The following is a 45146-nucleotide window of genomic DNA, read 5'->3' as shown; positions in this document are numbered from 1 at the left end:
CTGGATCGCGGTCAGTAGCATCTGCCAGGTGCCATCGGCCGACCAGCGGCGGTGCCGTTTGTAGACCGTGATCCAGGAGCCGAACCGTTCGGGCAGGTCCCGCCACGGCAGCCCGGTCCGTGCCCTGCACAACACGCCGTCGATCGTTTTGCGGTGGTCATTCCATCGCCCGCCCCGCCGGCCGCCCTCGGGCAGCAGTGGCCGGAGCCGCTCCCACTCAGCGTTCGTTAAGTCACCACGCCCCATGAACTGATCGTGACAACATCACCACGATTAGTCAGCAGATCTAAGAAACAGCTCTTAGTCGAGGTTTGCCTCACGACGCGCATCGAGTGAGTTATGCCAGCGACATTGCCTGCGCCGTGGGCTGTGCTTCGACCGCCTCGATGGCCACCTGCTGGCCGCAGTCACGGCAGACAGTCTGCTGGTGGACCTCACCGCCGCAGTGCTCATGCCGAAACGTGACGGGGGGATCGCCCGGCGCGGCCCAGCGGTCACCCCAGTGTGTGAGGGCCACGATGACGGGTTGCAGTTCGCGGCCCATGTCGGTCAAGACGTAGTCGTGGTACGGCGAGTTCTCTGAGGAAGGTTGCCGCTCCATCAGCCCTTCGTCGACGAACCGTTCGAGCCGCGCGGCAAGGATGTTGCGGGCGACGCCGAGACTGCGCTGAAAGTCCCCGAAGCGGGTGATACCCCGGAAGAGCGCATGCCGGATGATCAGCAGACTCCAGCGCTCACCCACGATCTCGAGCGCCCGGGCCGCGGAGCAGTTTTGCGTTTCGTAGGTACGTCCAAGCACAACTCCACCGTACCTCAAGGTAGTTGCATGATGATACTGCCGGCTGCTACGTTCCTTCTAGTTTCATCACGCAACCTTGCTGGTGGGCCGCGCTTGGTGAGACACCCACGCCCGCTGCGGTGTGCCAGACAACCCCGATGACCAGGAGCAGATAGTGCTGCTTGAAAAGAAGAACGCGATCATCTATGGAGCGGGCGGAGCCGTCGGAAGCGCGGTCGCTCACGCCTTCGCCGCGGAGGGAGCACGGGTCTTCCTCGCCGGACGTACCAGCGCCCCGCTGAAGGCGGTCGCCGAAAAGATCCAGGCCTCGGGCGGCGCCGCCGACGTCGCCACGGTGGATGTCCTGGACGAGGACGCGGTCGAAGCACACGTCAGCGCGGTGGCCGAGAACGGCGGCTCAGTCGACGTCTCGTTCAACGCGGTCAGCCTTCCCCAGACAGGCATTCAGGGCAAGTGGATCGTCGACATGTCGACTGACAGCTTCGACCTGCCCATGACCACCTATCCCAAGGCCAACTTCCTGACCGCCAGAGCCGCTGGACGACGCATGGCCGCCCAGGGGTCAGGCGTGATTTTGACGATCACCGCGTCTCCGTCGCGGACGGCCGTCCCGCTCATGGGAGGCATGGCACCGGCGTGGGCGGCGGTCGAATCATTGTCTCGGGGGCTGGCCGCCGAACTCGGGCCGCGTGGTGTCCGAGTCGTGTGCCTGAACGCGGCGGGGATGCCTGAAACGCCGCAGCTGACCGAGGTATACGGCCTGCACGCCGACGCCTACGGCATCAGCGGCGAAGCGTTCCACGCCCGCATGGCGGAACGGACACTGCGCAAGCACTTGCCCACCGTTGCCGAGATCGCCAATGTGGCCGTGTTCGTCGCCTCTGACCGCTCAAGCGCCATGACGGGGACGATCGCCAATCTCACCGGCGGCATGATCGTCGACTGACCGCAGTCCGTCCCAGGTCGCGCCATGGAGGCTCCCCCCGACTCCATGGCGCTGGGCCTTCTGGCCCGACCGCCTACAGGTTCATGGGAGACGTGCGGGGGCCGCCACCCGTGATCGTCAGCGGACCTGTCCTGGGTGCGCCGCTTCCGAAGTCGGAGGCGTCGATGCAGCCATCCGTTCGAACGCTGCATGAGAGAAGGAGTCCCATGCGAGGAATTTCGTCATCGGGAAAGTCGATGCTTCGGCTCCCCCTCGGCGCTCGGGTGAGGATCTGCCAGCGCTTGCGCGCAGAGCAGAGGGCTAGGTGCGCGATCGACGGCCCGAAGGTCTCGTTGCCTGGGCGGCCATCACGCCATCGAGCGCAATGGAGCCGGCCGGACCGCTACCTCGACGTGCTGCCCCGCAGCCAGATGGTCGGCCGCGGCGCTTGGGCTGGAGGTGCGATGCGACGGCTGGAAGCCGACGGTGATGACGATACCCAACGCGCTGAGATCGGCACGGGTACGCCGGCGCGCCGCTGACCGGCTCCGGACTGCGCCCTGCAGGCGCGGGCAGTTGACCAACTGCCACTCCTGCCGGAATACGAGAGCCTAGAGCCCGAGGTCTCTGGTCACAGAGGCACTCCGCGATAGTCGCCCGGACGCGCTGATTCCGGTGCGGGAAATCGCCCGACCGCCAACCGGCTGCGTCCTGAATATCGCGTGGGAACCAACCCTTTCGTGCACACGAGATCTTCGCGCTGTCTCTGACCCGCGACCGGATCACCTCGTTGACAGAGTCCTCGATAACCCACCGCTTGGCGCGACGAACGCCCACCGTCGCGGCGTATTCGGCTATTCGCGCATGGACTCGAGTTCAGATGTTCAGGACGCGCATGAAAACACCCGCCGGTAGACGTGCAGAGATAGGCATCTGCCGGCACCCCTAGAAGAATCTGTCAGAAGGAGAAACAGTGACCGCTCGCAAAGAACGGATGACGTCCAAACAGGCATGGGTTTTGGGACTCGCCTCGCTGGCGTCCTTCATGATGGCGCTGGACAGCTTGGTCGTGACGACGACCCTCAACTCGATCCGGCAGGACCTCACGGCATCGATCGATTCCCTCGAATGGATTGTCAACGCCTATAGCCTGACCTTCGCGGTGCTGCTGCTGACCGGAGCGGCACTGGGCGACCGGTTCGGCCGCCGCCGGATATTCATCGCCGGGCTGGCGGTGTTCACCATCGCGTCGATAGCCTGCGCGCTGTCGCCGGACATCGGCACTCTCATCGCGGCGCGAGCGTTGCAGGGTCTGGGCGCCTCGATGGTCCTGCCGCTGTCGCTCACCCTGATCAGCGCGATCTTCCCGCCGCAGCAGCGCGGCAAGGCGATGGGGCTGTACCTGGGCTTCACTGGACTGGCGACGTTCAGCGGCCCGTTCATCGGCGGCGTCATCGCCGAAGGACTGTCCTGGCAGTGGATCTTCTGGCTGAACCTGCCGGTCGGCCTGATCGCGATCCTGCTCACGGCCCGCCGCGTCGACGAGAGCGTCGGCCCGAACAACCGCTTCGACGTGGCCGGAGTCGTGCTCGTGACCTTGGGCGCGTTCGGCATCGTGTGGGCTCTGGTCCGCGGCAACGTGGCGGGCTGGGGCAGCCCAGAAGTGCTGGCCGCACTGGTGCTGGGCGTCGCGCTGGTCATCGCCTTCGTGCTCTGGGAGCGACGCGCGACGGCCCCGATGCTGCCGATGCGGTTCTTCAGGTTGAGGGCGTTCGCCACGGCCAACCCGGCAAACGCCGCCGTGTTCGCGTCGCTGTACGGCACCCTGTTCTTCCTCGCACAGTACTTCCAGACGGTGCATGGTGAAGGGCCGCTCGGCGCCGGCCTGCGGTTGATGCCCTGGACGGCCACGCTGATGGTGTGCGCGCCGATCGCCGGCCGGTTGGCCGACAAGGTCGGCGAACGGAACTTCGTGGTGGGCGGACTGCTGCTCCAGACGATCGGTATGGGCTGGATCACTCTGGTCGCCGACACCGACACCGGATATCTCGAACTGCTGCCCGCGCTGATCGTCGGCGGCGCCGGACTGACCATGGCCATGCCCGCGGCGCAGAAGGCGGTAGTCGGAGCCGTGCAGCCTCAACAGATCGGTCAGGCATCCGGCGCGTTCATGACGATCCGCATGTTCGGCGGAGTGTTCGGCACCACCATCACCGTTGCCGTCTTCGCCAGTGCCGGGAGCTACGCCTCGATCGAGCAGTTCGGGCAAGGGTTCACGGCCGCCATGGGCGCCGTCACCGCGATCGCGTTCGTGGGCATGCTCATCGCACTCGGCATTCCGGGCCGACGGCCGCACGCCGTCGCCGCACCACCGCAGGCGGCAAGCGCCGTACCCCAGGGGGAAGGTGCCGCCTAAGTGCCATACGCCTCGATCGCCGGCGATACGTGGTGACAATGCGAGGGTCTCCCCGGCCGGCGTGGTCCGACGAACGGCTGGAGGCCCTCGTTCCACCGTCCATCCCCGACAGCACCGTTCATGGCCGAAAATCGGCGACTGCTGGCAGCATAGAACCTTAACACTCCAACAAGTCCATGAAACGATAGCCTTGTCATCCGTCTCCATTCGGCAGCCCAGTCTTACGCTTCCTTGGAGCAGGCGCATATCTATAGACATCGCCAGATGAATCGCGGAATCCGATTCACGGGGAACGACCGTCGGAGCTTCCGCGACATCTGAATGATGTGAGTCGAGATCCGATCCAGCCGACCACTTCAGATGGAGTTTCACATGCTCACCATCGGGCTACTCCATGGCATGAGTAGCGTTGCCACAGTAGACTATTACCGGCGTATCAATGAACGTGTCAACGAACGCCTCGGTGGCCACGAACGCGCGGAGCTGCTGCTGTCAAGCGTCAACTTCGGCGTCATCGAACGGTACGTCCGTGCGCAGGAATGGGACGAGGCCGGCGACTACCTGGCGAGCAAGGCCCGCGGCCTCGAGGTCGCCGGCGCCGACTTCATCGTCTGCGGCAGCAATACCATGCATCGTGTGGCGCCCGCCATCGAGGCGGCGATTTCCGTGCCTTTTCTCCATATCGCGGACGTGGTCGCCAAAGCCGCGCATCAGCAAGGAGTACGTACGCTCGGCCTTTTGGGGACGCTGCCCGTCATGGAGGCGGACTTCTATCGCGACCGGCTCGCCGCGTCGGGCCTGTCCGTCCTCGTTCCCGATCAGGTGGACCGCCACCTCGTCGATCAGGTGATCTTCGACGAGCTGACCCGTTACATCTTCACCGATCAGTCGCGGGCTCAGTACCTGCGGATCATGGAAGACCTCGCCGCCCGCGGAGCGGACGCGATCATCCTGGGGTGCACCGAGATCACGCAGTTGGTGAGTCCTCAGGACTTTCCCGTACTGCCGCTCCTGGACTCGACCGGCCTGCACGTCGAAGCCATCGTCGAGATAAGTCTGGCCTCCGCTCGATCCGAACTGCAACGATCCTGAACCCGTTCTCCCCCAGGAGTGCCGTCAACGGCGCCTTGGCCCACGTCGCCGACATCGACCGCACTTGGTGAGTCCACCCGAGATCAGCAGGCCTCGATGTGCCCAGCGGCAAGGGCCGCCATCTGCATGGTCCCGGCGGACTTGGGGGCGAGGCCGACGCCGTTGGAGACACCGATCACACTGCAACGACCAGGCTCGGCCGGGCAGGTCTTGTACCGGCCGGGGTGCCGCCGATTTTCCGACGCACCCCGGCCGAGCGGTTGCCGTTTCTCGACGAAGCTGCTTCCTGCGGCTGCGACCGTCCGGCCGGGTCGTCACCAGCTCCGTATGGTCACCGGTGATCGTCGCGTGTGATCGGATTCTCTCAAGGTCGCCATGCGTCACTGACATACATGACGATCCGTCCTTATCAGCCAGAGCCGCTGAATGGGCCTGTCCAGCCCGTCACTTTGATGCCGGTTCTTGCTGAGTCTTACACGGTGCGCCGGTGTGCAACGCGAGATGCTCGCGGACAAGGCCGAGGTACATGCATCCATCCTTGGCGTTGGGCTCGATGACGCCGCCTTCGTGGAACTCGTTCCACGCATAGATGCTGACGAAGTTGTCCACCGCGGAGATGCGTCGAGATTCGGTGATATCACTGCGTACCCGCGACAGAGCCGCCGCGAACAGTTCTGGTGTCTGATCCGCGTAGTACCTGATTTTGCTACGGTCTGGAATCAGATGGGGGAAACGAGGCCGCTCATCGAAGTCGGACGCGGCGCATCGCATGAACTGTGTAGGTCCGGCGTCCAGGTAGGCGGGCATTTGATTCACGTAGTTCTCGTAGCTCTTGACATGATCTATGCGTACGCCGCAGTAAGCGCCGTCAGCGCCCCATCGGGTCGGGGCGCTCCTGTCGAGCATGGCCTCCCAATTGCCGAGCACCAGCAGCTCTTCGCCCAGTACGTCACGCGCCTCGTGGCGGACGGCGTTCACGAATGCCTGAGTGTCGGCATCGCTGCCATCGCCGAGACCACGCCTGTCGCACAGGCTCACGACCAGCCGTCCGTCGTTGGCCCGCAGATAGTTGGATTGATCGAGGAACTGGCTGGTGAGGTGCCGGGCAACGGTGGCGAAATCCTCCTTGGGAATTTGCAGACCACCCCATGGATGAGCGCAGATCGTCAGCGTGAAGTCGATGTCCGATCTGTTGCGCGCCTGAGCGAAGGCCGACAATGAGGCTTTGAACACGGCTGGAGACTGTTTACTTACCGTATCCCAGTACCAGTAGAACTGAAAGAAATCCAGCCCGCCCTCGGTGGCTTGTGCGATGTGCGTTTCGAGCGTCTCCGGCCGGGAGTCGTCGTAGAATCCTATCTGCGGCTTCAGATGCCGGAAATCATCATCCCAGCCCTGCGTGTTCTGCGGCACAGACGGATCTCCGCCGGAGAAATCTCGAACGCCGCCCCACCAGTCGTTGTCTCGACCGAAAACGTTCTTCGTCGCTTTGATCATGTTCTTGGCGTCGGGGTTGAACGTACCGAAGTAGATCGCCCCGGCGCGAATCCATTGTGGGTAGATCCAGCCCAGGGATCCATCAATGGCGTAGCCGGCGGCGACCATCTCCTTCGTGCGACTCTCGAGCGCCAGCCGCCACACACCTGAGCGACTGAAGCGCCACATCCGCTGTCTGCCTGACCCAGGCTGACTCCAGAGGTGCCCTGCGATGCCTTCGTAGGCGAAGCGGCCGCCGGCCACGAGGCTGTCTCGCTCAGAAGCGGATGCGGTCAACAGGTAAGACGAGCCTGCCCGGAGCCGGTAGACCGGCTGCGAACCTGAGAATTCCGCTGTACGCCAGTAGCCGGCATGGCCTTCTAGGCGGGTGAATCCATGGCGCGTCACCGCCGATGTCGCCTCGCTCGGCGACAACGTATAGAAGCGACCGACTCCACCGGGCGCCAATAATTCAAACATCGGAACAGGATCGGTGACCTGGGAAACGGGCGAGCCGGCAGCACGCGCAGGCCTTTCCGTATCCGGCACTAGCAACAGACAGGCCACGACCAGGGCGGCGGCTCCTGCCATCCATGCCCTCAGCATCGCGAGAACCACCTCTCAAAATAGGTCGGGAGAATACACGGCTTTCTATGACTCTGCGCGGATTGTCACGCCGATGGATAGGCGTTCCGATACTGCACCGCCCTCCTGCGGGAACGGCGCGATCGGTCCTGACCGCAAATCTTGCCACGATCTCCGTCCCCGGTGACATGACAGGTACATGCGGTAGGGAAATGCAGCGCTGTTTCGTGGAGCACGCCGTGCCTTACCCCGGCAAAGGGACCGTCCACCTTGGCGGTCTCGTCGTCAAATGCCTGCGTTCAGCTCGGGGTTCCTGCGCGAGATGACGGTGCCATACCCTTCGTCCGCGAACCGAGGGGCGGCAGAATGATTGGCAGGATAAAGGTGATACTTGTCGTGATGACCACGCTGTGCTGGCCGGCTTGACGCCCTCCGCCTCACATGCGGGCCAAGCATGGATCAGACGGCAGCGACCACGCCTGCCCGTTCCCGATCGCTGAGGCGCCTTCGCCGTCGACATCAAGTACGTCCGTGGACGTGACTCCGGGATGGTGGCGGGTTGAGCCGACACGTCTCTCACCCGTTCGGCTGTTCGAGCGGCATTCGGCTGGACGGCTACGCGCATCTGACCCGCGACGCTGCGCGAGCTCTCCTTCCGCCTTCCGGAGCCCGACGAGCCAGCCCGGTCGTCGGGGGCCGATCTGCAAGCGCAGCTATGTCACCGACGGCTCACGCCAGCAGGCGTGCTCGTCGGGATTCACCGGCAGCCAGCACGCTGGGATCCGCAAACAGGTCGATCCCGCTGACCGGCGACGTCGGTGTGCGCGCTGTCGAGATGCGCAGGCCAGCACCTCATGCCAGGGCCTAAAGAGGTCCCTCTACGCCGAGCGACATCCCCATCGAGCCGCAACCGCCTCTGAGTCACAGCAACAGCTCGGTCGGCATCTGCCAGTCGTCCCTTCCAATGCCGCTGCGTTCGGACGCCGACCATTGCGGCGGCCTCTTGGGCGGGCCGCCCGGCAGGGTGACGATGACCGTCATCGTCCCGGTCGCCAAGCTGCCGCTGTACCGATGGGAAAGCAGCCGGCGTCCCATCGCCTACCTCGACTTCTACACCCGGGAGCTCGAGCAGGGGCCGGCGTGACGCTGCCGGTGCTCGTGTCGGCCTATTGCGACGCTGCGGGTGCTGCGGCCGGCGCGCCGCCGCTACGCGAGACGAGCATCCTACGGGCACGGCACGGCACGGCACGTCGCCGGCGTCGCCGTCCTGCTGATGGTGCTCGGCATCGCCTTGCGGGTCTGGCCGCCTCTCGACCCGGCGCCGCTGCTGCGGCTTCCGGTGCCGCAATACCTGTCACAGAACGTCTGCATGTTCGTGGCGGGAGCGGCCGCCTATCGGCGCGGATGGCTGCGGCCCTTCCGGCGTGGGCGGCGTCGCAGGAGTTCGGCGCTGCCGCGCCGGCCGCTGCGGCACTCCTGCCCGTCGCGGTGGGCGATCCGGATGCCGCAGGCACGTGGCTGCTGCTCACCCAAGCTGCGCATGGCGCCTTCGACGGCCTCTACCACGTCGGCATGTCACTCGGAATCCTAGGCGCGTTCAGTCGGCGCTTGGCCGGACCGCCGCGTGCCCTGGGCCGTTTTCTGACCGGCAACGCCCGCGCGGCCATTGGCGAAGTTCGCCCTGGCATCGGCCATCTCGCTCCCCGCTGCGCTGGGTCACCGCGGCCGCGGTACGTGCGCTGCCGCACGTCAAGCGGGTGCTTCAGCGGCGAACGGCACATCTGACAAGCGTTGGAGAATGAGAGACAGCAGCATCCTCTGGCCTGGCATTTCGGCAGAGCGAAGAGAGGATCATCAAGGCATCGTGTCGTCATCCCACGGCGAGGATCGGCAGGAGGTTCGACCACGCGCGTTTCCGGCCGTCAGGCCATCGCCGGGCCGTCCGCCGGGGGACTTCGGCGGTTCGCACCAAGGCATCCACAACGGCGTGGTGAATGTCAGGAAGTCCCCTCGTGACCGATGTCCCCTCGCAAGGGCCGGGCGGCGCCTGAGTGCCGTTCGCCCGAAAAGCGCGTGCCGTCGTGAGCCGATCGTGGCCACGCGGGACCATGGAGTCCGGCCCTTGACTTGAACGGATGGACTCCGAATGCGCAAACCCCTGGACCCGGTGGACAAGGAGATCGTCAGGCTCCTCGTCACACATGGACGGATCAGTCACCAGGAGCTCGCACAGCGGGTGCACGTTTCCCGGCCGGCCGTGCACGAGCGCGTCAAACGCCTGGAGCAGGACGGCGTGATCCGCGGCTATCGGGCGGTGATCGACTGGTCCGCCATCGACCTCGGGCTTTGCGCCTTTGTGTCGGTGCAGGCCGATCACGATCTGTTGGGGACGCTGGCCGACCGGTTGTTCGGCTTGACGACCAACGAGGCGAGGGTTGAGGAGTGCCATCGCGTGACCGGCCAGTGGTGCGCACTGTTGAAGGTCCGGACCGCCTCTCCGGTCGCCCTGCAGCAGTTGCTCGACGACATCCTGACGATCGAAGGCGTCGATGCCGTCGTCACCACCATCGTCCTTTCGTCCTCTGAGGCAGTCAGCCGGGCATCACCCGGCTGACGAATCGTCGGCTGCGCGCACCGCGGGCGACCGTGGTCACGGCGTACCGAACCGACGAACCGTCGCAGCTCAGCGCCGTGCCTTGATGCCGGCGACCGGACCGCCTACGGTTCCCAGCACCGAGTCGGCCGAACCAGGGAGGACCCCATGGCGCACACTCCCGCCATTGAGATTCCGGATGCGACGGGGGAGCCCGACGCCTATGTCGCGTCGCTCCTTACGGCGCTCGGCGAGCGCGACCCGCTCGATCAGCTCGCCGACACCCCGAAGGAGGTGCGCCGCTTGATCGCCGACCTGTCGCGGGAGCAGTGGCTCGCCCAGCCGGACGGTGAGTGGTCCATCGAGCAGAATGTCGGTCATCTCTTCGACGTGGACATCTGCTACGGCTTTCGCATCCGGCTCATTTTGAGCGAAGATCGGCCCAGCTATCCGGCCTATGACGAGAAGCGGCTGGTCGCGCTCCCCAAGCCGCCGCTGCCTGACCTGCTCGACGCGTGGGAGGCGATTCGCGGCGCCAACGTCGTGCTCTACCGGTCCATGGATTCTGCGCAGCAGGCCCGCACCGGTGTCCATCCGGAGCAGGGCGAGGAGCCCGCGATCCGGCTTCCGCAGAAGATGGCCGGCCACGACATCGCCCATCTCAACCAGATCATCCGCACCATCGAAGCCGTCGGCTGATCGACCGGACGGCACACGAGCCGACCTTCTGGGCGCGCCGTGCCGGTGGCACGGCGCGCCACCCGCCCCGGTAGCCGGCCTCGCATACGCCTGCGAGGCCGGCTACCGGCACGTTTGAAGGCCGAGGATGAGCGTGGCCGGCAACCCCACGCCTATAGGTACAAGCCATCGGTGGCCACGAGGCGATCTCGTCGCGGCGAGTGCACGATGTGAGCGAGGCGGCGGCAGCGTGGTCGTCGAGCCGGGAAAAGTCAGCGCGTCGCGGCCCCTTCTTCCCCGAAATAGAGCCCGTACGACGCAGGGTGCGCCGGCCTGGCCCCATGCACTGACGAAGCCATTCGACAGCCCCCGGCAGCCCTCGGCAGCGCTGGTGCACGTAGTCGAACGGGGCCCATGGGGCCACTGAACAGGCCGAAGTTTCGAATGCCATGTGGTGACGATCTTGAGCAGGCGCTCAACCATCGGCCAGACCATACGGCGTGACACGCGGGGCTATGTGCGGAAAACCGCGAAGATGGCGACCGTGTGGAATTCGAGCCGCAAAAATGCTTGCCGCCGACACAAATGACACGTGCAGGACGCTCGGCTTGTGTCCCTGAAACGGGTGGTGGTCGCGACTGACGGGCCCGCTTAGGTCCGTTCTGACCATTCCCGTGACGGCCATAAGCTTGACTTATTGGCCGATGGAATGGAACGGCATGGCCTGGCAGCGTTTCGACGGTTCCCTGCCGCCCATCAAAGCGAGACGAGCGCCATCAACCCTGTTGAGCGGCGTATCTGTCAATGAGCGGCACAATCCTGCCAAAATCTGCCGGCGACGCTTCCTTGACCTGGCTGCTGCGTAGAGTGCTGCCGACCTGCGGCCCTGTGCCTGCAACCCTGTGACCAGGACGTCGTACGTGAACTCGCCGTTGTCGAACACCAGCGAGCAGTTCGTGCAAAGTTATTCGAAGGGAAACACCTCCATGGCCATATCGTTCGGCCGCATGTTCCGTCCCCTCGGCCTGGGCTTGGCGGTGACGCTGGGCGCCTCACTCGGCGTCGCCGTCACGCAGGCTTCCGCCGACACGGCCGCCAAGAGCGGGGCGGCTACCGCGGTGGCCGCCCAGCGGGTGAAGGTCTACGAACTGCTGACCAAGGATGGCGGCTACTACTACACGGCCAGCGAGTCGGAGAAGTACAACGCCATCACCAAGCATGGCTGGACGGTCACCCAGACGCCGCTGTACTACCTGTCGCCCACGCCGTTCGACGGCGGCAAGCCGCTGTACCGGCTCCGCTGGTTAAAGAAGGCGTCCTACATCGTGACGGCGTCGGTCATCGAGCGGGAGAAGCTGATGAGTTCGGGCAACTTCCGCTACGAGGGAGTGCTCGGCTACGCGCCGGGCTCGACCGAGGCGGGCGGCGACGTCAAGGTGTTCCGCCTGTCCAACAACGGCAGATGGCGCCTGGCGGTCGAGGCACACAAGAACAGCATCCTGGTCAACGAGCCCGGCTGGGAGCTCAACGGTCCGCTGTTCTTCCAGTTCAGGCAGGCAGGCTGAGCTTCTGATGGGACAGATCGCCTCAGGAAAGCACGAGGTGCCCTGTCCCATCGGTCCGATCCCCCGACTGCAGACCTTCGGCAACACGACACTGCCCGCGTGGGATGGGGCCCCTGCTTCCGATGAAGAATTGCGCTTGGCCGGCCGTTGAGGCAGTCGGTGGCGTGAATGGGGCGGAGTTTGGCCGGAACCACTCCTTCCTCATGCAGGAGAAGCTGCAAGACTCGGTGGTCGCCGTACAGGTCACGACCGCAGCGGGGACGGTCGGTGAAGGTCTTCTCATGGGGGTGAACGGTGCCGAGACTAGGCAGCCTGCCGGGTGTGATGGTTCTGGTCGGAATGGCGGCGGCATGCGGGCTCACGCCGGCGCCAGCGCCCTCCCCCGCGAGTCCCACGCCCGCCCCGTCACGGCACGAGGCCTCTCCTACGGCCAAGCCGTCCGCCGCATCAGCCCGGCTCTCGGTGCCCGGCAACCCCTGCCGCGTGCTGACCGCGTCGACCCGGTCGAAGCTCGGGATGCGGCAGGGAACCAAGGACCGGCTCGACCCGGCCTGCAAATGGAGCAACGACCCCGGCAATGCCCCACCGTTCAGGTTCAGGGACCTCAGCATCACCTATGACGCGGGATTCAAGGAGTTCACCGCTTCCCTGAAGGACGCGAAGGAGAGCTTCGCGACCAAGAAGAGAAGCGACTACCGGCAACCCAGCGCCTTCGGCGGAGCGCCGTCGGTGAAGGGCACGATCCAGCAGATCGGCACCGCCAAGGTGGGCGAGCACTTCGACGAGGGCTACTACGTGTACTTCGTCTATGAGGTCGGCGAGGCCAAACGCGGCGAAGGCAAAGCCGTCCTGCGCAAGGGCAACGTGGTGATCACGATCAGCTTCAGCGGTGCCGACGTGCCCGGGCGCAGGATGCGTGACGGCAAGCCCATCGGTAACGCCACCGCCCAGACCGCGATCGACGTCGTGGCGGGGCAGGCCATCGCGGCAGTGCGGTGACCGCCTGTTCTCAGGGTCTCTAACTACACCCTGTCTCCATCCTGATCATGCACAGCCAATCCACCACCCACAGGACATGGTCGCGCCGGGCCTGTCCGGGGCGGAGGTCCTCGGTTTCGAAGAGATTGAGGACGAGATCGCCAGGCTTGAGGGGCCCGTCACGCTTGGGGATCTCCTCGCAGGAGTACGCAGACCATTTCTGGGCCGCGACTCCCTCCTTTCCTCGCTCAGCGCACTCGTCCTTGCTGAGGGTGCCGTAGTACACCTCGGCCCCCGGCTTACCGGTCCACGTCGGACTGGGGTGTGGAGTCGGCGCGCTCGTCTCAATGCGGGGGAAGGCTGATGGGGTGATGGGAGGGGAGATCACGACAGTAGACGTCCCCGGAGTAGTCGACAAAGCAGGAGCAGGCGACAGGACAGGAGCAGGCGACCGAGCCGGAGTAAACGACGAAGCAGGAGCGACGGCTTCCGCGAGTCGAATCCTCTCCCCTGATGCGGCACCCGGCGTTTCGTGTGCTGTTCCCGCCGTGTTGGTGACGACGAGCACCACAGCGGCCCCTGCGCTCCCCACCAGGGCGAGGATTCCCGCGACGCAGGAGACGACGAGGCCGTCTCGCTGCCCGTTCTTCTGGCGGTATGCCACCTGACCTCCTCCTGTGACGGCGCGGCGGCACCTGTCATGAGGCCTGTTCATTTGGCGTCGGCGGATGCGCCGCGGGGTGGAGGGTCCCAGTGACCACCGCGCCGGCGTGAAGATCGCCCGGCTGGCACACCGATCGACGTGGAGGACCCGACCCATCGTGCGTCCGCCCTGCCCGGCGCCGCTCCTCAAATGATCACAGCACGTACGCGCCAAACCCAAGTCTTACTCCGGCCATCGAGCGCGGCATTTCTGCCATTCTCATCAGAAGCCCCTCCCGGGCGAGGCGGCGTCTGCCGCGCTGGGCCGAGAGCGCAGGAGAGTCCGTGCGCCGGGGGTGTCATCCGCCGTACACCTCGATGCGGTCGAGACTGATCACGGTGCTGCCGGAGGCGGGGTTCCTGGTGCCGGTCACCCGTACGCGCAGCGTGTGCGGCCCCGCCAGCAGGACGTGGCTCAGTAGTTGAGCTCCTCGCCGACACGGATGCCGCTGTAGTAGTCCAGGTGCTGTTCAGGGCCGCCGTCGACGGAGATCGCGGCGATGCCGTTGCCCCAGTCGCGCACCCTGAGCAGGGCCACCTGCGTGCCGCTGAAGCGGATCGTCGCCGTCGCTCCCGCGCGCCCGCTCCAATGGTCGTCGCCCTGGAAGCACTGGTTGCCGCAGCCCGACCTCGACTGCCACGTGCCGCCGTACTGGACCTGGTTCTGGCCGGCGCCCAGGTCGAAGTCGTTGATCACCGCGGTCGGCGCGCCCGGATCGCCCGAGGGCAGCGGCTGGGTGGTCCCGGCGGGCAGGGGCCGGCCGAAGTCCGGCGTGCAGTCGGCGTTCCAGGTGAACTTCTGCACCCGGGTCGTGCGGAAGGAGTAAGTGTAGGCGCTGGTGTTCTTGCCGTGGTGGGCGATCCAGTCCTCGGTGCCGTCGGGTGAGCGGAAGAAGGAGTGATGGCCGGCGCCCCACACGCCGGCGGCGTCATCGCGCCAGAACACCGGCCCGGGATGCTGCACCCAACTCGCGGCCAGCATCGGGTCGGCCCCGTCGGCGATGCTCGTCACCCACAGCTGGTAGTCGGGCTTGGCGGTGTCGCAGGTGGAGTAGGTCAGGAACGTCCGTCCATTGCGAAACAGCGGCGTGGGGCCCTCCCGCACCTCGCTGCAGCAGTCGGCGATCTTCGCCTTGAAGGTGTACGGAGCGGGTGGGTCCGGCGAGATCCACCTTGGCGTGCGCGGTACACGCGCCGTGGCTGCTCCAGCCCATGGAGTAGCCCAGCGCCGAGCGCGTCTGGCCGTCAGTGAGGGCGGTCCGGGACCATCCGTCGCCTTCGTAGGAGCTGCTCGTGCTGACCGCCCTGCCCGCGGCGAGGTTGCCGCCGGCCACCTCGATCTCGGCGAACTGCAGCCGGTAGTGGCTGTGCGGGTCTCGGCTCAGTTTGGTGCCCTCGACCTTCACGTAGCGCACCTCGATCGTCGGGAACGGGAACGTCTGCGCGCCCGCGCCGGGCGTGGCGAAGCCGGTACGCGTGGCCACGGTCGTCCAGGTGGACTTGTCGGCCGACACCTGGACGGAGAAGTCGACCGGCAAGCCCTGTCCGGCGCTGCCGGCGTCGGCCCGCGGGTACAGGTCCACCCGGCTGATCGGCTTGGTGGCGCCCAGGTCCACGGTGATCGACTACGTGTGATCGGTGGTCAGGTCGGAGTGGCTGCTCCAGCCCATCCTGCCCGCGATCGAACCGCGCTCGCCGTCGACGGCGCCCTGAGGGCTCCAGCCGTCGCCGTCGTACGAACTGGTCGCGGTGATCGCGCGGCCTTCTGCCGGGTTGGTCTCCGGGTTGACCTTGACGTTGTCGATGCGGGCGGCCGCGCCTCCGGTGATCAGGGCGATGTCGCCGGCCTGGTAGGCCTTGTCGGTCACGGTCAGCAGCGGGGCGGCGTCGTGCCCACGTACGCGGTGATCGTGTCGCCTCTGGCGACGACGCGTAGCCTGGAGCGCTGCCCGGGGACATAGCCCGGGACGTTCGCCCTGGCCAGCATGGTCTCACTGCGGACGATGAAGACCTCGCCGTTGTTGCGCTGGGCGACGAGGTAGCCGGTGTCCATCTCGGTTCCGCTGAGGTTGCGGACCATCAACCCCGCCCAGTTCTCCTGACCTCCGGTGGCGCGTGCCGCCGGCGGGCGGGATCTCGTACTCGCTGAGCCAGATGTTCTTGCCGTGCATGACCACATTCGGGTGGTCGTACTGCCGCCTGACGGTGATCTCGCTTGCCGGGATGCTCGCCCCGCCGGGCCCGCTCAGCGCGGTGGGGCTCAGCGAGACGCCGGTGACAGCCGCGGCCGGCCGGTACAGGACCTGCGCCGCCTCGTACTCTCCCCGCGCCGCGTACAGGGCGATCGTGGTCGCGGGGTGTGCGGGCGGGGTGCTGGTGGAGAACACGTGATCGGCGAAGTTGTGCACCCACGCGACGGGCACCGCGGCCTGGACGGCGGCGGGCAACAGCGGGATGAGCACACAGGCCAGCCCGGCTAAGACGGTGAAACGATTCAACAAGGGGATGTCCATGGTTCTCTTTCCTGGCTTCGTGCAGAGGGAGGCGTGGTGCCGCATCTCCCGGAGAGGCTGCGGGGTGGAGGTCAGGTGGCGATGCCGCTGCCGAGTTCGGCGGCGTGCCAGGGACCGAGACCGGGTGCGTCCTGCCAGGCGTGCCGCAGCGTGCCGGTGACGGTCCGGGCGAAGTAGCGCAGCCGCCCGATGGCGTCTTGGGCCGCCGCTCCGTCACCGGCGACGGTGATCGGCGGGCCGGAGGCCCGGATGAGCGTGGCGTCCCAGGGACCCGTGTCGAGGTGGCGCTGCCAGCTGTGGAACACCCGGCCGTCGGCCGTCCTGGCGAAGTACACCAGGCGCCCGCTGGGGTCCAGTGTGATGGCCGGATCTCCGGCGATGGTGACGGTGACGTGGGTGCCGTCGTCGTCGACGTTCGTGGTCAGCGGCAGGAAGTTGTTCGTGCTCATGGAGCGGTTGTCCCCGGTGAACAGCCTGTTCGGACTGTTCCTCCTCTATGTGGCGGTGTCGTTGCCGTTCACGGTGTTCCTGCTGACCGGGTACTTCGCCTCGCTGCCCGGTGAGCTGGAGGAGGCCGCGGCGATCGACGGGGCGTCGCGGCTGCCTACGTTCTGGACGATCATGCTGCCGCTGGCGCGATCGGGACTGATCACCGCGTTCACCCTCAACGCCATCGGGCTGTGGAACGAGGCGTTCCTCGCGCTGGTCTTCGTGCAGAGCACCGACAAGCAGACGCTGCCGCTCGCCCTGCTCGGCTTCCTGGCCAAGCAGCAGTACAGCGGCGCCGACTATGGCGTGCTGTTCGCGGGCGTGGTCATCATCGTGCTGCCCATGCTGCTGCTCTACGTCTGGCTCGGCCGGCGCATCATCGAGGGCATGACGCTCGGCGCCGGAAAGTGATCATGGAGCTCACTGCGTGAGAAGAGAAGGTCTCGAACTGCCCGTCGCCGAGCCCGGCCCCGCCAGCCCGCTGCCGATCCTGCGGGACAACGGGGTGCGCGCGGACACGAGCGCCGCCGATCCCGCCATGGCCGCCAGCATTGCCTACGGTCAGCCGTTCAGCCTGCTGCCGTACGGCATGCAGGACGACTACGGGCGAGATCGCCGGGTGCGCCGGGTGGACAGCGTCGTTCTGGAGAACGAGTGGCTGACCGCCACGTTCCTGCCCGGCTTCGGCGGGCGGTTGTGGTCGCTGGTGTACCGGCCGACGGGCCGCGAGGTGCTGTTTCGCAACCCGATCCTGCAGCCGGCCAACCTGGCGCTGAGGGGTGCGTGGTTCTCCGTCGGCGTCGAGTGGAACCTCGGCGCGACCGGGCACTGGCCGTTGACCTGCGCGCCCCTGCACACCGCCCGGGTAGGCGACGGCCTGCGGATGTGGGAGTACGAGCGGATGCGCCGCCTGGTCGTGCAATTGGACGTGCGACTCCCCCCGGGATCGCCCGTGCTCTTGGTGCATGTACGCCTGCACAACCCGCACACGACGGACGTGCCCGTCTACTGGTGGTCGAACATCGCCGTACCGGAGACACCCGGCCTGCGCGTGATCGCGCCCGCCGATCACGCCTATCACTTCGACTACGCCGAGACCCTGCACCACGTGCCCTTCCCCGACTGGAAGGGCACCGACCGGAGCTACACCACTCGGGCCTCGGCGGTAGCCGACTTCTTCTTCGACATCGCCGAACGCCCCGGGATCGCCGCCCTCGATGAGACGGGAAGCGGCCTCGTCCATACCTCCACCCGCCGGTTGAGCGGCCGCAAGCTCTTCCACTGGGGCAGCTCCCGGGGTGGGCAGCGCTGGCAGGAATGGCTGAACGGTCCGGACGCGCGCTATCTGGAGGTACAGGCGGAACTCGCCCGCACCACCTGGTCGTGGACGGAGGCGTACGGACTGGTGCACGCCGACCCCGACGTCGTCCACGGTCCATGGGACCAGGCCAGGAAAGCGGTGGACAAGGCCGTCGCCGTCCTGCTGCCCGAGACGACGCTGGAGGCGCGGCACCGGTGGCTGGCCCGGACGTCCAGGCGCGCCCCGTCCGACATCCGCTACGCAGCCTCAGAGGATGTTCTGTGACGGTATGGGCTTTTGGTCCCTGCAGTTGAGTAGGGATTTTCGTGAAATAGGTTGACGTTCAGTGTGAGTGCGCTCAACTGACAGTTATGAGCGAGCGGAAGCCGTACCCCCAGCGATCTGTCCGATGAGCGGTGGGAACTGATCCGGCCGGTCATCACTTCGTGGAAGGGTCAGCACCCCTCCGTCAGCGGTCATGAGGGCCGCTACGAGATGCGGGAGATCGTGAACGCGATCCTGTATCAGGCCCGGACCGGCTGCCAGTGGCGCTATCTGCCGCACGACCTGCCGCCCTACACCGCGGTCTACTACTACTTCGGCGCGTGGCGCGATGACGGCACCAACCAGACCATCCATGATCTGCTGCGCTGGCAGGTGCGTGAGCAGGCGGGCCGGGCTGAGGATCCCAGCGCGGTGGTGCTGGACACCCAGACCGTGCACACCTCCGTCAACGCGCCGGCCGACACCACCGGGCTGGATCCGGGTAAGAAGAGCAGGGGCCGCAAGCGCGGCATCGCCTCCGACGTGCTTGGCCTGGTCATCGCGGTCGTGGTGACCGCAGCCAGCGTGCACGACAACGCCATCGGCATCGCGCTGCTGGACAAGGTCGCGGCCGCCAACCCCAGCGTGACCAAGGCGTGGACCGATGCCGGGTTCAAGAACGCGGTCGCGCAGCATGGTGCCGGGCTGGGCATCGACGTGGAGGTGGTGCAGCGCAACCCACACACCCTCGGGTTTGCGCCGCTACCCAAGCGGTGGATGGCCGAGCAGGTCTACGGCACCCTGATGCTGCACCGCCGGCTGGCTCGCGACTACGAGACACGACCTGCCAGTTCCGAGTCGATGATCTACTGGTCGATGACGGACAACATGGTTCGCCGATTGACCGGGACGGCCACGTCGACCTGGCGCGATCCCGTCCCCGTGGCGGCATAGCAGAGCCGGGGACGCCGATGCGCGAGTTCCTCGAGCGCCTGGCCGAGCGGGAGGCCGCCGCCCAGGCCGAAGCCGACGACCTGCGCGAGCAGATCGCCGAGCTGTCGGAGCGGCTGAGCACTGTTGAGCAGGTGCTGTCCCGGCTGCGCGTCACCCGCGCGACGATCCTGGAGATGACCGGCGAGTCGGCCGGGAGCAACTCTGCCGCGCCGGCGCTTTCGCCCGTCTACCGGCAGATCCTGGCGATCGTGGAGCAAGCGCCGGACGGCCTGCGAGCCAAGGACATCTGCCGGCTGCTGAATATCGGCGTGGAACACACCCACACCGAGAGCCTGCGCGCCAAACTCAAACGCATGGTCGCCCGACGCATCCTCGTTGAACCCGAACCCGGCCTGTTCACGCTGCCCCAACCGGGTCACGGCGCATAGAAGCTGTTGCCCAAAGTCAGACCGGACGGAAGCCCACAGAACGCCCTCTCAGGCTGGGGAGCTCTGCAACGGCGGGCATCAGCGCTCCCCCATGACGACGCGACGCCTTTCGGGGATGAGACGCTCGGAACCGAGCAGCAACCATGGCTGCGCCTCTTGGATAGCGGCCGGCTGCCCGTCCTGCCCAAGGCCGGTCGTCCGAAGGAAGCACTGACCCTGACGAACTGGCTGCCGCACCGCAACCACGGCAGGATCCGGCTGCTGCGCTGCAAAGCCCCATCGCCGCAGGAAGGCCCGAGATCGCGGCCGCCATCCTGCACGAGGGGCTGGAGGTTCCGGACCTGCGGGAAGGCGAGGACTCCCTGCACCACCTCTGGGCCGATTGCCAGCGGGCCCTCGGCGCCGACAAGCCACTCCCCTCGAGGTGCGACTTCCGGATGAAGCCTTGAAGCCCACCCCTCCGATGCGGCTCGGCGGTCGTGGCGGACAGGGATGAAGTAATTCGCAGCTTGCCTACACCGGCGATCGGAAAGCGACCCGACCGAACCATTCTGTCTTGCCAAAGTTCGTTGCATTTCTGCCATTAAAATTCCTCCACCGAACCGCCCACAAACGCAGATTTGACATCCTAGATCTGCGCCCGCTTTACTCCGTTATGTGACATTCAAAAGGTACGGTAGAAAGAAGAATGCCGCCATCTTGCTGGTGGCGATTTCCGCGTTCGGCGCGGGCCTCATCCCCGCGTCGCCCGCCGTGGCGAAGCCCGCGCCGGGCGATCCCGACAGCAAGGCCGGCAACGCACTTGTCAACCTGGCCGAGTACCCGAAGCTGACCTCTGATCAACTCACCGCGAAGGTCGCCAAGGAACGCAAAAGCAGGCCCGCCGCTCCTCAGGAGACCGAGCCTTCCGCAGAACTGATCAGCGAGGAGATCCTCCCCGACGGCCGACTGCAGAGGTCCATCTACACCCTCGTTCCGGAGGCGAACCCCGACGAGGTCGCGGAGTCGCTGCGCAAGCAGGGGGAGAAGAACGTCCGGGTGGTCCGGCACGCTCCGACGTCGTCTGCGGAGTCCGACGTGCGGCCCATGGGGCCGGGGGACTGCGCCTACGGCAGTGCGCGCACGCTCACCTGTCCGAACTCCTGGTGGCCGAACCTGGGCCGGCACAATCCCGTGGTCCTTTTCAACGACCATTCGAGCGCAGCGTGGCCGACGACCAACGCCGTCTACAAGTGGAATCAGACGCCCAATATCGACAGCTGGTACACCTGGAACAACTGCAACCAGATCAACGTGAGTTGCGTTAACGTCTGGTCGGGAAATTACGGCAACTCCGGCTGGGCGGGGAAAACATACTTCACCTATGTCTGGGGCGGAACCGGAGAAATGCTCGCTTCAGACGTCCATCTGAACGAATATTATACGCCCACTACGTGGACCCGGAACCACGTTGTCACACATGAACTTGGCCACGTATTGGGCTTGGAGCACAACGTGTGGTCAGGTGACGTCATGCACGCCCAGCAGAATTTGAGGGAGGACATCGGCGGCGAGAATCCGGCGCTGCTCGCGCAGGTTTACTCCATCGATCGCTAGTAAGGGGTTGCAGCCGATCGCGGGAGCGCCGTGCAACGGCGGGCCAGCCCACCGGGCAACCCACGTGCCGGACGTCATTCCGCCGGTCTGAAACCAATGTTTTCAAGGAGATCTCGCGCAATAATGCGCGGGGTCTCCGCCACTGATCCACCGCCGACTCAAGCGCATGTGGTACCGAACCACTCGCTGCACGCCTTCGTCGCTCACACGGGCCTGTCCCTCGCCGGCGGAGCATCCTGACTGTTTCGTGCGCGTCGGCACGATGCAACCCGCTGCCCAGGCTCGCACCGATCGAATGATTCCTAGACATCCGCTTCGAGCGCCTCCCATAGGGGTTACGCACCTCCGCGGCCGTGTCGTCAGAGAACAGTGTAAGTCCATGCGCATCCGTCACCCTTTGGGAGAGCGGGAGCCGATCCCCAATTGGCGGGTGCTGCACGCCGTGATGCGGCATTTCCGCGTCGCCGGATCGCGGCGGGATCTGTCTGCCGAGTACGGCTCAGGATCAGTCTGCGACCGCCTTCTTTCGTGTGCGCTCTCGGGCGTTCTGGCCAGCTCGGCGGCTGGGACCTTCACCTGGCCGGCGACAAAGTCGACCGCCTCGTCCGGCAATTCGGGGCCGTCCTCGGGGAAGCGGCAGTGCTGGGCGAAGATACTTCAGCCATACCGCCAGCGCCAGCTTGGACGGGCCGGTCCGACCGGTCAGCAGGTCCGGCTCCTTGCCGCTCAGCAGCCAGTGCTCGATCAGCTCCGTTCGCCCAGGGTGCGCGCCATGGGATGCCGATCTCTCTTCTACGCTCACAAGCGGTGGCGCCCTGTCGGCCGCCACGCCCATGCGTGCGAGGAAAGTGCCGAGAGCTATCGGCAACTCGGCACTCTCTTGGCTGGAGCTCGCCCGGCCGTGAGGCCGTCACCCACGACCTGTCATCGACGACAGGTCGTGCTCAGCCGTTTCCGGCAGCGGCGGGTTCTGGGGGCGCCGACGGCAGGGTGCGAAGGCGGCTCACCGGGGAGATGACGAGCCCGATCACGACGGTGGCCGAGCCGATGGCCGCCGTCGTGAGCGCGCCCTTGGCGCCGACCGCACCCGCGAGAAGGCCGGCGGACAGACCGCCGAGCGCGCCGCCGCCGAACAGCAAGGTGCGGAAGACCGCGGTCATGCGGCCCATCATCGCCTGTGGGGTGCTGGTCTGGCGCAGGCTGACGATGATGACATTGGCGACGCCGAGACCCAGGTAGGTGGCGAAGAAGGACAGGACGAACATCCCCACCATCACCGGCCTCGGGCCGCCCGCCAAGACGATCAGTGCTGGGCCCAGCAGGAGAGCCGTCTGAGCCACGAGATAGACCAGCCCGAGCCGGAATCGCGCGATGATCTTCCGGGAGATCACCGCGCCGATCAAACCGCCCACGGAGGCCGCCGCGAAGATTGCGCCCAGGGTGGTGGAGTCCAGCTGCAGGTCACGGGTGCCGTACAGCAGGAACATGGTCCAGACGGTGACCATGGAGAAGTTGCAGCAGAACCCGACGAGGGCCAGCGCTCGCAGGATCGAGTTGCCGAAGACCCAGCGCAGCCCCTCGCGCAGCTCGGCCAGCAGGCGTCTTTTCACCGCAGGTGGGTCTGGGCGTGGCTCGGGCGTGCGGATCAGCAGCAGGGACGCCAGTGACACCAGGTAGGAGAACGCGTCGACGACCAACGCCACCGGCGCCGTCAGCGCACTGATCAAGGCGCCGGCGAGCCCGGGACCGGCCACGTCAGCCGCCGACGAGCTGATCCCCATTTTGGCGCTGGCCTCGACGTAGTGCTTGGGGTCCTTCACGAGGGTGGGCACGAAGGACATCCAGCTCACATCGAACAGCACCGACGCGACGCCGATGACGCAGGCGATGACCAGTAGCGGTGCCATGCTGAGGACGTCCAGCCAGAACAGCACCGAGATCAGTGCGAGCAGGACCATCCGGGTGAGGTTGGCCCACATCATGACAGGCCGCCGCCTGACCCGGTCGACCCAGACCCCGAACAGCAGAGCGAGCCCAAGGTAGGGCGCGAGCTGCAGGAACCGCAGGAGACCGACCTGCTCGTCGGTGGCACGGAACGCGTAGATCGCGGTCAGCGGCAGCGCAAGGTTGGTGACCTGGGTGCCGAGCAGCGACAGGGTCTCACCGAGCCAGAACTTCAGGAAGTCGCCGTTGCGCCACAGCCCTTCCCTCGAGGAGGCATCTGGATCAGCGACAGGTTCAGCGATCGTCACGATCCGCCTGCCGCGCTGAGCTCGGCGACCACCGCGACGACCTGGTCCACTTCCTGCTCGGTGTTGTAGTAGTGCGGCGACAAGCGCAGGCACCAGTCGATGTCCTTGTCGCCGAAGTCGAACTGCGCGAAATGGCGGAAGCTCAGCGCCGAGTTGATACGGCGGGCGTCCATGGCGGCCTTGAACGGCTCCGGCTGCCAGCCCTCGATGGCGAAGGTGACCAGGGCGCCCAGTTGCCGGCCGTGGTCGAGTACGCGTATCCCGGGCAGGTCGGCGAGCCTGTCGCGCAGGCTTGCGGCCAGGGCGGGGGTGCGGCGTGAGATGGCGTCCATACCGACCTGGCGGGCGTAGCGTGCGGCGGCTGCGCAGCCGAGGAGGATGGCGTAGGGGAATTCCCAGTCCTCGAATCTGGCTGCTGTCTCGACGGGCTCGTAGCGGCCCGGCTCGATCCAGCGGGCGCCGTACATGTCGATGAACAGCGGCTCGTAGCCGGCGCGCAGGACGCGGTCGGACACGTACAGGAATCCAGAGCCGCGGGGGCCGCGCAGGAACTTGCGGCTGGTGGCGGTGAGCAGGTCGCAGCCGATCTCGGCCACGTCGATCGGGTACTGGCCGACGGACTGGCAGGCGTCGACCAGGTACAGCAGATCCAGGTCGCGGCAGTGCCGGCCGATCTCAGCGACCGGCTGGACCAGCCCGGAGTTGGTGGGGATGTGGGTGGCGGCCACCAGCCGGGGCCGGTGCTCGCGCATCAGGGCAGCCATCGCCGCCACGTCCACCCCGCCCTCAGGCAGGTCAGGCGCGTGCACGACCTGCACGCCGAACCTCTTGCTCAGCGACAAGAAGGCGATCTGGTTGGAGATGAAGTCGTTGCGGGTCGTGAGGATGACATCGCCGGCATCGAACGGGATCGCCGACAGGGCGGTGGAGAACGCGTGGGTGGCGCTACCGGCGAACGCGATGTTCTCGGGAGCGCAGTTGATCAGGGCGGCGGTCTCGGCGTAGAACTCGCGGACTTGCTCGGCGCGGGCGGCCGAGGCCTCGTAGCCGCCGATGTTCGCCTCCAGCTGCAGGTGGTTGACCATCGCGGCCAGTACCGGCGCGGCCAGCAGACCGCAGCCGGCGTTGTTGAAGTGCACGACGTCGGCGGCACCGGGGGTGTCCGCGCGCAGGGCTGCGACGTCCAGAAGCGATTCTGCGGAAATCTCGGAAGCGCTATTATTGTTTCTCATGTCAGACAGTAGCAGTTCTGCGGGGCTGGCGACCAGGATGCGCGCGATGATCGACCGGCTGGCGCCGGGCGACCGTCTGCCCAGCAGCCGCGAGCTGATCCGGCGCTACCAGGTCGGCCCCGCCACCGTGTCACAGGCAATCGCCACACTCGCCGCCGAGGGCCTGGTGGTCACCCGTCCCGGCAGCGGCACGTACGTGGCAGCACGCGCTCATCGGCGCGCCACGGTGGCCGACACCGCCTGGCAGACCGTGACCCTCGCCGACCGGACCGTGGAAACCCGAATCCTCACCGGCGCCGCCGGTTCGCCGCCCGCGGGTACGCTCATGCTGGACGGCGGCTACCTGCATCGATCGCTTCAGCCCACCCAGATCCTGGCCGCGGCGCTGGTCCGCGCCGCACGCCGCCACGACGCCTGGGACCGCGCTCCCGCCAGCGGCCTGGCGGCCCTGCGCAGTGTCTTCGCCACCATGGCCGGCGGCGGTGTGAGCGCGGACGACATCCTGGTCACGGCCGGGGGGCAGAGCGCCCTGTCCATGGCGTTCCGGGCCATCGCGGCGCCGGGTGACCCCATCCTGATGGAGTCGCCCACCTATCCGGGAGCGATAGCCGCCGCCAGGGCGGCCGGCCTGCGCCCGGTACCGGTGCCGATGGATACCGACGGCCTGCAGCCCGACCTGCTGGCTGACGCTTTCGCCATGACCCGCGCACGCCTGCTGTACTGCCAGCCGGCCCATCACAACCCCACCGGCACCGTGCTCGCACCACGACGCCGCCAGCAGATCATCGAAGCGGCCAGGGCAGCAGGCGCATTCGTGATCGAAGACGACTTCGCGCGACACCTTGGCCACGGCATGCCGGTGCCGCCGCCCTTGCTGGCCGACGATCGCGATGGCACCGTGGTCTACCTGACCTCGCTCACCAAACCGGCGGCGCCGAGCCTGCGCATCGGCGCTATGGTGGCCCGAGGCCCGGTGATGGAACGCCTGCGCGCCACCCGTCTGGTCGATGACTTCTTTGTCACCCGCCCTCTCCAGGAAACAGCTCTCGAACTCCTCAGCTCCCCCGCCTGGGAACGGCATGTCCGTTCTCTGGCCGCAGCCCTGCAGGAGCGGTGCGGAGCGCTGGCGGCCGCCGTCACGCACGAACTTCCCCACTGGACCCTCACCCGCATCCCCACGGGCGGCCTGCACCTGTGGGTCCGCCTGCCGTACGGCACCGACGACGCCGTGATCGCCGACGCGGCCCGTCAGCACGGGGTAGCCGTCAGCGCCGGCAACCGCTACTTCGCCACCGAACTCCCGGCGGCCTACCTACGCCTCGGCTTCGCCGCCACCGCCGACCGCACCGAGCTGATCGAAGCTGCACGCCGACTCGCGTCCGCCCACGAGCACGCCGCCGGCACGCGCTGATCGAAGCGCCAGACCACACCCACCGCCCGCGGACCTTCGAGCATTTCGCTGACCTGCAGGAAAGCACAGGTGGCGGTTGGTGGAGCCAACCTCGCCGGCACTCCGAAGGCTCGGGCAGGGAGGGTTGACCTCCTGCCTGCGCGGGCAAACGCTCAGCCGACGCTCGGCGCCTACCTCCGTGCCTCCACCGGCGTGCGCCGTGGAAGCGGCTTGTTCGTCCTCGCCCTCACCGGCGGGCTCCCATCGTCCGGGCTGCCACGATCGCTGCCCGCCGATAGGGAAACGTTTCACTGACGGGGTCGGTGCCCGTTCGCGCGCCGTTGGCGGTGGCGGTAGTCGGTCGGAGAGATGCCATGGCGCTTGACGAACTGGGTGCGTAACACACCGTTGGAACGGAACCCTACTCGTCCGGCGATCTCCCGAATCGACAAGTTGGTGGTCGCCAGCAGTTCTTCTGCGAGGTCGAGCCTCTGATCGGTGAGCCAGGCGTAGGGGGTGGTACCGGTCGCGGCCTGAAAACGGCGGGCGAAGGTACGAGAGCTCATCAGTGCCTGCTTGGCCAGCTCGTTGACCGTCAAGGGCTGGCTCAAACGGGTACGCGCCCAAACGAGCAGCTCGGCCAGGCGCGCGTCCTCGTCGTCGGCGAGCGACCGGGTGCCGATCTCCGAGGAGCTGGGAACATACTGTGTCTGCCCGCTTTCACGGCGCGGTGCGACCATCCATTCCCTGGCCACGGCGTTGGACACGGCCGCGCCATGTTCGCGACGCAGGAGATGCAGGCACATGTCGATGCCGGCGGCCGCACCGGCGCCGGTGACCACCTGTCCCTCGTCAACGTACAAGGCATCGCTCTCCACGGTGATCGACGGATGGCGGAGGGCCAGATGGGCGGACAAGGACCGATTCGTCGTGGCACGCAGGCCGTCGAGCAGACCGGTTTCGGCCAGCAGAAACGAGCCTGCGCAGTAGGCCGCGATGAGTGCTCCCCGGCGATACGCGTCGAGGAGCGCTTGGCTGAGGACCGCGGACACGGTGAGCGGCCGGAGCTCGCTGGGCAGCACGATGACCAGGTCGGCGGTGCCCAGCGCCTCAAGCCCGTGCTTCACCTGCATGCACATGCCGAAGTCCGTGGTCAGGGTGCCCGCCCTGTCGGCGCAGACGGAGAAACGGAACCGCGGCAATCCCATGTGACTGCGGTTCGCGAAGAGGCCGCTGACCGCGCTCAGCCCGAACGCGCTGACCCCGGAAGGGGCATAGGCGACCACAGAGCGGAATGGAGTCTGCGGTTTCCTGACGGACAGTTCAAGGGGCTGACGGCCTTCATGCGGCTGTCGCTGTAGCCAGGCTCGGCTTACAGATGGCCTCGATGGTGGTCCCCCTATAAGCACCGTGAAGTCTCCTTCCAAACGAGCCTGAGGTCACTGGTGAAGCCTGCTGATCACGGCGCGTACGGCGGCAGCTCGGCTTGTGGATGCGTAAAGCGATGCTGCGGAGGCGCCGTGAGCACGAGCCAGATGCCTGCGATCAGCGTCGGCTCAGAAGTAGGTTGCGGCCGGCGGGCTGTCCATGGCGCCTGAGGTTTACCTCACCTCATGCGTCGAACGCGGCGAAGCCGTCACTGAAGCTGCCCGGCGTTCCCGCACGCGTCGCGAGGCGTCTTGTCGGGGTCCGATACACCTGATGCGGCCGATGTGAGCCGATACACCGCAAGAGCTGGTAACCGGTGCACTTCCACGATCAGTACCCTCAATCTTCAAACACTTGTTCTGTCAGAGGCGTCAAATGCTTCCCGTCCGTCGCAATGAGCCCCCTGACACCCCACATTTCTGCCATCCGGTGTCTTCCTGGCGTCGTTTCGCTGTCGCCAAGCTGCTTTCCACCCTTAAATGTGGCATCGTTCCCGCATGGCGACGCGGTTCGGTTTGCTGGGCGACCTTGAGGTGGTGCGCGACGGGCTTCGGGTAGCCGTGCCAGCGCTCAAGCAGCGCATCGCCCTGGCCACCCTGCTCTTGCAGGCCAACCAGCACGTATCGTTCGATCTGCTCGCCGAACGGATGTGGGACGGGCCGGAGGCTCCAGACGATGCCCGCGGTGCCGTTCAGACACACATCGGCAGATTGCGTCGCACCCTGCTCGACCGTGGCGACGACCAGCAGCTGATCCACACCCGGGAGGAGGGGTATGTCCTCAACCTCGCGGCGGAAGACCTCGACGTCACCGTCTTCCTTGATCTCGTCAGCCGGGCCAAGAGAGCGGGCCAGGCCGGCGATGAGGAGGGTGAGGCCGATCTGCTCCAGCGAGCACTGGCCTTGTGGCGCGGCCCTGCTCTTGTCGACGTGCCCTCGGAGTCGCTGTATCGCGATCACGTTGTGGTGCTGAACGAACAGCGGGTGCAGGTGCTGGAGCGCTGGTTCGAGCTCGGGCTGCGGTCGGGCCGGCATGATGAGATAGTCGTGAAGCTCAAAGCGGCCACATCGGCGCACCCGCTGCGCGAGCGCCTGTGGGCCCAGCTCATGCTCGCGCTCTATCGATCAGGTCTGCAGGCCGAGGCGCTGCAGGCCTACCACACGGTCGGCAATGTGCTCCGGCAGGAGCTGGGCGTCGATCCCAGCGACGAGCTGCGGAAGCTGCATCACGATATCCTCACCGGCGATCGTGGCCTGCTGATACCTCCTACGCCGAGCAACACGGCCGTCGTTCCCGAGCTGCTGAACGTCGTGGCCGCCCAGCCATCGCGAACCGGCGGCTTCGCCTCCGCTCCGTCGGCCGCGCCTCCTCGGCAGTTGCCCGCTGACATAGCGCACTTCACTGGCCGCCTCGCGCAGCTGGCGATGCTGGAGAGATTGCTACCCGTGTCCGGCGGCCCGGCGCCGCGGCCGGCCATCCTTGACGGGACCGCGGGAGTGGGCAAGACCACGCTGGCCATCCGCTGGGCACATCTGGCCCGCGGCCACTTCCCAGACGGCCAGCTGTACCTCGATCTCCGCGGTTTCGGACCCGGTGCGCCAGTTGAGCCCGCCACCGCTCTGGAACGGCTGCTGCGGGCACTGGGTGTGGTTGCGGAGCAGCTCCCGGCTGAGCTGGACGCGCGGTCGGCGATGCTGCGCACTCTGCTGGCGCAGCGACGGGCCCTGATACTGCTCGACAACGCCCGCGACGAGGCACAGGTACGCCCTTTGCTTCCCGGCGGGGAATCGCAGGTGGTGATCACGAGCCGCAATCAGTTGCGCGGGTTGATCGCCCGAGAAGGCGCGTTCCGCGTCACCCTCGACGTCTTCTCGCCGGATGAAGCTCATTCCCTGCTGGTCGCGCTTTTGGACGAAGACCGCCTCCGTGCCGCACCACGGGCGGAGACTGAGCTCGGCGAACTTTGCTCCCGCCTCCCCTTGGCTCTCAGCATCGCGGCGGCCAATCTCGACGCCAACCCGCACCTGAGCCTGGCCGCCTACGTAAAAGAGCTTCGCGAAGGCAACCGATTGGCCGCCCTCGAGGCCGGAAGCGACGAGGCAGCAGCCGTGCGGGCCACCTTGGACCTGTCCTACACGGCCCTGCCCGAGCCACAGCGCAAGCTTTTTCGCCTGCTCGGGCTGATGCCGGGCGCGGATTTCACCGCAGAGGCCACAGATGCCCTGGCCGGCTGCTCGGCAGCCGAGACGAGACGCAGTCTGGACCTACTCGCCTCCTTCCACCTGATCCGGACGCACGCTCCCGGCCGCTATACCTTCCATGACCTGCTACGCCTCTACGCCGCCGAACACGCCCACGCCGACGAAACCCCTGACGAACAGACGGAGGCCAGGCAGCGCCTCTACGATTGGCACCTCCACAGCGTTCTGGCCGCCGCCCGGCTACTCCACCCCCATTGGGTACGGCTGCCGCCACCGCCGCTCATGGGCACCGTGCAGCCTGCGACCTTCGACACCCAGGAACGTGCCGTGGCCTGGTTGGAGACCGAACACGCCAATCTGGTGGCGATGATCCATGACGCGTCGCGGCGCGGTCAGCGCGAGAGCGTGTGGCTGCTGACCGACGCACTGCGCGGCCACTTCTGGATGAGCAGACGCCTGGAGGACTGGCTCGCCTGTGCCCAGGCCGCCCTTGCCGCCGCCGTCGCAGCCGGCAACCCGGCGGCCGAGGCCGTGATTCAGCTGAGTCTGGCCAACGTCCAGACGTTCCAAGACCGGCCTGAACGGTCGATGGAGCCATATGCGCGCGCCTTGTCGCTCGCGGAGGAGATCGGCTGGCTCGACTGCCAGGCCTTCGCCCTTGACGGGCTGGCCAACGCCCATCTGCGCCTGGGATATCCGCAACAGGCGGTCGAACACCTCAACAGGGCTCTCACCCGGCGAACGGACCACGAACGTGGCATGGATACGTATCTCAACAATTTGGCGGTCGCCTACAACCAGCTCGGGCAGCTGGAGCTCGCCCTCGATCACCTCCATCAGGCCCTGAACCTCGCCGATGACAACCCCGCCGTCTACGTCTGCAACATGGGGGAGGTCGAGCACGGCCTGGGACGCCTCGACAAGGCGTCCCTGTACCTCAACGAGGGCATCTCCCTCAGCCGCCAGTCGGGTGACCGCGGCGTGGAACTGGAGTGCCTGGTCCTGCTGGCAGCCGTTCACCGCGATCTCGGGCACTACTCCGAGGCGCTCGATCTCAGTGCTCAGGCGCTGGCGATGAGCCGGGACCTCGAGGACCGTCTCCTGGAGGCGGGCGCTCTGAACGTCATGGGCGCAGTCCATCACCATCTCGGTCGATACCGCGAGGCCTTGGACTATCGGCAGCAGGCGCTCGACGCGTCGAGACAGGGCAACAATCGTCACCCCGAAGTAGCCAGCTTGATCGGCCTGGCCAGGGCCGCCAGGAGCCTCGGCCGCCTCACGGAAGCCGCCGCACACGCCGAACAAGCCCGCACGATCGCCCACGACCGCTCCTTCCGCGTGCTGGAGGGTCTCGCCCTGACCGCGCTCGCCGAGACCGGCATCGCCCGTGGTGCGCGAGCCGATGCCATCACCCAGGTCAATGAGGCCATTCGCCTGCATCGCGAGACAGGCCACCGCCTCGGTGAGGCCCAAGCCCTTCGGGTGCTCGGCGACGCGCTCCATGAAGAGGGCGGAACGCGCGCCGCCGCGCCGTACTGGCGAGAGGCGCTCGCGCTGTTCTCCGCGGTCGGCAGCCCCGAGGCCGCCGAGGTCCGCCTCCTCATACAGGAGGAGGGGAGCAACGGCCCGCGCCGCGAGACGTGGTGGCGCGAATGAACGTCTCCAGAGGCGCACCGGCTCGCGGGCGGCGATGCCCCAGCCGTCCTTGATCTGCTGGACGGCTCGTAGGGACGAAGGTGTCCGTGCGCAGGTAAGCCGGCTACCTCGGCCCTTACGTCACGTGATCGCATGGAGGGCCGCCGGTGCTCGCCCGCTGCGCTTGCGAGCACGATCTGACCAGCATGAGCGCCGTCGTGTACGCCACGCCATAGCCGGCAGGCAGCAGCTGGTGAGGGCCGGTCACGGCGGCGGCCAGGCTGGTCACCGACACTGCGGCGAGCGCCCAGGCGGCCGCCGTTGTTTCTCCCGCGGCCGCGGCTTTCACTGCGAACCCGCCCAGGACGCCGGAGGCGGCGAGGAGATCCAGCAGCAGCCACACATCAAGGACACCCGCTTCCACCAGCAGCTGGAACAGCGGCGGTGGAAGTGATGGCGTCCAGATCCAGGTGAGCCCGTCGGCCAGGTTGACCGCCGGCGGAACAGCCACCGAAAGCCCCAGCAGCCCCACGCTCCAGCCCCGGTGCTTCCACGCCGGGACGGTCATGACTCTCCTCCTGCTGAGACCGGACGACTGAAGCGGTCGCGTCATGCGAGCCTCATCGATCAAGGACGGAGCTGTCCACCGTCATCGCCGCCATTCACCGCTGCATTCCGGCCAGATTCCGACGCGAGAACACGCCGCCATCCGCGTCACCGGAGCCGGACCTCGCCGGCCGGCGTCACGCGGCAGCCCGCCGGCGGCGGAGGGTCGTGCTCACTGCCCCTGTTCCTCCAGGATGGGCGGCAGGCCACTGGCGGCGATGACGGAGGGGCCCCCGAACATGGTGATGCGGCTGGTCCCGGTTGTCGTGACGGCGAGCCCGTATGCGTGGTAGCCCTCGTCCTTGCGGACGTAGCAGGCCGCGGCGGGCTGGCTCTTGGCCGCGGCCGGCACCGGCCGCCGGCGGCCAGGGGATCCCAGCACGGGTGTGGCCAGGAACGGCACACACGTCGCCATGCCATCGAACCAGGTGCCGGCCGCCGTCGCCTCCAGGGCGACGTCGTCACGAAGGATCGCCTGCAAGGCGGCCGCATCCGACTTCTCGAAGGCCCCCATGTATCTCGCCAGCAGTTCGCGCGCCCGCGGATCGGAGGGCTCTATGACGTGATCCGTGGTCGGGGCGTCCTGCTCCAGCGTGGCGCGGGCCCGCTGGAGCAGGCTTTTGACGGCCGGGACACTCGTGCCCAGCATGCGCGCGACTTCGGCGGCGGGGAACGCCAGGACTTCCCGGAGGATGAGCACGACCCGTTGCCGCGCGGGCAGATGACGCAGGGTGACGATCAGCGCCAGGCGCAGACTTTCCCGCGCCGTGACGATGGCGGCCGGATCCTGCGACTCCGGTTCCACGAGCGCGTCCAGAATCGGCTGGATCCATGGGACGTCTGGGTCGGCGGCGGGCGACGGCGCGTACGGATCGTCACCAGGGTGCATGAGCCCCGACGGCAGCACCTTGCGGCTGGCGTGCTCCAGAGCGGTCAGGCACGCGTTGGTGGCGATGCGATAGAGCCAAGTGCGCACCGACGACCTGCCCTCGAACCGCCCGAACGCCCGCCAGGCACGCAGATACGTCTCCTGCACCAGGTCCTCGGCCTCCTCCAGCGATCCCAGCATGCGGTAGCAGTGGGCGAGTAACTCGCGCCGGTAGGGATCGGTGCTGCTGACGAAGTCAAGGGTGGAGTCGTCGCTTGACACTGTTCGGTTTCCCCTTTTGCACAGGTCGAGGTGACCCTGTCTCCGGCCTGCCCTTGCGGTGCCGGGGGTCAGGCCGCCGGAAAATACGAAAGCGGCGCCGATCGGATGGGAGCGGGCTCGTTCGCCCATCGCCGATTTACTTAGAGCCGCCTTCGAGCTCGCCGGCGACCCTGACCTCACGCGCCGAGCAGTCCTGATCGTCGTAAGTCCGGGCCAGCATCTCTGAGACCTCCCCAGGGACGCTTGCATGATGCTACCTACCCCCCTACATTACTAGCTTCATGCAAGCAAGTTAGGTGAATGCAGGGAGAATCCGCGGCGATGGGCAGATTGACGGCCTGGTCGCTGTTGTGACGGGTGGCGGCAGCGGCCTGGCAACGGCGAAACGGTTCCACCAGGAGGGCGCCCGCGTCGCCATCGCCGGACGGGACCGGCAGCGGCTCCGCCAAGCCGCTACCTCGATCGGCGGCAACGTCCTCACCGTCACAGCCGACATCAGCCTGCTGGAGGAGATCGACCTGCTGCTCTCCACTGTCACGCGCGAACTCGGCCAGATCGACGTGCTCTTCGTCAATGCCGGCTTCAAAGGGTTCCAGCCGCTTCAGGATGCGACGGAAAGCTTCTTCGACGAAGCCTTCGATGTCAACGCCAAAGGCGCGTTCTTCACTCTGCAGAAGGCGATCCCGCATCTCAACGACGGAGGCGCCGTCGTCCTGTGCGGTCTGGCTCCGGTCGATCCGGCGTGGCGCCGGCCCGGAACCAGCGTCTACACCGCGTCCAAGGCCGCCCTGCGGTCATTCGCCCGTAGCGCGGCGGCCGAACTCGCACCGCGGCGGATCCGGGTGAACGTCGTGAGCCCCGGCCCGATCGACGTATCCGGCCCCGCCCTTCTCCCACAGGCGGAGACGGCCGAGCGGATGCGCCAGATGGCCGCCGCGGCACCCATGAACCGGCTCGGCACACCCGCGGAAGTAGCCGGCGTCGTCGCATTCCTCGCTTCCAGTGACGCCTCCTACGTCACGGGCCAGGAGATCGTCGTGGACGGCGGCATATCGTAGCCGTCCGGTGCCGATGACCGCCTTATTCGTAGCACCCGGCCGCCCGGCGGGCGAACACCGCCCGCTCAAATCCGGCCCGCAGACCCACAGCGCGTACAACACCCCGAACAGCTCCCGGACCACCTCAGCGACCTGCAGAGTCAGTATTCAGGCGAAGGTTGGCAGGACGCTCCCTTGCTGAGCTGTTTCCACACAGTGGATCATAAGCAGGCGCCTTTCTGGATCCCGCAGACATCACACTCCAGAAGGAGCATTCATCTCCGACGCCGGCGGTACCAGCTTGCCTGGGGCCGCCGGTTGGGAGTGGCGTGTGCCCGCCGATCTGGTCACCGCTTCGCGTCGCATAGCGAGTGCGGTGACCAGATCGGCAATCGCGACCAGCGGCTCCTCTCGCGGCCACCACGGTTCGCCCCTCCCCCCTGGCGGGACCGTCCGGGCGATCAGGCGAGCGTCGGCACCGGCTCCACGACCACCTCCCCGGCGCCCAGCCCGCCGATCTCGGCCACTCGATGCGGGCCGGGGACCGACTCAACGAGCCTTGACCCGATCTGCCGAACGAGGTGAACACCACCGCAAGCCTCACCTGACGCCGCGGAGGGCCGCGCCCCAGGATTCGGATGCCGGGATAGAGACCGACCTGACGCGAGTCGTGACTGTGCTCGCATTCCAGCACTGCGACCGGCTCACCGTCCAAGGCCATCTCAGCGGCATGGCGGTGAGCGCGGGCCGTGGCGGAATCCACACCGACCAAGTCAAGGTCGACCTGCCCACGGGTTGGCGGCCTCGGTGATCGTCGCCCGCATCCACTACTCGAGCACGCCGATCGTTGCCCATGACCGGAAGCGGTCCCCCGACCAGAACCACACCGGCAGCCCGGCAAGGCCGTCCGCTACGCAGGCTCGTGGTCATGACGGACACTGCGCTGCCCTGCCCCCTGTGCGCGAACGTGATGGAGGCGGGGATTGTGGTCGGCAGGTCACCTGGAGTCAAGTTCAAGAAGCAGATGAGCATGCTGGGTGACATCGGTGGCGTGCGGCTGACGCGTGGATTCGGCTACCGGAGCGTCGACGCGCTGCGCTGCGATGCCTGCAGCACCGTGGTCATACCGGGAAGCTGAGCCGGCTCACCAACACGGCACCGTGCAGGAGCCTCCGCTGGGGACGTCCCGTGCGTGCTGCGCGACGGCCGTCCCGCGCTGGGCGACGCGCATACCTGCCGGCCCGGCGCCATCTCCGGAAAGCGCCGCCGCCGCCCCGAGACGGCGGGACGGCTGCGCCCGTCCGCCGCGTCCAAGTCAGTTGACAAACTGCTGGGCGCTGCCTTCCCGCCCAAGGAATGCCAGGAGTCGGTCGCTGGGGCCGGCCAGGGGCGACACAAGAACCGGACGCCCGAAATCGCCTGCCCGGGCATCGTCCGTGACCAGCATCGGGACGATTTCCATGATGCCCGAGGCGAGCGCCGCCGGGATCGGCTTGCGGACGTTGCAGGAACACGCGATGTCCCACCCGTGGATGGCGACCTCGACCACGCCGACGGCGATCATGATGTCGCGTGACAGGACGCGGTCCGCGATGGCGACGGAACTCTCGTCGCCACTTGCGGGTGTGACCGCGGCGAGGAACTGCCGGGCCCTGCCGGTGAACGTCTGTACGAGGTTGTCCGCCGGCAAGTCGCCGGGCACGGCCATCGGGTCACCGGCGATGAAACCCAGGACGGCCCCTTCATGCAGGATGGCGAGGGAATCATTGACGTGGGAAAGAAGCTCCGCGAGATTCCATTCGGCACAGGGAGTCTGATGTGTCAGCGACTCTTGCGTGATGTGAGAAACACATTCAAGCGCGTATTCGATGGCGGGCGGCAGCAGCCAGGACACGTCCTTGTCAATCATCTTGTCGCTCCTTGCCACGGTGCTGACTGGGAAAGCCCGGCGGTCACAGGTCGTCGAGTGAACCGCCCCGGCTTTGATGGAGACCTCAGCGGTTGATTGCCAGGGCTTCGTGGGGGTGGTGTTGAGCGTAGTAGATCGCCTCGAACTCCTCGGGCGGGAGGTGCCCGATGGCTGAGTGCAGGCGGGTGGTGTTGAACCAAGCCACCCATTCAGCGGTGGCCAGTTCCACGTCGGCCAGGCTGCGCCAAGGGCCTCGGGGCTTGATCAGCTCGGTCTTGAACAGGCCGATCTGCGATTCCATCAGGGCGTTGTCGAGCGCGTCGCCGACCGTGCCGATGGAGGCGTCGATGCCGGCCGCCAGCAGATGGGTGGTGAACCGGAAAGACGTGTATTGACTGCCCGCGTCCGAGTGATGAATCAGTCCCGGCCCGACCGGGTGTCCGGTGCGCTCGCGCCGCCACAAGGCCATGTCCAGGGCGTCCAGCACGAGGGTGGTGTGCTTGGTCAGCGAGGCGGCCCAGCCGACGATCGCCCGGGAGTAGATGTCGACGACGAACGCTACGTAGACCACCCCGCACCAGGCCGTCACGTGGGTGAAGTCGGCCACCCAGGTGGCGTTCGGCCGCTCGGCGGTGAAGTCGCGTCGCAGCCGGTCGGCCGCCCGCTCATGTCCTGGATCGGGCGTCGTGGTGCGGATCTTCTTGCCCCGGCGCGCGCCCTGCAGGCCGAGCGCGCGCATACGCCGCTCGACGGTGCAGCGGGCCACCCGATGCCCCTCCCGCAGCAGGTGCTGCCAGACCTTGCGGGCGCCGTAGACGCCGTAGTTGGCGGCGTGGATGCGCTGGATGTGTTCGTCCAGTTCGGCGTCGCGCACCGCCCGCGTCGAGGGCGGGCGGTTCTTGGCGGCGTAGTAGGTGCTGGTGGAGATGGGGCAGCCGTGTTCGGTCAGGACACGGCAGATCGGCTCGACACCGAACACGCCGGCGTGCTGGTCGATGAAGGTCACGAGTGCGTGTGTGGCCGGTCGAGCTCGGCCGCGAAGAAAGCCGACGCGGCCTTCAGGATCTCGTTGGCGCGCCGGAGTTCGGCGTTCTCCCGGCGCAGCCGCTTCAGCTCGGCCGCCTCCTCCGTGCTGCGGCCGGGCCGGTTGCCCTCGTCGATCTGGGCCTGGCGGACCCAGGTGCGCAGTGTCTCCGCGGTGCCGATGCCGAGCTTGGTCGCCACCGCGTTGATCGTGGCCCACTCGGTCGGGTAATCCGGCCGCACCTCGGCGACCATCCGCACCGCTCGGCGACGCAGTTCAGCGGGATAGGGAGACTTACCAGGCATGGACTCGATCCTCTCAAGAGATCAAGTCTCCACCGAACCCGGGGCGATTCAGAGCTCCCTGGAACGGATCCGTTGTGCCGGCAGAGTCACACGTCGTCGCCTCAGCCGGCACGATCTCCTCGCAAGCCCTGGGTCCTGCGGCAGATATCGACGGGCTGGCATTTCCGGTGCGGCCTTCACTAGAGAAGACCCGCACGGGGCCCGAAAAGCATCGGATGACGTACTCGGCATCTGTGAGGCGAGCGGTCACCGAAGCCGGCGTTCGCCCCCCGACGGTCGGTGGACGGCGAGCAGCCCTGAAATCGGTGCGGCCACGGGCCGGTCGCGGCCTGCCGGGCAAGGAGGCCTCACCCCGGGCCTCACCCCAATGAGACACGTTGGTCACGCGACCGATTCCTTTCCGCTCCGGGTCCGGTCCCTATCTGTGAGGCCGCCGCTAATCGACGTTCGCAAAGGGATGAATGACCGCACGCAACAGCGATCCACGATCACGCCAGTGCCGCCGGCGGCGAGGCGATCATCGACGTTGGCTCCGTGATCCGCGACGACGTGAATCGTCCCCGCCGGAGGGAAGACGATGAGCGCATAGACCCTCCACCCGGCTGACGCCGGTACCGCCCGTCCCCTTGACTTGGGAAGGGCCGGCAACAGCACTCGATCGTCGCGTACGCGACGGCGCAGCGACTGAAGCGACTCAAATCGCCAACAGGATGCGCCAGTCGCGCCCTCGGCATGCGACCGCTGAGTCGATCCCGGATTTCAGTCGCTTCAGTCGCTGTTCGAGTCGAGCAGGGCTCGGTGAGCTGCGCTTCCTCCCAGCCGTCAACGGCATCGCGCCTTGCCTGAGGGTCAAGCAGCGACAGCCCGACCTTGCCCCATCAAGTCGCTGTCGTTGAGTCGCAGCCGAAACCACAGGTCAGCGTCTGAAAGGAGCCTCCAGAGCGACCGAAGCGACGCGACCTCAGAACAACCCCGAACCGCCGCCTCCCCGATCTCATAGGTGGTCAGCCTTGGTCGCTTCAGTCGCTCGCGATGCGGCAGAATGGCCTTTGAGCTGGGACTGACCTCTCGGGCGAAGGCGACCACCCGGCGAGCGCTCCGCGGCGAAAGGTGTGCCGAGTCGCTTCCACAGGTCATCATCGGCAAACGCCCCTCCGAGGTGAGCCGTCGGCTAGGCTTTTAACGCCAGACCAAAACTTCAGTCGCTTCAGTCGCTCCGGTCACTTTCGCAGCGAGGCACACCCGCCATCAGGGCGACGTTCTCACAGGGCAGCGACTCAGCCGACATCCAACCAGCGACAGGGAGGGACGACGTGACGCTGCACTCCGATCACCACAGTCAGCACGCGGCGTTCGCCCTCCCCCGGCCTCTGGCCATCGCCCAGTGGTGCGCCGGTCAGGCGTGGCCGGTGCACCCGCTGCGGCCGGGCGCGAAGACCCCTGCGGGAAACTGCGCGACGTGCAGCGAGCGGGGCCACACGACACGGGGATGCCCCTGTCTGACGCAAGGCCGCTGGTGTCATGGGTTCCTCGCCGCCACGCTCGATGAGGACCTCATCACCTCCTGGTGGAGACATACCCCGCGCTTCGGGGTGGGGGTGGCTTGCGGTCCGGCCGGACTGGTGGTGATCGACGTCGACGCCCATCCCACCCCGGTCCCCGACCGCGGACGTCTCCTGCCCGGCATCACCATCGATCCCCGGGTCGACCTGTCAGGGCTGGCCAACGGTTTCCACACCATCGCCCTCCTCGCCGCGCTGCGCGGCGAGCCGAGTCCCGCCGACGACGAATCCACCCTGCGTGTACGCACCCCCTCAGGAGGCCTGCATGTGTGGTACCGGGCGGCTCCTGGCGAAATGTACCTGTGCTCCACCGGGTCGGGCCCCGGCCGTGCGCTGGCCTGGCAGGTCGATGTGCGCGCCACCGGCGGGTACATCATCGCGCCGGGGACACGGACGAAGGACGGTGCTTACATCGCCGTCGGTGAGTGCAGACAGCCCGCACTCCTGCCCTCGTGGCTGCGCCATGAGCTGATCAGGACGGGCCACCTGGTCTCCCAGGAGACGGCGCCCAAGACGCCCGCGGTTCCGCCGCGCGCCCGTCTGGCCGTGCTGGAGGCCGGCGGCGGCTCGGACACCGTGGGCGACCGCACGTTACGACGCCTCGTCGCGGACGTGGAGGCCTGCCGCCTGGTGCCGGAAGGAGCCGGGTTCAGCGCGAAGCTCAACCGGGCCGCCTACACCGCCGGCGGCCTCGTCGCCGCCGGCTATCTCACGCACGGCATCGCCCACGCCATCCTGACCCGGGCCGCACAGCACGCCCGCCCCGGCCAGGAACGACGGTTCGAGCGCATCATCGACTCCGGCCTGGCCGCTGGGCAGCGCCGCCCGTTCCATCCCCAGGAACGGCCGTGAACCCGTCCAAAGACCGAGACGAATTCGACCCGATCGCCGCCGCCCAGCAGATCCTCGACCTGTCCGAGGCCGCGGGCCCCAAGTTGCCGCCGAACCGCCAGGAACAGCCCACCCCGATCGCCAGTGAGGGTCTCCTGCCCGACAGCCTGACCGACCGGGGCAACGCCAAACTGTTCGTGCGCCTCCATGGCCGCGACTTCCGGCACGTCCCCGGCATGGGCTGGTTCCGCTGGGCCCATCATCGGTGGGTGCTCGACGAGAGCGATGCCGTCATGTGGGCCGCGGGCGAGATGGCGGAGCAACTCGCGACCTTCGACCCCCGGGGCCGCCACAGCTCCGCCGAGTTGCGACGGCATCGGCGGCGCGCGCTGTCCACCACGGGGATGCACGCCCTCCTGGCTCAGGCGAAGGCGGCTCCGGGCATGGTCCTGGCGCCGTCGCTGCTCGACGCCGACCCCTATGCGCTGTGCACTCCGGCGGGGGTCGTGGATCTACGCAGTGGCGTCATCTCGGCCCCCGATCCCCGGAAGCAGCCACACTCGCGTTCCACCACCGTCTCCCCTCAGCCCTCGGCCACGCCCCGGTGGCGGCGCTTCCTTGAGGACACCTTCGGAAGCGACGACGAAGGACAACAGACGATCGACTTCCTCCACGTCCTGCTCGGCTACTCGATCACCGGCGACGTCGGCGCCCAGGTCATGCCGTTCCTGTACGGTCAGGGCAAGAACGGCAAGTCCGTTCTGGTCGAGGTGATGCTGCAACTGCTGGGCGATTACGCCGATGCGGCACCTCCCGGCTTCCTGATGGCCAAGACCTTCGACGGGCACCCGACCGAGCTGGCCGAGCTGCGCGGCCGACGCATCATCGTGTGCTCGGAGCTCAAGCCCGGCGACCGCTTCGACGAGGCGCGTGTCAAGCTCCTCACGGGCGGAGACAAGATCAAGGCCCGCCGGATGCGCCAGGACTTCTTCAGCTTCGACCCCACCCACCACCTCTGGTTGCTCGGCAACCATCGTCCCGAGGTGATGACCGGTGGATTCGCCTTCTGGCGCAGGCTCCGGCTGATCCCGTTCGAGCGAGTCGTCGCCGAAGACCGCAAGATCGACAACCTTGCCCGCATCCTCGTCCAGGAAGAGGGATCGGGCATCCTGGCCTGGCTGATCGAAGGCGCCGGCCGCTACCTGAAGGGTGAGAAGGACCTGTCCGGACCGCCCCGCGTCCAGCTGGCTACCGACGCCTACGAGGCGACGGAAGATGTCGTCGGCCGGTTCGTCGTCGAGGCGTGCAAGCTCGATCCGACCCTGCGGGCCGAGCAAGCGAGCCTCTACAGCGCTTACACTCGTTGGTGTGGTCACGAAGGAGCAACCCCCGTCTCGGCTCGCGCCTTCGCAGCCCGCGTACGCGACACCCTGGGAATGGCCTCTCCGAAAGAGATGCTTCTGTCGAACTCTCGCAAGTTCTATCCAGGGCTAGGCTTGATCTCCGATCTTGACGGTGAGGAGCTGCAGCGGTGAGCGCTTCGATCACACCCGACAACCTCACGCACGAAACCGAGCTGGTATGGCTCGAGGACATCCAGGACCTCGACTACGTCCGCCAATGCCTCGACCGGCTGCCGACGCGCGGCCGCAAGCCCGCTTACTACCGCAACGGCCGGATGGTGGGCTATGCCATCCTGGGCTCGAGCGCCAAGGGCTCGCCTGTCTCGGGAACCTTTCTGCGACGTGTGTTCTGGCTCGCACCGCATGATCGCGATCAGCAGCCGCAGGGCTTCTACAGCACGGGGGCCCCCGTCGAAGCGGTCGATCCCCGCACCCTGGCGCCGCGCGTGCCTGGCAGGAAGACCGAACGTTCGGAAGGCGGTCCCCCCTCCCCCGCCATGGTCGAGCTGGGGATCACCCTCGACAAGGCGTAGCGAAGACCCGAGCGAGCGAATGCACGACGACGCCCTTGAGTCCGGGCGCGCCGTCGTCGTCGAACATCGGCTGGCATCGGGCCGCTACCCCACCGGCCGGACTGCTCGCAGCCGGACCTGAACGTCCGCCAAGGCAACGTCATCCCCGCAGACGGTGCACCGGATCTCGTGCTCGACCTCCGTGTCGCACTGGTGGTGCACGAACTCCACCGGTCCCGGGCCGACCCATTGATCACCCCATCGCGTCAGCGCGATGATGACCGGCTTGAGCGACTGGCCCATCTCAGTCAGCAGGTACTCCTGATGGCCCGGCCTGGTCTCAAGAGCATGTGTACGGAATATTCCAGCCTCGACCAGGGTGTTGAGGCGTTTGGCCAGAATGTTCGGCGCAATGGCCAGACTGCTCTGAAACTGGGAGTACCGGGTGAAGTGTCGAAAGAGCGCGTCGCGCAGGATCAGCAGGCTCCAGCGTTCGCCGACCAGCTCCAGCGCCCGGGCTGCCGCGCAATCCTCGCCTTCGTACATCCGGCCCAGCATGCATCTCCCCGTTTCTTGCATGATGAAAGCACTCTAGCTAGCATCACGCTACCAGCTCGTTCGAGGGAGGGTGACACCGGCCCGGCCGCATGGCCGTCGCCGACGACTCCGTACCACATGACAAGGACGCACCCCATGAGCAGCCAACAGGCGTCACTGACCCGAGGCCTAGCGATGCCATTCGTGATGGGCGGTGCGGAGCTGCCCGCAGTCGGCACGGCGAACGTGATCGCCGCTGACCGCCAGATCCCCCTCCTTGCGGACAGGAACGCTCCTGACCGCTTATGCCCTGCCGGCCGTCGATCGGTGTGATCACCCTGCTCATTCTAGGAGAGCTCGCAGCGGCGGGTCCGCCGGCTACAAGAATGCGTCGCTGCCCGCACACCGATCATCGCGGCCATCGCAGTGCCGCTGTGCCTGCCCGGCCTTAGCCTTTGCCGGTTCGGTCGCACTTTCCGTCGCACACTGCGGCTGGCCGGAGGACGTGTTCCCCGTCCGGCACAGCGCTTTCGCCCCAGCCGCCGACCTCCATACACCCACCCAGAAGAGGAAGATCAAGATGAGTGACTCACCCAGCAGGAACACCACCGCCGACGATGCCTCCAGCGTCACCGCAACCGCCGCCGCGCTCGGTGTGACCACGCCGAAGCCGGAGAAGAGCGCGGTGTTGCGAGCACTGCACGTCGCGGGTGCCCCCGTGGTACTCCCCAACGCGTGGGACGCGGCCTCGGCACGGATGGTGGAGGCCGCCGGCTTCGCCGCCGTGGCCACGAGCAGCGCCGCAACCTCCCAGATCCTCGGATTCGAGGACGGGGAGGCGACTCCAGTACAGGAGGTCCTGGACGCGACACGGCGGATCGTGCAGGCGGTGCGGTTGCCTGTGACCGTGGACTTCGAGCGCGGATACGGGCTGGCACCGGCAGAGCTGGTCGAGCGGTTCGCCGCGACCGGAGCGGTAGGCCTGAACCTGGAGGATTCAGACCCGGCGAGCGGGAAACTGCTGAGCGTCGGCGAGCAGGCGGATTTCCTGGCCGCCGTCCGCCAGGCGGCGCAGTCCTCGAATGTGGACCTGGTCATCAACGCGCGCACGGACGCGTTCCTGCGCCGCGCGGGTACCCCGGAGGAGCAGCTGGCCACCGCCCTGGAGCGCGGCGTGCGCTACCTCGAGGCGGGCGTCGACTGCGTCTATCCGATCGGGGTGGGCGACCCCACCGTGATCAGGACCCTCACCGAAGGCATCCCCGGCCCCATCAACGTGGCCTACGGCCGCGGCGCCCATTCCCTGGCCGAACTCGCCTCCCTTGGAGTCGCCAGGATCACCTTCGGACCCATGTTTCAACGGCACCTGTACAGCATGCTTGAAACCACGCTCCTGCCCGCCCTCGCCGCTGACGCCAATCCCTTCCAGTAACGACACGATCTCGGCCACGGAACGACGTTCAACCAGGGGGTGCCGCTCCCACCGCGCACGATCGCTACAGCCAGGCGATCGCGTCACGTGCCCGCAGCCGACACGCGCGCCGATGCCCGTGGAGGGAAAACGCGCTGACATCGATTCTGCGCCGCGCCAGTGCAGACCTCTATCACGCCGTCGGAAGGCGCAGGATCGCCCACCTACGTCGATAACAGCGCTCCCATTCTCGCGGCCGTCTCAATGAAACAACGACAAGGACACCGAGATGCTCACTCCGAAGCCCGGCAGCATCCTGCTGGGCACCACTCAGCCCGCGAAACTGCGTGACTGGTATCGCAAGGCGCTCGCACCCGGGCAGACGGACGAAGGGCCAATCGATCTCGGCGGCTTCTGGCTGGTCATCGAACAGCGCGACGACGTCGGCACGAAGAACAACGAGCCGGGCCGAATGATCCTCAACTTCCACGTCGACGACTTCGACGCCGTCGAGGCGCAGCTGCAGGCAGCGGGCGTGGATTGGCTCGTTCCCGCCGAGGATCGCCCCGGCGGCCGCTTCGGGACGTTCGCAGACCCTGATGGAAACTATCTCCAGATCATCCAGCTCAAGCAGGACGCATAGCTCCCTAGCGTCACCACGCGAAACGCCGCCTGGCCTGGCGGCCACAAGCGCTACCTGGCATGCGATTCACCAGGTAGTGCCCGAAGACTGCCGCGTTCCGCTGCCCGGGGTGCCCTGGCAGACGAAGGTCACCCCCGGCCCACAGGCCCAGAGGGGAACGCCCGGTGAACGAGATCACCGCCGCTCAACCTTCGCCGTTCGCTCACGTCATCACCATGCTCCAGCGGCTGGGCCGCTTCCTCTTCCTGCGACCAGCGGACCGTCACCAGGAGTATGCAGAGCGACTCCGGCAGCTCGTTGCGGACCTGACGCCCCTCGGCGGAGCGGCGGCGAAGGTGACCATTCGCGCCGTCAGATGCGTCCACCCACAGGCCGCCGGCGCCGTCGGAGGGCAAGCACAGGCCATACCTCCAGGTCATAGCGATCCCTCGAAGCGGTGTCTTTCCCACAGCGCACCGAAAGAGCCAGGTGCTCGAGCGCTACGACATCGCTGATGGCAAACCCGTGCCTGGCGACGGCGACCCGCAGATCGTGTTCTGCATGGGCGTGGTCGGATCGTTCAGCTTACCGCCCCGACCAGGTATCGCACCTGTGTCCTCTTACCCGCTCCGGGGGGCCCGACCAGAACGAGACGCACTACCGCAGGAAACCTTCGTAGTTACGCTGCTGCAGCTGGCTCTCGATCTGCTTAACCGTGTCCAGGCCGACGCCTACCATGATCAGGA

37 protein-coding genes and 2 pseudogenes are annotated in these 45146 nt (G+C 67.0%); 23 read left to right on the top strand and 16 right to left on the bottom strand.

Features of this window, described 5'->3' with window-relative positions; genetic code table 11:
• Together ETD85_RS24560 and ETD85_RS24555 are read right to left on the bottom strand one after the other, a co-directional pair.
• On the bottom strand, positions 1-246 hold a 246-nt coding region (locus ETD85_RS24560), incomplete at its 3' end, for a transposase (RefSeq protein ID WP_138692133.1).
• Positions 247-337: 91 nt separating this feature from the next.
• Positions 338-799: a winged helix-turn-helix transcriptional regulator gene (locus ETD85_RS24555; protein ID WP_138692132.1), complete on the bottom strand. Its 462-nt coding sequence runs from the start codon at positions 797-799 to the stop codon at positions 338-340.
• A gap of 154 nt (positions 800-953) precedes the next feature.
• On the opposite strand from ETD85_RS24555, the gene ETD85_RS24550 reads away from it, so the two are divergent.
• From ETD85_RS24550 to ETD85_RS24540, 3 genes are all read left to right on the top strand, one after another.
• Positions 954-1745 (top strand): SDR family NAD(P)-dependent oxidoreductase, encoded by a 792-nt coding sequence (locus ETD85_RS24550; protein ID WP_138692131.1) that lies wholly within the window; start codon positions 954-956, stop codon positions 1743-1745.
• Between the two features lie 952 nt (positions 1746-2697).
• Entirely contained in the window at positions 2698-4140 is a 1443-nt protein-coding gene (locus tag ETD85_RS24545) for an MFS transporter (protein ID WP_206058526.1), read from the top strand.
• Positions 4141-4512: 372 nt separating this feature from the next.
• Positions 4513-5232 carry an aspartate/glutamate racemase family protein gene (locus ETD85_RS24540; RefSeq protein WP_138692130.1) on the top strand — a complete coding sequence of 240 codons (720 nt, stop codon included), beginning with the start codon at positions 4513-4515 and terminating at the stop codon, positions 5230-5232.
• Positions 5233-5676: 444 nt separating this feature from the next.
• On the opposite strand, the gene ETD85_RS24535 is transcribed toward ETD85_RS24540, so the two are convergent.
• The gene (locus tag ETD85_RS24535; protein WP_138692129.1) at positions 5677-7314 is read right to left on the bottom strand and encodes a glycoside hydrolase family 99-like domain-containing protein; all 1638 of its coding nucleotides are present in this window, start codon (positions 7312-7314) and stop codon (positions 5677-5679) included.
• A 2125-nt stretch (positions 7315-9439) separates the two neighbouring features.
• On the opposite strand from ETD85_RS24535, the gene ETD85_RS24530 reads away from it, so the two are divergent.
• From ETD85_RS24530 to ETD85_RS24515, 4 genes are all read left to right on the top strand, one after another.
• Positions 9440-9907, top strand: coding sequence for an Lrp/AsnC family transcriptional regulator (locus tag ETD85_RS24530; protein ID WP_138692128.1), 468 nt, complete (start codon positions 9440-9442; stop codon positions 9905-9907).
• A gap of 147 nt (positions 9908-10054) precedes the next feature.
• Positions 10055-10585, top strand: coding sequence for a DinB family protein (locus tag ETD85_RS24525; RefSeq protein ID WP_138692127.1), 531 nt, complete (start codon positions 10055-10057; stop codon positions 10583-10585).
• 986 nt (positions 10586-11571) lie between these two features.
• Complete coding sequence (locus tag ETD85_RS24520; RefSeq protein ID WP_138692126.1) at positions 11572-12129, top strand: hypothetical protein; 558 nt, start codon at positions 11572-11574, stop codon at positions 12127-12129.
• A 483-nt stretch (positions 12130-12612) separates the two neighbouring features.
• Complete coding sequence (locus ETD85_RS24515) at positions 12613-13128, top strand: hypothetical protein (RefSeq protein ID WP_379507878.1); 516 nt, start codon at positions 12613-12615, stop codon at positions 13126-13128.
• A gap of 1096 nt (positions 13129-14224) precedes the next feature.
• Here ETD85_RS24515 and ETD85_RS24510 read toward each other — a convergent pair.
• The 4 genes and pseudogenes from ETD85_RS24510 to ETD85_RS24495 form a co-directional block, all read right to left on the bottom strand.
• Positions 14225-14914 (bottom strand): family 43 glycosylhydrolase, encoded by a 690-nt coding sequence (locus ETD85_RS24510; RefSeq protein ID WP_240779388.1) that lies wholly within the window; start codon positions 14912-14914, stop codon positions 14225-14227.
• A gap of 292 nt (positions 14915-15206) precedes the next feature.
• Positions 15207-15425 (bottom strand): annotated as a pseudogene (locus ETD85_RS66905) (discoidin domain-containing protein); the annotation flags it as partial.
• Between the two features lie 9 nt (positions 15426-15434).
• On the bottom strand, positions 15435-15677 hold the full coding sequence (locus ETD85_RS24500) for a hypothetical protein (protein ID WP_138692123.1): 243 nt from the start codon (positions 15675-15677) through the stop codon (positions 15435-15437).
• Between the two features lie 2 nt (positions 15678-15679).
• Positions 15680-15889: a hypothetical protein gene (locus ETD85_RS24495; protein ID WP_138692122.1), complete on the bottom strand. Its 210-nt coding sequence runs from the start codon at positions 15887-15889 to the stop codon at positions 15680-15682.
• Positions 15890-15978: 89 nt separating this feature from the next.
• Between ETD85_RS24495 and ETD85_RS24490 the strand changes: the two genes are divergently transcribed.
• A complete protein-coding gene (locus ETD85_RS24490; protein ID WP_138692121.1) occupies positions 15979-16200 on the top strand; it encodes a hypothetical protein in 222 nt (73 codons plus the stop codon).
• A 193-nt stretch (positions 16201-16393) separates the two neighbouring features.
• Here the strand turns inward: ETD85_RS24490 and ETD85_RS65890 are convergent, their stop codons facing one another.
• The gene (locus ETD85_RS65890) at positions 16394-16771 is read right to left on the bottom strand and encodes a DUF8189 domain-containing protein (RefSeq protein WP_240779387.1); all 378 of its coding nucleotides are present in this window, start codon (positions 16769-16771) and stop codon (positions 16394-16396) included.
• 16 nt (positions 16772-16787) lie between these two features.
• Here ETD85_RS65890 and ETD85_RS65885 point away from each other — a divergent pair, with 16 nt between their 5' ends.
• The 5 genes and pseudogenes from ETD85_RS65885 to ETD85_RS24465 all read left to right on the top strand — a co-directional run bounded on the left by ETD85_RS65885 (position 16788) and on the right by ETD85_RS24465 (position 21353).
• On the top strand, positions 16788-17222 hold the full coding sequence (locus ETD85_RS65885) for a carbohydrate ABC transporter permease (RefSeq protein ID WP_240779386.1): 435 nt from the start codon (positions 16788-16790) through the stop codon (positions 17220-17222).
• A 16-nt stretch (positions 17223-17238) separates the two neighbouring features.
• Complete coding sequence (locus tag ETD85_RS24480) at positions 17239-18396, top strand: DUF5107 domain-containing protein (RefSeq protein WP_206058524.1); 1158 nt, start codon at positions 17239-17241, stop codon at positions 18394-18396.
• 86 nt (positions 18397-18482) lie between these two features.
• Positions 18483-19329: pseudogene (locus ETD85_RS24475) on the top strand (IS5 family transposase).
• Between the two features lie 17 nt (positions 19330-19346).
• The gene (locus ETD85_RS24470; protein WP_138692118.1) at positions 19347-19757 is read left to right on the top strand and encodes a hypothetical protein; all 411 of its coding nucleotides are present in this window, start codon (positions 19347-19349) and stop codon (positions 19755-19757) included.
• 699 nt (positions 19758-20456) lie between these two features.
• Positions 20457-21353 (top strand): zinc metalloprotease, encoded by an 897-nt coding sequence (locus ETD85_RS24465; RefSeq protein ID WP_138692117.1) that lies wholly within the window; start codon positions 20457-20459, stop codon positions 21351-21353.
• Positions 21354-22297: 944 nt separating this feature from the next.
• Here ETD85_RS24465 and ETD85_RS24460 read toward each other — a convergent pair.
• Positions 22298-23605 carry an MFS transporter gene (locus ETD85_RS24460; protein WP_138692116.1) on the bottom strand — a complete coding sequence of 436 codons (1308 nt, stop codon included), beginning with the start codon at positions 23603-23605 and terminating at the stop codon, positions 22298-22300.
• Complete coding sequence (locus tag ETD85_RS24455; protein ID WP_138692115.1) at positions 23602-24837, bottom strand: aminotransferase class V-fold PLP-dependent enzyme; 1236 nt, start codon at positions 24835-24837, stop codon at positions 23602-23604. The genes ETD85_RS24460 and ETD85_RS24455 overlap by 4 nt, the downstream gene beginning before the upstream one ends.
• 46 nt (positions 24838-24883) lie before the next feature.
• Here ETD85_RS24455 and ETD85_RS24450 point away from each other — a divergent pair, with 46 nt between their 5' ends.
• Positions 24884-26248, top strand: a complete 1365-nt coding sequence (locus ETD85_RS24450) for an aminotransferase-like domain-containing protein (protein WP_240779384.1) — start codon at positions 24884-24886, stop codon at positions 26246-26248.
• Between the two features lie 287 nt (positions 26249-26535).
• Here the strand turns inward: ETD85_RS24450 and ETD85_RS24445 are convergent, their stop codons facing one another.
• Complete coding sequence (locus ETD85_RS24445) at positions 26536-27513, bottom strand: GlxA family transcriptional regulator (protein WP_206058523.1); 978 nt, start codon at positions 27511-27513, stop codon at positions 26536-26538.
• 639 nt (positions 27514-28152) lie between these two features.
• On the opposite strand from ETD85_RS24445, the gene ETD85_RS24440 reads away from it, so the two are divergent.
• A complete protein-coding gene (locus tag ETD85_RS24440; RefSeq protein WP_170246821.1) occupies positions 28153-31512 on the top strand; it encodes an AfsR/SARP family transcriptional regulator in 3360 nt (1119 codons plus the stop codon).
• Positions 31513-31627: 115 nt separating this feature from the next.
• Here ETD85_RS24440 and ETD85_RS24435 read toward each other — a convergent pair whose 3' ends face one another.
• Together ETD85_RS24435 and ETD85_RS24430 are read right to left on the bottom strand one after the other, a co-directional pair.
• Entirely contained in the window at positions 31628-32059 is a 432-nt protein-coding gene (locus ETD85_RS24435) for a hypothetical protein (RefSeq protein ID WP_138692112.1), read from the bottom strand.
• A gap of 210 nt (positions 32060-32269) precedes the next feature.
• Complete coding sequence (locus tag ETD85_RS24430) at positions 32270-33247, bottom strand: RNA polymerase subunit sigma-70 (protein ID WP_240779383.1); 978 nt, start codon at positions 33245-33247, stop codon at positions 32270-32272.
• Positions 33248-33543: 296 nt separating this feature from the next.
• Here ETD85_RS24430 and ETD85_RS24425 point away from each other — a divergent pair, with 296 nt between their 5' ends.
• Both ETD85_RS24425 and ETD85_RS24420 read left to right on the top strand, forming a co-directional pair.
• Positions 33544-34305: an SDR family NAD(P)-dependent oxidoreductase gene (locus tag ETD85_RS24425; protein WP_240779381.1), complete on the top strand. Its 762-nt coding sequence runs from the start codon at positions 33544-33546 to the stop codon at positions 34303-34305.
• Positions 34306-35212: 907 nt separating this feature from the next.
• Entirely contained in the window at positions 35213-35422 is a 210-nt protein-coding gene (locus tag ETD85_RS24420; RefSeq protein ID WP_138692110.1) for a PF20097 family protein, read from the top strand.
• Positions 35423-35599: 177 nt separating this feature from the next.
• On the opposite strand, the gene ETD85_RS24415 is transcribed toward ETD85_RS24420, so the two are convergent.
• Positions 35600-36193: a maleylpyruvate isomerase family mycothiol-dependent enzyme gene (locus tag ETD85_RS24415; RefSeq protein WP_138692109.1), complete on the bottom strand. Its 594-nt coding sequence runs from the start codon at positions 36191-36193 to the stop codon at positions 35600-35602.
• Between the two features lie 85 nt (positions 36194-36278).
• A protein-coding gene (locus ETD85_RS24410) for an IS3 family transposase (protein ID WP_138692108.1) occupies positions 36279-37522 on the bottom strand; the annotation gives its coding sequence in 2 pieces (ribosomal slippage) (positions 36279-37240 and positions 37240-37522; 1245 coding nt in all).
• A 1313-nt stretch (positions 37523-38835) separates the two neighbouring features.
• On the opposite strand from ETD85_RS24410, the gene ETD85_RS24405 reads away from it, so the two are divergent.
• From ETD85_RS24405 to ETD85_RS24395, 3 genes are all read left to right on the top strand, one after another.
• On the top strand, positions 38836-39936 hold the full coding sequence (locus ETD85_RS24405; protein ID WP_206058521.1) for a bifunctional DNA primase/polymerase: 1101 nt from the start codon (positions 38836-38838) through the stop codon (positions 39934-39936).
• An 83-nt stretch (positions 39937-40019) separates the two neighbouring features.
• Positions 40020-41450 (top strand): DNA primase family protein, encoded by a 1431-nt coding sequence (locus tag ETD85_RS24400; RefSeq protein ID WP_206058519.1) that lies wholly within the window; start codon positions 40020-40022, stop codon positions 41448-41450.
• Positions 41447-41851, top strand: a complete 405-nt coding sequence (locus ETD85_RS24395; protein WP_138692106.1) for a DUF6009 family protein — start codon at positions 41447-41449, stop codon at positions 41849-41851. The genes ETD85_RS24400 and ETD85_RS24395 overlap by 4 nt, the downstream gene beginning before the upstream one ends.
• Positions 41852-41935: 84 nt before the next feature.
• Here the strand turns inward: ETD85_RS24395 and ETD85_RS24390 are convergent, their stop codons facing one another.
• Positions 41936-42376 (bottom strand): winged helix-turn-helix transcriptional regulator, encoded by a 441-nt coding sequence (locus tag ETD85_RS24390; RefSeq protein WP_170246820.1) that lies wholly within the window; start codon positions 42374-42376, stop codon positions 41936-41938.
• 496 nt (positions 42377-42872) lie between these two features.
• Here ETD85_RS24390 and ETD85_RS24385 point away from each other — a divergent pair, with 496 nt between their 5' ends.
• From ETD85_RS24385 to ETD85_RS64760, 3 genes are all read left to right on the top strand, one after another.
• Complete coding sequence (locus tag ETD85_RS24385) at positions 42873-43799, top strand: isocitrate lyase/PEP mutase family protein (RefSeq protein WP_240779379.1); 927 nt, start codon at positions 42873-42875, stop codon at positions 43797-43799.
• A gap of 268 nt (positions 43800-44067) precedes the next feature.
• Positions 44068-44421 carry a VOC family protein gene (locus ETD85_RS24380; RefSeq protein WP_138692104.1) on the top strand — a complete coding sequence of 118 codons (354 nt, stop codon included), beginning with the start codon at positions 44068-44070 and terminating at the stop codon, positions 44419-44421.
• Positions 44422-44889: 468 nt separating this feature from the next.
• Positions 44890-45146 (top strand): hypothetical protein (locus ETD85_RS64760; RefSeq protein ID WP_206058517.1); only part of this gene is annotated, 257 nt, incomplete at its 3' end.

This window comes from Nonomuraea zeae, assembly GCF_005889725.1.
GTDB lineage: Bacteria > Actinomycetota > Actinomycetes > Streptosporangiales > Streptosporangiaceae > Nonomuraea > Nonomuraea zeae.
The sequence above is the reverse complement of the archived record's forward strand: the minus strand, read 5'-3'. Positions and strand labels throughout refer to the sequence as shown.

Excerpts from the sequence above, each read along its gene's own strand:
- ETD85_RS24540 (WP_138692130.1), top strand. The coding sequence starts at position 4,513 with ATGCTCACCATCGGGCTACTCCATGGCATGAGTAGCGTTGCCACAGTA.
- ETD85_RS24490 (WP_138692121.1), top strand. The coding sequence starts at position 15,979 with ATGACCACATTCGGGTGGTCGTACTGCCGCCTGACGGTGATCTCGCTT.
- ETD85_RS24455 (WP_138692115.1), bottom strand. The coding sequence starts at position 24,837 with ATGAGAAACAATAATAGCGCTTCCGAGATTTCCGCAGAATCGCTTCTG.
- ETD85_RS24420 (WP_138692110.1), top strand. The coding sequence starts at position 35,213 with ATGACGGACACTGCGCTGCCCTGCCCCCTGTGCGCGAACGTGATGGAG.
- ETD85_RS24525 (WP_138692127.1), top strand. The coding sequence starts at position 10,055 with ATGGCGCACACTCCCGCCATTGAGATTCCGGATGCGACGGGGGAGCCC.
- ETD85_RS24470 (WP_138692118.1), top strand. The coding sequence starts at position 19,347 with ATGCGCGAGTTCCTCGAGCGCCTGGCCGAGCGGGAGGCCGCCGCCCAG.
- ETD85_RS24390 (WP_170246820.1), bottom strand. The coding sequence starts at position 42,376 with ATGTACGAAGGCGAGGATTGCGCGGCAGCCCGGGCGCTGGAGCTGGTC.
- ETD85_RS24495 (WP_138692122.1), bottom strand. The coding sequence starts at position 15,889 with ATGGTCCGCAACCTCAGCGGAACCGAGATGGACACCGGCTACCTCGTC.
- ETD85_RS24435 (WP_138692112.1), bottom strand. The coding sequence starts at position 32,059 with ATGACCGTCCCGGCGTGGAAGCACCGGGGCTGGAGCGTGGGGCTGCTG.
- ETD85_RS24530 (WP_138692128.1), top strand. The coding sequence starts at position 9,440 with ATGCGCAAACCCCTGGACCCGGTGGACAAGGAGATCGTCAGGCTCCTC.
- ETD85_RS65890 (WP_240779387.1), bottom strand. The coding sequence starts at position 16,771 with ATGAGCACGAACAACTTCCTGCCGCTGACCACGAACGTCGACGACGAC.
- ETD85_RS24535 (WP_138692129.1), bottom strand. The coding sequence starts at position 7,314 with ATGCTGAGGGCATGGATGGCAGGAGCCGCCGCCCTGGTCGTGGCCTGT.
- ETD85_RS24440 (WP_170246821.1), top strand. The coding sequence starts at position 28,153 with ATGGCGACGCGGTTCGGTTTGCTGGGCGACCTTGAGGTGGTGCGCGAC.
- ETD85_RS24380 (WP_138692104.1), top strand. The coding sequence starts at position 44,068 with ATGCTCACTCCGAAGCCCGGCAGCATCCTGCTGGGCACCACTCAGCCC.
- ETD85_RS24450 (WP_240779384.1), top strand. The coding sequence starts at position 24,884 with ATGATCGACCGGCTGGCGCCGGGCGACCGTCTGCCCAGCAGCCGCGAG.
- ETD85_RS24520 (WP_138692126.1), top strand. The coding sequence starts at position 11,572 with ATGTTCCGTCCCCTCGGCCTGGGCTTGGCGGTGACGCTGGGCGCCTCA.
- ETD85_RS24415 (WP_138692109.1), bottom strand. The coding sequence starts at position 36,193 with ATGATTGACAAGGACGTGTCCTGGCTGCTGCCGCCCGCCATCGAATAC.